This is a genomic window from Streptomyces sp. NPDC001002, from assembly GCF_053599215.1.
In genome coordinates this window covers 1-54,667 of sequence record NZ_JBSFLV010000001.1, presented here as the reverse complement: position 1 = coordinate 54,667, position 54,667 = coordinate 1, and the positions used below count along the sequence as shown (strand labels likewise).

Below are 54,667 nucleotides of genomic sequence, written 5' to 3'. Positions count from 1 at the left end.
CTGGCGGATCCCGTTCCTGATCGCGGGCCCGATGGGGATCATCGGCCTGTATCTGCGGCTGCGCCTGGAGGAGACCCCGGCCTTCGCCGCCGAGGTCGCGAAGTCCGAGGCGAACCGGCCGAAGGTGCCGCTGCGCGAGATGGTGACGGGCCAGTGGCGGGCGCTGCTGCTGTGCGTGGGCCTGGTGCTGGTCTTCAACGTCACCGACTACATGCTGCTGTCGTACATGCCGAGCTACCTCACCAGCGAGCTCAAGTACGACGAGACGCACGGGCTGCTCGTGGTGCTGGGCGTGATGGTGCTGATGATGGCCGTCCAGCCGTTCGCGGGCGCCCTGACCGACCGCGTCGGCCGCCGCCCGGTGATCGCGGCGGGCTGCGCCGGCTTCCTGCTCCTGTCGGTCCCGGCCCTGCTGCTGATCCGCCAGGGCAGCCTGGCCGCGGTCGCGCTCGGCATGGCCGCTCTCGGCCTCCTCCTGGTCTGCTTCACGGCCGCGATGCCGTCCGCGCTCCCGGCCCTGTTCCCGACGCGGGTGCGCTACGGCTCGCTCTCCATCGGCTTCAACGTGTCGGTGTCGCTGTTCGGCGGCACGACCCCGCTGGTGGTGACGGCCCTGGTGGGCGCGACCGGCGACCTGATGATGCCCGCGTACTACATGATGGCGGCGGCCCTGATCGGCGGCTTCGCCGTCTGGCGCATGACCGAGTCGGCGGGCCGCCCCCTGCCGGGCTCGGCACCCTCGGTGGAGCCCCGATAACTGTCCGGAAACACCCCCGGAACCCGCCGCTCCGCCGTACCGTCTGAACCTCTGTCGACGGCATCAGGAGGCTTCGGGGCATGGGCTGGTTCCGACGGAGAAACAGTGCCCGCGCGCGCGTGCTGGCCGTGGTCGTGACACTGCTCGGGATCCAGCTGGGGTCGCTGATCGCGCCGGCGTACGCGTGCGGCTGCGGGGCGATGATCCCGGGGGAGCGGACGCGGGTGACCGTGGGGCGCGAGGAGTCCGTCGTGCGCTGGGACGGGCGGCAGGAGCAGATCGTGATGAGCCTGACCGTCGGCGGGGACGCCGAGCGGGCCGCGTGGATCATGCCGGTGCCGCACCGGGCGACCGTGCGGCTCGGGGACCCGGCGCTGTTCACCCGGCTCGCCGCCCTCACCGCGCCCGTCGACCGCACCCGGTACCACTTCTGGCCCCAGGACGGCGACTGGCCGCTGGTCATGGGCGACGAGGCGGGCGCACCCCCGCCGGGTCCCGGAGACGCCCCGGGCGTGGGTGTGGTGGGCCGCCAGAAGCTCGGCCCCTTCGACGTGGCCCGCCTCACGGCCACCGACCCGGCGGCACTTGACACCTGGCTCGGCAGCAACGGCTTCGCCCTCCCCCCACGCCTCTCGACCGCCCTGCGCCCGTACGTGGACCGCCGCTGGGAGTACGTGGCGGTCCGGCTGGCCCCCGACAGCGCGGGCGTCCCGCTCGACGGCACCCTCGACCCGCTCCACCTCACCTTCGAGGCCGACCAGCCCGTCTACCCCATGCGCCTGTCCGCCCTCGCGGCCACACCGCAGTCGCTGGGCCTGTACGTCCTCGCCGCGCATCGCATGGAACCCCGCTCGGCGATCGGTGGCGAGCCGCCCCGCGTCACGTACGCCGGGCGCGTCACCGGCGCGTCGGGCCCGCTCGCCGCGCTGGCCGCGGGCACGCCGTACCTGACCGCGGTGGCCCAGGAGTTCCCGCGCCCCTCGTCGATCACCGGCGACCACGTGCTGCGCCGGGCCGCCTCGGACGCCCCGTTCCAGCAGGTGATCTACGAGGAGCGGCTGCGCACGGTGGCCGGGCTGCCGGCCTGGCTGCTCACGGTCCTCGGCACCTTCCTGCTGACGGTCACGACCGCGACGACATGGGCGGTACGACGGTCACGGCGCCGGGCGGAGTCCGCGCAGAGTGGTGACGCCCTCGACGGGGAACCCGCACAGGACCATGCTCGTTAGCACACCTAGTTAGAAACTCTAAGAAGACATCCGCCAGGCAACGGGAGGCACGGACTCATGAGCGAGTCGCAGGTCTGGGACGCGGTCGACGACTACTTCACCACCCACCTCACCCCGGAGGACGAGGCCCTGACGGCGGCCACGCGCGACAGCGAGGCGGCCGGTCTGCCGCACGCGGCGGTGACCGCCCCGCAGGGCAAGCTCCTGCACCTCCTCGCCCAGATCCACGGCGCCACGAGGATCCTGGAGATCGGCACCCTGGGCGGCTACAGCACGATCTGGCTCTCCCGCGCGCTGCCCGCCGACGGCCGGCTGATCTCCCTGGAGTTCAGCGCGAGGCACGCGGAGGTCGCGACGGCCAACATCGCGCGGGCCGGCCTCGACCACCTCGTCGAGGTGCGGGTGGGCCCGGCCCTGGAGTCGCTGCCCAAGCTGGCCGAGGAGAACCCGGCCCCCTTCGACCTGGTCTTCATCGACGCCGACAAGGGCAACAACCCGCACTACGTCGAGTGGGCGCTCAAGCTGACCCGCCCCGGCAGCCTGATCGTCGTCGACAACGTCGTCCGGGAGGGCCGCGTCACCGACCGGGACAGCACCGCCGCGGACGTGGTGGGCACCCGCGCCGCCATCGAACTGATCGGCGCCCACCCGAAGTTGAGCGCGACGGCGATCCAGACGGTGGGCACGAAGGGATACGACGGGTTCGCACTGGCACGGGTGTTGGCCTAGGCCCCTACTGGTGCTCAACCCTCGTGGTAGAAGCCGACGTTGACGCTGCGTGGGGCGGTGCGGTCCTGGACGATGATCTCGCCGCTGCCGCCCCGGGGCAGGGTCACACTGCCGCCGTAGACGAGGGGCTGTGCGTACTCCCCCACGATCAGGCGGACTTCGGACGACGGGTCGGGCTGCGAGCCGCGCAGCCAGGAGACCTGCCAGACGCCCTCCGGGCCGCACAGGAACTCCAGATGGACCCGCGAGACGAACAGCCAGTCGTCCGGCGTCGCCAGCCGGCACACGGACTTGTCCCGCCCCACCCGGAGCACGGCACCGGGTTCACTCGGCGCTTCGGCCATGAGCATGCCGGCCGTGGCCCCCTCTTCCGTCCCGGAGACGGTGGCCATGGTGAGTTCGAGCACGCGGCGCTCCTCCTGAAGTGTCCTTATGCAGCCGCCGCATGATAAATCGCCCGGCCATGTCACGTCCGGCACAATGGACTCATGACCGAGCGAAAGCCTCCCGGCGTGCCGTTCGATTCCTGGGTGGACAAGCAGATCCGCGACGCGGAGGCGCGCGGCGACTTCGCCAAGCTCCCCGGCGCCGGCAAACCCCTGCCGAACGGCGCGGACACGTCCTACGACGAACTCTGGTGGATCAGGCAGAAACTGGCCCGCGAGGGCTTCTCGGTCCTGCCGCCCACACTGGCCCTGCGCAAGGAGGCCGAGGACGCGCTCGATGCGGCGTACGCGGCCCCGTCCGAACGTATCGTCCGCAAGATCATCACCGAAGTCAACGCCAAGATCCGCGAGATGATGTTCAAGCCGCCGCCCGGCCCTCCCCTGGGCAAGAAGCCCTACGACGTCGAGGACGTCGTACGTGAGTGGCGGGAGCGCCGGGCGGGGCTCTCTGAGCCTCCGGCGGGCTGACTCAGCCTCCGCCCTCGGCGAGAACGCCCTCCAGGGACGCCAGTTCAGGAGGGGCGGGCCAGACGACCCCGAGGGCCGCCGACACCCGTTCGATCTCCCCGGCGAGATCGGGCCGGACGTCGGCCAGCAGCGCGAGTTCAGCGGTATCGCGCAGTTGCTGGTTCCACTGCACACAGCGGCCCGCCTCCAGGAGTTCCAGCGCCGTCTCCGGATCGTCCACCTCCAGGGCGGCGGCCGTGGCCTCCGAGGTGACCGGGACCCAACCGGTCAGCTGGGTCTCCTTGTCCGCGCGGTCCAGTTGCAGACCGGCGACGGACGTCACCAGTTCGACGGCGAGGGTGTACGCGCCCACGGCCTCGTCCCAGCGGCCGAGTTCGGCACTCTTTCGCGCCCATCCGGTCGCCGCCGCCAACCTCACTCCGGGCGAGGCTGTCTCGTTGCGGGCGGCGGATCGCCAGTCCCGTAGGGCGAGTTCGACGTCCGCGGGTCCACCGCACCGCAAGAGGACCGATCCCCGGTTGACGAGAATCAGGGCATCCACCGGTTGCCCGCGGGGAGTCAGCGCCAGTGCCTCGGTGAACAGACGGACGGCATGCCGAAGTCTGCCTTCGTCGACGGCTGCGTCGACGCCGTCGCCGAAGTCTTCCTCGGTCCCTCCCCCGGCACCGTGGTATAGCGCGAGAGCCTGGTTGGACAAGATCGACGCGCGGCGCGGGTGATCGAGCGGAATCTCGGCGAGCGCGGTGTCCCCGGCCCGCAGCGCGTCCTCCAGGTCCCGGACGTCCTCGGTACGGCGATGGCGCTCCAGGTACGCCGCGATCAGATTGGTGTGGTAGATCGCCTTCTTCGGATGTCCGCCCGGGAGCAGGCGCACGGCCTCGCGGCACAGGTCGACGTGGAGGTCGTTGTCCGCGGGATCACCGCTCATGCCGTAACGGGTCGCGATCAGTGCCGACTTGTTGAAGAGCTGCTGCGCCCGGTCCTCGTCCGACGCGTCCGGCAGCGCCAGCGCCCGGTCGATGACGGACAGTCCCTCGACCAGATCCGGTGTGCTCCCCGTCGTCCTGGCCCGTGACGTGAGGGCGGCTGCGAGAATCGCCAGCCGGCGCCCGAGGGCAGCGTCGTCAGGCGGAGTCAGGTCGACCGAGCGACGGGCCGCGGTGATCGCGTCGTCGCGGTCGGCCTGGTCGCCGGCGCTCTCGAAGCGCACGTTGAGCGCCCAGGCGAGACCGATGAATGCGGTCGCGTCCTCGGCGTCCTGCGCCGTGACCTTCGCGTAGTTGCCGACGGCCTCGTCCAGGAGCCCGGCCCGCCCCGAGCGCTGGAAGAGCTGCTCCTGTACGCCGGCCAGATCGACGAGGTCCCCGGACGTGCCCCGCTCGGCGGCGAGAAGCAGCCTCAGGCGCAGGGCGTGACGCAGATCGTCCTCGGCGCCGGTGAGCGCGGCCCGGGACTCCCGGCAGGAGGCGAGCACGTCGGCGGGTTCGTGGAACCTGTCGCCCAAGGGCTCCTGGTCGGGCACCAGACCGCTCAACGCGTCGATCGCCCTGTCGAGGTCGTCGCCCTCCCCGCTGGTGCGGTGACGCACGTACCAGGCAGTGCCGATCCCGATACGGATCTCTCTGTCGAGTTCCTCCGGCACGTCGTCCAGCCCGATCGCCCTCTCCTGCAACCCGATCGCGTCGTCCACGTCCCGGAGGGAGGGGTTTTCGGCGTGGCGGGCCAAGAGGAGTCGACCGAACTGGAAGCGTAGGTGGGCGAGTTCGGCGTTCGGCGCGCCCTCCAGCCGGTCAAGTGCCCGTCGGCCCCTGGACAGCGCCAGGTCGAGGTACTCCGAAGCGCCGGTCAGCCGCCACTGCACCAGAACCGCGGCGCAGTGGTTCATGACGACAGGGGGCCACAGGGGGTCTTCCTCCGAGAGCAGGTCCATCACCTGTGCCTGGTAGCGGAGGCCCTGGGCGAGAGCACCCTCGCAGCCGTAGCGATCCGCCATGGTCACCAACGCACCGGCGAAGTCCTGGAGCTCCGCGGGATCCACCGGGTCGGCCATCAGTGCCTGGTGCCCGCCCTCGACGAGCGACCGGAGCGGCTCCGGTCCGCCCCGGCCGTAAGGCAGAACGAAGGTCATCGCGAGAGCCCGGTCGAGTTCCCCCGAAGCGCCTTCGCGCCGAGGGTCGTCACGCCAACGAGTCAGATGGACCCAGGCCATGAGCCGGGCCACGCGGATGAGCAGGGGTCTGTCGTACTCGCCCTTCGAGCGGTCGAGCCACTCCATGAGATTTCGCAGCCGTCCGGTCGTCTCCGGCGCGAGCAGCAGGGACACATTCTCGTCCCGGGTGAACCGCTCGTACGTCTCCTGCAGCTCGGCGTACGTCCGGGTCAGGTCTTCCATGGACATCCTCGTCACCCCCTGGGGCAATCGGACACGGGGGCCATCGACAGCAGCGTGGACAGCGGCACGACAACCTCGCCATCGCCCGTTCCGACCACGACCGCGCCCTCCGCGACGCGCCGCACAGTGCCGCACACCTTCGCGGTGGGGCTGTCGAATCGCATCAGGCCGGTCTCCTTCGCCGGTCCGTACCAGGTGGCGGCGACCGCGGCCACGAGCAGAGCCGTGCACAGCAGAGTGAGGGTGATGCCCCGGCCCAACTGCCGTGCGGCGTCGACGGCCTCCTGCTGCTCCTGGAGCGCCCGGGGCGGCGCCGAGGCCAGGTCGACGACGCGTGGCCTGCCGTGGGCCGCCAGCAGCAGCTGCATCGCCCCGAAGGCACCGCAGACGAGCGCGGCGAGCAGGAGCAGACCCACGGCCACGGCCCAGCGGTCGGCCAACTGCCCCACGTCCGAGCGCCCCTTGACGAGACTGAAGCCCAACAGCCCCGCGAGCAGGGCCGCGAGTCCGTTGCGCCAGGCCAGGGCGGCTTCGCGCACCCGGGGTACGGCCTCCCGGAGCATCTCGCGGTGCTCCCGGGCCCGCCGCAGGTCGGAGACGTTCGCCGTACGGGTGGGCGGCAGCGGACGACGCGGTGTCACGCCAGGTCCTCCGGCACTCTGAGCAGCCAATACGCACCGCAACCGTCGGCGTTCGGAGGGCGGTTGCCATGAGCCTCGTCGCAATTGCACGTCATCCGGACCACCAGGGGACCGTTGCGGGCCACGGCGCGTCGGAACGTCAGACGGACGGTGGTGAGGGGCACGGGGATCTCCAACTCGGCGGCGCAGCGCGGGCAGGAGCCCGAGGCGAGCAGGAAATCCCTGCCGTACGACGTCAACTCGAAGGTGTCGGCGACGTGTTGCTCGAACTGCGGATCGGACGATTCGGAGTAGTCGAACGCGGAGGACGGCGGAACGGTCATGGCGGCTTTCCTGGTTCAGGGACCGGTGTGGGTGAAGGGCATCCAGTGGCTCGGGCCGTCCGGCGACGTGTCCCGCAGCCGGCGGACCACCCCGTGCAGAGCCACGGCAGCGCGGTCGGGGTGGAAGGCGCCGTCCTGCCACAGGTCGCGGTAGACCCCCTCGGCCACTTCGGCGGCGACCTCGTCGTGGATGGACCAGAGGGTGGCGATCACATGCCGGTAGCCCGTGTAGTGCAGGGCCGCGGACAGGGTCATCGACTCGTCGGGCAGAAGCAGCCCGCCCAGCGCGGTCTTGCAGGCCGAGAGGAAGGCGAAGTCACGATGCCGGTGCCCTTCGGCGATCTCGCCGGTCGTCAGCAGACCGTCGCCGAGCAGCACCCCGCCCGTGGCGGGACGCAGGGGGTGGGAGGTCGCGTGGCAACTGAAGTGGACGCTGCGGTGGACCGCCAACTCGCGGCGCACCGACGCCCGGTCCGCCGCGACGCCCTTCAGCGTTGTGCAGTCGGCTCCGAAGAGCGAGGTCAGCACCTGCTCCTCGTGCACGACGCACTTGAGGTCCCGCTGGCCCGGCGTCTCGGGCAGCGCCACATGAAGCATGCCGCCCGGCGCGGCCGACCGGCCCCTGGACCGGGACTCGATCAGGGCGCGCAGGGAAGGCGTGTACGACACCACCGCGCGCTCCAGTGAACTTTCACCCGCCTCACCGTGCCGCCCGGCCGCGTGCAGCGGAAGCAGGTTCAGCAGCCCGGTGGGGCACCACCACAGCCGGGGCCACGGTCGCCCGGGCGGGGGCGGTTCACGAAAGCCGCAGGCGTCGAGCACGGGCCGGCTGATCGTGTCCCACAGCCATTCCAGGGTCGTGGTGAGCACGCGCTCCATTGAAGCCGCGGCCTCCATCAGTACTGCCCCAGCACGCTGAGAGACCCTGATGCTCGCGGCCGTCGGCACCTCCCATGACGCGGCCTCCGCCTCAACCCACCTCTCAAGACGGCTCTGGTGCCGCTCGATGGCCTCCACGTAGGCGCCCGCGACCCGGTGGACGTCGTCGAGCGTGAGGTCCAGGCGGACCGGGGAGACCTCACCCGGCGTCACGATCAGCGCGTCCGCGCGCCGCTGGGTGACGTTGACGGCGACGACCGGACCTTGCGCGGCGGCACGGCGCAACTCCGCTGCGGACAGGGGGCGTTGGAAATCCGCGAACCCCGGCAGCTCCCGGACCTCTTCCACCAGACCGGCCAACCGGCGGGCCAGCGCCATCCTGCCGTCGGCCCGCGCCGGCTCCCCTCGGTCGCTCACCGCGCCCCCCGTTGGTCGTCCCCGCTGCCCGAGGGTAGCCGAGCCCGATGCGAAGTCAGAGGCATATGCGAAGGCGGCTGCCGCGAGGGGAGTCGACACTTCCCTCGGCGTGCAGCCGCCTGCGTATTCGGCGTGTGGCTCAGTTCCCTGACTCCGCGGCTACCTCTGGAGGAGGCGGTCCGCCAGTTCGCGGTAGTCCCGCAGGGCCAGCCGGAGTTGTTCGGTGTCGGAGTGGTCGGACTTGGCGTCGCCCTCCTGCCAGGACCTGCGCAGGGTGCGGCGGCGCTGGGTCAGGGCGTCCGTGTAGCGGCCGGTGATCTCCTCCACGACATGGTCGGCTTCCTCGACGGCCGTACGAGGGTCGTCGACGAACCCGGACAGGGCGTGCTGGAGCCGCTCGGCGAGCTTGTCGGTCTCGTCCCGCGGGAGCAGGGGGGACGAGGACGGCGTTGACGAGGCCGGCGTTGATGACGGCGTCGAGGACGAAGTCGACGACGGGGTCTGGGAGTTCGGACGCGAGGGGGTCTGCGCCGGGGTCCTGGTCTCGTCGGTGCGCGTGGAGGTGTCAGTCCGCGCGGCTGTGGGTGTGGGAGTGGGTGCGGGGACCTTGCTCTCCTCGGCCCGCACGGGCGTCCTGGTCTCGTCGGTACCGGTGCTCGTACGCGTCGGCGCGATCGTCTCCGTACGGTCCGAACGGTCCTTGCGCTCCTCACGCTCGGACATCGGTATCGGCGTCGGCGTGGGTGTGGATGTGGGTGTGGATGCGGGCGTGGGACTCTTGGTCTCGTCGGCCATGGTTGTGTCAACCCCCCTTGATCGTCTGCTGCTTGTCGGATGAGGTGTCGTGCGACCGCCTGGCCGTCATGCCAGGGAGCCTGTCGGTCAGCTTGTGGGACGTCTTGTGGGACGTCTTGCCGTGCGACCTGTCGTGGGACGTGCCCTGCGAGGTGCGGGCGCCGTCGATGAGCGACGCGAAGAGCGCGCGGGCCTCGACCATCGCCTCGCGCAGTTCCTCGGTGTCGGCGCGGGTGTCGTCGGCGCGGGCCACGCTGTGCACGTGGCGGTAGCCGTTGACGTCGGGCGCGTGGTGGACGGAGAGGGCGGCGAGCTGCTCCTCGTACTGGGCCCCGTCGGGGAAACCGCGGACGGTGGCGAGTTCGCCGAGCAGCTGGTCCGCGTCGGCGACGGCCTCCCGGGGCGAGTCGACGAACCGCTCCTGCGCGGCCGCCCAACGGGCCTCGAACTGCTCGCGCCGGGCCGGCTCCAAGGGCTGCTCACGCAGCGATCCGTGCCGCTCGACGCGCTCTGCGAGCTCACGTTCGGCGGCCTTGGTGTCGCCGTCGTGGCGGGTCACCGCGCGGTCGTACTCGGGCCCGAAGCGGTGCTTCAGGTCCCGACCACCGACGCCGCCGCGGGCTCGCAGGGTGAGGGCGGCCGCGACAACGACCACGGCCGCCACGATCACGATAACGATGATGATCATGCCTGTGGACATGGGTGCCTTCCGGATGCTTCGGCCCAACGGGCCGGTTCCCCCTCCGGGTTGCCCGGAACCGGGCACTCAAACTGCGTGGGCCGCGAGGGTGGCGGTCGGCAAGAATTCCGGCATGGACTGGATCATCGCCCCGGAGCCCTTCGACTCGGCCGTCGCCGCCGCCCTGTGGCGGGCGTACTACACGGAGGTCAGTGACCGCTGGTATCTCCTGCACGAAGGCCGCCGGACCGACCCCGCCGAGCTGGAGCGCGAGATCGCCGCGCGCACCGGCTCAGAACTCGCCCCGCCCGGCGGGCAGTTGCTGGTCGGCCGGTGCGGGGGCGTGGCGGCCGGGTCGGCGGGGGTACGGCTGCTGGGGTCGACGACCGCCGAGCTCACCCGCGTGTTCGTGTACGAGGAGCTGCGCGGCAAGGGCGGTGCCGCGCTCCTCGTGCGGGCCGCCGAGGAGGCCGCACGCGCCCTGGGCGCCGAGGAGTTGATCCTGGATACCCGCAGCGACCTCGTGGAGGCCCGTGCCCTGTACGCGCGGCTCGGGTACGCGGAGACCGGGCGGCACAACGACGACCCGTATGCCGAGCACTGGTTCCGGAAGAAGCTGGTCGGGTGAGGGGGCGAGGCCGGTTTGCTTGGTCAACTGATCCGTTTCGCCGTGCCGTTGTGGGGTTGTTCTCTGTCCGAGCCGCAGAGTTCGTCGGTGAGTTCGGTGACCAGGCGGTTGAGGTCGGTGGGGCGGTCGGGGGTCCACCAGTCGCCCAGGAGGGTGGACAGGGATTCTTCTCGGGCCCGTGACAGGTGGTCGGCTGTTTCTCGGCCCTCGGGGGTGAGGATCAGGTCCAGGCCCTCTCGGGTGGCCAGGCGGCGTTCCTCGACCTGGCGGGCCGCGGCCAGGATGACCGGCAGGGGCACCGTGCTGCGTTCGGCTAGGACCGCCGGTTCCGCCCAGCCGTCGCGCCGGATGCGGAGCAGGAGCCAACTGGCCGCCGGGAGAAGGTCGTAGCCCGCCCGGTCGGTGATCTTCTGGTAGATCTCGCGCCGGCCGTCCCGCGTGCCGAGCACGGAGAGGGCGCGGCAGACCTCGTCGTAGGAGGAGCGCTCGACCGGGTTGCTGGCCAGCGTCTCCGTGAGGTCGGGCGCGGTGACCGAGCCGCGCAGGCGGTCCTCCTTGAGGAACCACGCCAGGACGAAACCGAGGAGCGCGACCGGGGCCGCGTACAGGAACACGTCGGTGATCGAGGACGCGTATGCGTGTATCGCCGGGTCTCGTAGCGCCGGTGGGAGGGAGTTGATGCCTCTCGGGTCGGATTTGAGAGTGTCCGCCGAGATGCCCGTGGGTAGAGGCGTGCCGCGCAACGCGTCCGTCAGTTTGTCCGCCAGGCGGCTCGCGAAGACCGTGCCGAAGATGGCCACGCCGAAGGACGCGCCGATCGAGCGGAAGAAGGTCGCGCCCGACGTGGCGACGCCGAGATCCTCGTACGAGACCGAGTTCTGCACGATGAGGACCAACACCTGCATGACCAGGCCGAGTCCGAGGCCGAAGACGAAGAAGTACGCGCTCATCTCCGTCGTCGAGCTGTTCTCGTCCAGGCGGTGGAGGAGGAGCAGGCCTATCGTCGTTACGCCCGTGCCCGCCACCGGGAACACCTTCCAGCGGCCCGTCCGGCTGACGATCTGGCCGGAGCCCGTGGACGACAGCAGCATGCCGATCACCATCGGCAGCATGTGCACCCCGGACATGGTCGGCGAGATGCCCTGCACCACCTGGAGGAACGTCGGCAGATACGTCATCGCGCCGAACATCGCGAACCCCACGATGAAGCTGATGACCGCGGAGAGGGTGAAGGTGCGGATCGTGAAGAGCTTGAGGGGTAGGACCGGTTCCGCCGCCCTTCGCTCCACCCGTACGAAGACCACCGCCAACGCCACGCCCAGCACCGCCAGGCCGATGATCTGCGGTGAGCCCCAGTCCCACGTCGTGCCGCCCAGCGAAGCCACCAGCACCAGACAGGTCGCCACGGACGCGATCAGGAACGTACCGAGATAGTCGATGACGTGCTGCATCGACTTGCGCGGGATGCGCAGCGCGGTCGCGATCACCGCGAGGGCGATCAGGCCGACGGGCAGGTTGATGTAGAACACCCAGCGCCAGCTGAGGTGTTCGGTGAACAGCCCGCCCAGCAGCGGGCCCAGCACACTCGTCGCCCCGAACACCGCGCCGAACAGCCCCTGGTAGCGCCCGCGTTCGCGCGGCGACACGACATCGCCGACGATCGCCATCGACAGCACCATCAGGCCACCGCCACCGAGCCCCTGCAGCGCGCGGAAGGCGATGAGTTGGGGCATGTTCTGCGCCATTCCGCACAGCGCCGAACCGATCAGGAAGATGACGATCGCCGTCTGGAAGAGCCGCTTGCGCCCGTACTGGTCACCGAGCTTGCCCCACAGCGGGGTCGCGGCCGTCGACGCCAGGAGATACGCGGTGACCACCCAGGACAGGTGCTCCAGACCACCGAGGTCGCTGACGATGGTGGGCAGCGCGGTCGACACGATGGTCTGGTCGAGGGCGGCGAGCAGCATGCCGAGAAGCAGGGCGCCGATGGAGACGAGCACATTGCCGGACACGTGTTCCTCGGCGGCACTGCCCTTCTTGGGAGCACTGCCCCGCATCGGTGCGTCTCGCATATTTCCCGTCATACCGTGCGCATCCTCGGCCATGAAGACCTCCAGCGGCTCTCGTTACACAGCGCCCTCGGCACAGCGCCCTCACCCTCGCTTTCACATCCATGGTGATCGGTGTGCACCGTTATGGCCTGTCGAGTCCCGTTGCCGCCCGATTTACCGGGACCCTCCCCGGGGGCCGACCGACAGCGGCTGTGGAGACGGTCTGCATAATCTCTGGAGTTCGTGGGGGGAATGCGGAGGGAGGGACGACGCGTGACAGAGCCGACAGGCCACGAGTGCCCGGAGTGCGGGGCACCCAGAGGGGCCGACAACACCCCGTCGTGCGGCTGTACACAGCGGGCGTCGGACGCCCTGCGCGATGCCCGCACGGCGGAGGCGGCCGCCGCGGAGGACTTCGACCCGCTGCGCATACGGCCGTACGTGGAGTTGACGGGCGAGGGGGGCGCGGGCAGCGAGAACCGCGGCGCGGCGCCGCCCGCAGCGCCGGTGCCTTCGGCGTTACCGGCCGAGGAGACGGTGCCGTTGCAGGCCGTGGACGCCACGTCCCTGCTGCCGCCGGTGTCGCCGGTGCCACCGGCACCGCTTTCGGGCGAGGAGCCGCCCGCCTACGAGATCGAGGACGAGGCCGAGGAAGGCGCCAGGCCCCCGCGCCGGCGCCGTACCGTCCTGCTCGCGGCCGGCGGATCCGTCGTCGCCGTGGTGGCCGCGACCGGGCTGGCGAGCGGGTTCCTGTCGTACCAGACGCCGTCCCGCGACCACGCGGCCTCGGGCGGGGTACGGGCGAGCGTGCCGGACGCGTCGAGCGCGACGCCGTCCGTGTCACCGTCGCGGGAGACCGGCACGCCGTCGCCGACGTCCGCGCCGCCGTCACCCTCCGTCAGCACGAGCCCGACGCCGTCGACGTCCCCGTCGGCCACCGCGGTCTCGTCGAGGCCGTCCCGCTCGACCGAGCCCACGCACACACCGTCGACCGTCGGCGCGACCGGCACCATCCAGGAGGGCGGCGCCGACAGCAGCACTCCACCGGTGCTGCGGCGCGGCGACCACGGCGCCGAGGTGGTCGAACTCCAGGAACGGCTCGGCCAGTTGAACCTGTACGTCGGCAAGGACGACGGCGACTTCAGCACGACGGTGGAGAGTTCCGTACGGACGTTCCAGGTGGCCAGGGGCATCACCGCGGACGAGTCCGGGGTGTACGGGGCGGCTACACGGGCGAAGCTGGAGTCCGAGACGACGGAGCCGTAGCCCCGCAGTCGCAGGTCGCCCGGGCGGGGACCAGCAGATGATGGACGTAGGCGGGCGGCAGGTTGGAGACGACGACCTCGCTGCCCACCACGTGCGGGGCTATGGCCTCGCGCAGCACGCGCCGGGACAAGGCCTGCCGGGGATTGAGGTGTTGTACGGCCCGGCCAGCACCGCGCGCGGCTGCTGTGCGCTGCCGGGGCGGATGTGCCGGGTGAGAGCGCGGGACAGGGCGGCCCCGCTGGGCGCGATGGATCCCGTCGACTTCGCCGTGCGGGCGAACTGCACGAGAAAGGCCAGGGCTTCCGTCAGCGCGGCGGACGCGGTGGACGCGGTGGGAATCGTCATGCCACGGCCGGATCGGGAACGCGCAGGGCGGCGAGGGCCTGGGCCACGGCGGTGATGACCTGCGGGTCGTGGGCGGCCTGGCTGCCGTTGAAGGTGCGCAGGCTCAGCACGGGGGTCGGGGTGGGGGCGATGCGGGCGCCGGTGGCGCGCAGGATCGTGTCCAGGTGGTCCTCCGCGCCCTGGGAGCGGTAGCCGACGACCAGGCCGGTGGTGGGCTTGCCGGCGAGGGGGGCGTCCTCGCGGGGCCGGGAGAGCCAGTCGAGGGCGTTCTTCAGGGCGGCCGAGATGCTGGCGTTGTTGACCGGGCTCAGGACCAGCAGGCTGTCGGCGGCGGCGACCTGGGCCCGCAGGGCGGCCACGGCGGGCGGGGCCGGGTCGGTGTCCAAGTCCTCGTTGAACAGCGGCAGTTCATCCAGGCCGGTGGCCAGGACGACTTCGTGTCCGGGATGGTTCTGGGCCACGGCCGCGTGGGCGACCTGGGTGGTGACGGCTGTGGCACGCAGGCTCCCGGACAGGACCAGCGTGCGGTGACGGGCGGCGGACGGCTGAGGCATGAGGGAGAACTCCAGCGGGAGGAAGGGAAGTACGAGGAGAGGGAGGACGGGGCAGGACAGGAAGGTCAGGGCGAGCCAGGGAAGCGCCATGGGGCCCGGTGCGGTCAGCCGGCCGAGTCGGCGATGGCGTCCAGGCCGCGCAGCGTCTCCGCGGACAGGCCGATCTCGGCGGCGGCGATGTTCTCGGCGAGGTGGGCGCGGGTGGAGGTGCCGGGGATCAGCAGCATCGTGGGAGAGCGGTGCAGCAGCCAGGCCAGTGCGATCTGCCGGGGCGTGGCACCGAGATCGGCCGCGACCTCTTCCAGCGCCTTGGCCTGCAGCGGCCGGAACCCGCCCAACGGCCAGAACGGCACGAACGCGATGCCCTGCTCGGCACACCGGTCCACCAGGGCGTCGTCCTGCCGGAAGGCGATGTTGTAGTGGTTCTGCACCGCGACCACCGGTGCGATCCGTTGCGCGGCCTCGACCTGCTCCGCGCTGACGTTGCTGACGCCGAGGTTGCGGATCAGGCCCTGCTCGCGCAGCTCGGCCAGGACCGTGAACGGCTCGACGATGTCGTCCGCCGCCAGGGTGTCGGTCATCCGCAGATTCACCAGGTCCAGCGCCTCAAGGCCCAGGTGGTCGAGGTTGTCGTGCACGGCCTGGACCAGCTCCGGCCGGGACAGCGCGGCGGGCCATCCGCGCTCGGCCGTGCGGCGCGCGCCGACCTTGGTGGCGATGTGCAGGCCCTCGCGATACGGGTGCAGGGCCTCGCGGACCAGCCCGTTCACCAGATGCGGGCCGTAGTAGTCGCTGGTGTCGAGGTGGGTGATCCCCGCCTCGACCGCGGCGCGCAGGACGGCCAAGGCTTCGTCGCGGTCGCGGGGTGGGCCGTAGGCCATGGGCCCGGCCAGCTGGAGGGCGCCGTAGCCGACGCGGGTCACGGTCAGGGTCTCGGACAGGCGCAGGGTGCCGCCGGGAAGTACGTCGCTCATCACGAGCTCCTTGCTGAGAACACACTCGGGGGTGGGTCTCAACAGTGGCGCCGCGATGACGTAACCAACAGTCGATCACGGCGAAAGCACACCGAACCTCCAGTTGAGGAGGTTCGATCGACCTGTACTTCCGTATCGGGTCGACCCGACAGGCGCATCGTGCATCGCCCGTATGCCGATCTCGACAGCGACGGCGATCAGGTCGCGATCAGACGCCCGTCGCGAAGTCGGGTGCCCGCCTGCTTGAGGCGGTGCAGGACCGGGACGACGTCGACCTGGCGGACCGCTTCGAGGGCGCCGACCTTGGTGGTGACGTAGGAGAAGAGGTCGTCCATCGTGCGGCAGGTGACGGTCACCAGGAGGTTGGCGGATCCGGTGACCGCGGCGGCGAAGGTGGTCTCGGGGTGGGCGGAGAGCGTCTCGCCGGTGGCGTTCAGGCGGCCGGGGGCGACGGTGAGCCAGAGGTAGGCGGGGGCGTGGAAGCCGAAGCGCGGATAGGCCAGGTCCACGGCGACGCGCAGGGCTCCCGCCGCGAGCAGTTCCTCCAGGCGGGCGGAGACCCGGGACTTCGACCAGCCGCAGGCGCGGGCGAGTTCGACGACTCCGGCGCGGCCGTCGCGGGCGAGTTCGGCCATCAGCGGGGCGTCCTGGTCGCGGGGTGCGGCGGCGTCGCGGAGTTCCGGGTCGGTCGTGCCGACGGTGGCGCGCTGCTGGGGGTCGGAGGCGTGGAGCAGCGCGGCCTGGTCGTCGGTGAGAGGGTCGTCGAAGGCGAGCCACTTGGCGCCGCTGCCCAGGTACATGTGCATGACCGCGCAGGCGTCGAAGCCCAGGACCCTGGCGGTGCGCGGCAGGCGTTGCAGAACGGAGCTGCCCTGGTCGCGCAGCCCGGTGCGGGCCTGGCACACGATCTCGGAACCGCCGGAGGTGACGCTGACGTAGGAGGTGTCCTCTCGGGCGGCCAGTGCGTCCGCGAGGGCGTCGGTGGCATCGGGCCGGCACTGGACCCGGACGAACCAGGTCTGGTCGCCGAGCAGTCCGTGCCGGGGCAGGGCGCGCACGCGGACGGCTCCGTCGGCGACCAGGGCGCGGTAGCGGCGGGCCACGGTCTGCTCGGAGACCTCGGCCACCTCGGCGATCCGCCGGAAGGACGCCCGCCCGTCGCGCAGCAGGCATTGAACGATCCGCCGGTCCGTCACATCCATGACGGAATTATAGAGGCAGCCGATCGATAGACATGGAGCTTCGGCCGCAATATGGCGGTCTGGCTGGGAGTACGAAGTGGGCCGGTCGGACAGTGGTGCCATGACTGAATCCCCACACACCCACCAGGCCGACGTCATGCGTGCCGTCACGTTCACCGAGTTCGGCGGCCCGGATGTCCTGACGGTCGACGAGCGTCCGATCCCCGAAGTCCCCGCCGGTCACGTACGAGTCAGGGTCGACGCGGCCGCCGTACACCCCCTGGACGTGGTCGCGAGGGCCGGCTGGCTGGGTCCGATGGTGCCCCCAGGGCCGACGTACGTGCTCGGTGTCGACGCCGCCGGCACCGTCGACGCGACCGGCGACGGTGTGTCCGGCTTCGACGTCGGGCAGCCCGTGCTGGCGATGTCGAACTGGCCGGAGACCAAGGTCGGCACTCAGGCGGAGTTCGTGGTGCTGCCCGCGGCCTTCCTCGCGCCCGCCCCGACAGGCGTGACGCCGACCGCCGCGGCGACGCTGCCGCTCAACGCCCACACCGCGGCACAGGCCCTGCGGATCCTCGGGCTGGGGGCCGGTGACCGGATCGCCGTCACCGGAGCAGCGGGCGCCATCGGCGCTTTCGCGGTCCAGTTGGCCCGGCACCAGGGCCTGGAGGTGGTCGCCGTCGCCGCGCCGGAGGACGAGCCGTACCTCACCGGCCTCGGGGCGACCTTCGTGGCCCGTAGCGCGGATCCTGCCGACGCGGTGCGCAAGGCCGTGCCGAGCGGGGTCGACGGACTCCTCGACGCCGCGTCGGTCGGATTTGCGGCGATCGGGGCCGTGCGGGACGGCGGCTCCTTCGTCGCGGTGACACCGCCCAGTGTTCCGCCGTCGGAGCGCGGTATCGGGGTCGGCCTGGTACAGGCACGCGCGGACGGCGCCGAACTCACCGAACTGGTGGGCCTGGTGGAGAGCGGCCGACTGGACCTGCGCGTCGCCGGAACGTTCCCGTTCGAGCGCGCGGCGGAAGCGCACACGATGCTGGCGAAGGGCGGATTTCGCGGCGGCGTCGTGCTGGTCAGCGATCCGGATCCGGAGACCGCCTGAGGCACATCGCGCAGGCCCCTCTGCCCAGGAAGCGTGAGGCACATCGCGCCCGGCGCCGACGCAGTGACCGCCTGACTGACGGTTTCACCATGCGTTCGGCGGGAGACTAGAGGCGCTTGCGTGCCGCCTGCCATCCTCGCCGCGGTGACCGACAGCCTTTCGGGCAGCTGCGTTCGTCGGTCGACTCGACGTGGGACGGGGCTGCCCCCTCGTGGTGAAGCGTTCCCCTGAGCAGCCGCGATCAGAAGGAGCTTCATGGCGATCCTGGTGACCGGAGCCACCGGCAATGTCGGTCGGCACGTGGTCCGGCAACTCGTCGAGGCCGGCGCGGAGGTGCGGGCTCTGACCCGCAGCCCGCGCACGGCGGTGTTCCCGGAAGCCGTGCGCCTGGTTGCGGGCGATCTCATGCGACCGGAATCACTCGTCGAAGCATTGAAGGGCGTCGACCGGATGTATCTCTTCCCGGTCGCCGAAACCGCGGGGGAAGTGGTTGCTCTGGCCCAGCGGGCCGGCGTGCGTCGCATTGTGGTGCTGTCCTCCGGAGCTGTCACGACAGGCTTCGACAGCGATTTCCACCTGCCGGTCGAGCAGGCTGTGGAGGCGTCGGGGCTGGAGTGGACTCACGTGCGCCCCGGCGAGTTCGCGATGAACAAGCTGGCCCTGTGGGGCCCGTCCATCCGCGGCGAAGGCGTGGTGCGCGATCCCAGCCCCGATGCGGCCTGGTACCCGGTGCACGAGCAGGACATCGCGGATGTCGCGACCCTGGCTCTGCTGGAGGACGGACACCGCGGACGGGCGTACACCCTCAACGGCCCCGAAATGTTGTCGCATCGTCGACAGGTCGAACTCATCGCCGAGGCCATTGGGCGCCCGATCCGTTTTGACGTCGTGAGCCGGGACGAGGCACGGGACAACTACCGCGAGCAGGGTGGTTTCGCAGCCGCGAACGCGGATTTCCTGCTCGGTTTCGAGAGCTATTCAGGCGGCGGGACGGACCTGGAGGTGTTCGAGGAATTCGATCCGACGGCAGCGGGCCCGATGTCCACCGCCGAGGAGGCCACCGGGGTCCCGGCTCGCACCTTCGCCCGGTGGGCACTCGACCACGCCCGGGATTTCCTCCCCGGCTGAGGCCCACCGCCCCGGCGGGAACAGCGACGGAGCCACACGCTCCTAAGCCACGTAGAGCCGGATCCCCCCACCCGCAACGCCTTCGACCCGCACCTGCGTCAAATCCCGTACCACCACGTCCGGTTCGTGGAAGTCGGCCCGAGGGCCCACCCCCACCACCCGCATCCCCGCGGAGCGCCCCGCCGCGATACCCGCCGCCGAGTCCTCGAAGACGATGCAGTCGGCGGGGTCGACGCCCAGTTCGGCGGCGCCCTTGAGGAAGCCCTCGGGGTCCGGCTTGCTCGCGCCGACCGACTCCGCGGTGATGCGGATGTCCGGGAGGGAGAGTCCGGCCGCGGCCATGCGGGCCGTCGAGAGAGCCACGTCGGCCGAGGTCACCAAGGCGTGCGGAAGGCCCGCCAGGGACGCGAGGAACTCCGAGGCGCCCGGGATCGCCACGACGCCCTCCATGTCGGCGGTCTCCTCGGCGAGCATGCGCGCGTTGTCGGCCATGTTCTGCTCCATGGGCCGGTCGGGCAGCAGGACCGCCATCGAGGCGTAGCCCTGGCGGCCGTGGACCACCTTCATGACCTCGTCCGCGTCCAGCCCGTGCCGGTCGGACCAGCGCCGCCAGCAGCGCTCGACGACGGCGTCCGAGTTGACGAGGGTGCCGTCCATGTCCAGCAGGAGGGCGTGGGCAGTGAGGACGGTGGGCACGGTGGTGGCCGTCATCGGCAGCTCCAAGGCGGCGGGAAGGGGCGCCAGAGGCTTGCGGGTCGAGCCCATGGCAGGACAACCGGAGGGACAAAGCGCCCCGCCCGCCGGTCAGGGAGAACGGGCGGGAGCCACTTTGTTCCTCCACGGTACAAAACATCCCCCGCATCCGCCACCGACTCCGGGAACAGTTCACCGAACGTTCAGCTCGGCCGACCCCGGCCCCGGCCCTCAACCCCAGGCCCCCGCCCCTCGCTGCCGGACCTCAGCCCGCCACCGCTTCCCACAGGCTCCACACGCCCAGCGCCAGCATCAGCAGCGCCGCGACCTTCGTGATCAGCGCCAACGGCACCCTCTTCATCAGCGCCTTCCCGCCGACGATGCCGAGCCCGGCGACCGCCCACAGCGCGAGCACCGCACCGAGCCCGACGGACAGCGGATCGTCGTAGCGGGCCGCGAGGTTGGCCGTCATGATCTGCGTCAGATCCCCGAACTCGGCGACCAGGATGAGCATGAATCCGGCGCCGGAGACCTTCCAGAAGGACTGGTCCTTGGGCTTGCGGACCTCCTCCTCGTCGTCGCCCTTCTTGAAGAGGAGCACCGCGGCCCCGCCGAGGAAGAGCACACCGGTCACCGCGGCCACGAGCTGCTGCGGCAGCAGCGTGAGCACACTGCCCGCCGCCACGGCGAGCACGACATGCAGCAGGAACGCGGCGGCGACACCGGCGAAGACGTACGAGGCGCGGTAGCGGGTGCCCAGGACGAGCCCGGCGAGCGCGGTTTTGTCGGGGAGTTCGGCCAGGAAGACGACGCCGAAGACGACCGCCGTGACGCTGAAGGTGATCAAGGTTCCTCAATCGGTCGGGGCTGCCCCACCGAGAGTGTGATTGCTGTCCGCGGACACCTCGGCACGGCAGCACACACGAACAAACGGTGCACTGCTTACCGAAGGTCTCGCTGGCCGGCCCCTGACGAATCATGGGCCTGCCTCCGGGCGCCGGCTCAGACGAGCTGAGCAGTATGTCGACGGTCCGGCGAAGAGCTACTCCCCTTCTGCGCCGTCCATAGTACGCGACCCCAAGGCATTGCCTTGTCATGCTCACGTCACTAGCTTCTTACCCAACGCACACCCCACCGCAACACGGCACCGCAAGCATTCCTTCGCTCGCACTCCAACGTCCCCCCACCACAAGGGAGTTCGTATGCCGAAGTTCTACGCGCGTCGACGACTGAGCATACTCGCGGCGTTCACCGGACTCATAGCCTCCGTCGCTCTGTTCAACGGTCCGAACGCCTCCGCCGCCCTCCCCACCCCCGTCAGCGCCGCCACCGCCCGCACCTACCTCGCCTCGCTCAGCGTGGCGACCGAGGTCAGGACCGGCTACGACCGGGACCTGTTCCCGACCTGGATCACCATCAGCGGCACCTGCAACACCCGCGAGTACATCCTCAAGCGGGACGGTACGAACGTCGTCACCAACTCCGCGTGCACCGCCACCAGCGGCAGCTGGTACTCCCCCTACGACGGTGCCACCTGGACCGCCGCCTCGGACGTCGACATCGACCACCTCGTGCCGCTGGCCGAGGCCTGGGACTCCGGCGCCCGCAACTGGACCACCGCCCAGCGCCAGTCCTTCGCCAACGACGTCACCCGCCCGCAGCTCCTCGCGGTCACGGACAACGTCAACCAGTCCAAGGGCGACCAGGACCCGGCCACCTGGATGCCGTCCCTCACGTCCTACCGCTGCACCTACGTCCGCGCCTGGGTGCAGGTGAAGTACTACTACGACCTCTCCGTCGACTCGGCCGAGAAGTCCGCGCTCACGAGCTACCTCTCCGGCTGCTGATTCGACATCGGCCGCCGACTCGGCAATGGCTGCTGATTCGGTAACGGTGATCGCCGGACACTGTCCGCCCTCCCCCGTCGTTCAATACCGTACGGTGCGACGGAGGAGGGGCGATCATCGTGGCCGAACTGCGCCTGGGACCACTGCTGAGGTATGCCGACGGCTCGTCCGCGACCGTATGGGTCGAGGCGAGCCGTCCGTGCACCGCCGAGGTGCGCTGCGCGGACGGCAGCGCCGGACAGGCCCGCACCTTCCAGGTCGCGGGCCATCACTACGCGCTGGTGGCGGTGACCGGGCTGACCCCCGGCACGACGACCGCGTACGAGGTGTTCCTGGACGGCGCGCGGGTGTGGCCGCTGCCGGACTCCCGTTTCCCGCCGTCCGTGATACGCACCGGCGTCCTCGACGACGGCGTCCGTGTCACCTTCGGCTCCTGCCGCTGGGCCGCCCCGCCGGCCGGCGGCCACGACCCCGTCGGACCCGACGCCCTGGACTCCCTCGCCACCCGCATGGCGGCCGACCCGGACGGCGAACGCCCGGACGTGCTCCTGCTGTTGGGCGACCAGGTGTACGCCGACGAGACCTCGGACGCGACCAAGCGGTGGCTGGCGGCCCGGCGTGATCTGGGCGACGCCCCGGGCAGCGAGGTCGCGGACTACGAGGAGTACACGCACCTCTACTACGAGTCCTGGCTCGACCCCGAGGTGCGCTGGCTGCTGTCCACCGTGCCCAGTTGCATGATCTTCGACGACCACGACGTGATCGACGACTGGAACACCTCCGCCGCCTGGCTGGCGGACATGCGCGCCACCGCCTGGTGGCGGGAGCGGATCCTGAGCGGCCTGATGTCGTACTGGGTCCACCAGCACCTGGGCAACCTCTCGCCCGACGAGCTGGCCGACGACCCGCTCTACGCGGCCGTCCGCGCGGTCCCCGACGCCACCGACGACCTGCGCGCCTTCGCCGCCAAGGCCGACGCCGACCCGGCCTCGGTGCGCTGGAGCTACCGGCGCGACTTCGGCCGGGTCCGGCTGCTGATGGTGGACAGCAGGGCGGCCCGCGTCCTGGACGAGGAGTCCCGCTCGATGCTCGACCCGGGCGAGGCCCAGTGGCTGCGCGAACAGGCCCTGGAGGAGCGGGAGTCGTACGACCATCTCCTGATCGGCACCTCGCTGCCCTGGCTGCTGCCGCATCTCGTGCACGACGCCGAGCAGTGGGACGCGGCCCTGTGCCGGGGGGAACGCGGGGCGCGCTGGGCGCGGTTCGGGGAGAATCTGCGGCGCACGGGGGACCTGGAGCACTGGGCGGCCTTCCCGACGTCCTTCGCGGCCCTGGCCGAGCTGATCGCCGAGGTCGGTTCCGGGCCCACCGCGCCGGCGAGCGTGCTCGTCCTCTCGGGAGACGTGCATCACGCGTACGTGGCCGAGGCGACCTGGGTCGAGGGCGCGCCGGACGCGCGGGTGCTGCAACTGACCTGCTCGCCGGTCCACAACTCCGTACCGGCCTATGTGCGCGTCGGCTTCCGCTTCGGCTGGAGCGCGGCGGCCCGGGCGCTGGGCCGACGGTTCCTGCGGCACGGCCGGTGCGCGCCGCTGAAGGTCGACTGGCGCAAGAAGGGCGGGCCCTGGTTCGGCAACCAGCTCATGACCCTGACGCTGCGCGGGCGTTCGGCGGGGCTGCGCCTTGAGCAGGCGCGGGTGCGGCCGGGGGCGGTGCCGGGGACGGTCGGCGACCTGGAGACGGTGACGGAGTCCGTCCTCACCAGTACATGAGGGGCAATTGGGGCGGGTGGGGCCCGCGTTGGCTTACGTGACTCCCGAAGGCATGATGATGCGGACCGCCTGCTTCCAGTAAGCGGTTTGCTGCCAAGCGCCCCACACGCCCGGGAGTCACCCTTTTGTCTGCACCGACCGCGGAACCGCCCTCCGTCTCCCTCGCCGTGGTCGGCGCCGGCCCGCGCGGCACCAGCGTCCTGGAACGCCTCTGCGCCTCGGTGCCCGAACTCCTCCCGCCCGGCGTCCGGTTGACCGTGCACGTCGTCGACCCCGCCCCGCCGGGCGCGGGCAGCGTGTGGCGCACCGGGCAGTCGCCCGAGCTGCTGATGAACACCGTGGCCTGCCAGGTGACCCTCTTCACCGACGACAGCGTGGACTGCTCGGGTCCCGTGCGGCCCGGTCCGAGCCTGCACGAGTGGGCGGACGGCGAGCTGGGCGCGGACGAGTACCCGACCCGCGCGCAGTACGGGCGGTACCTGGAGTGGGTCTTCGCGAAGACCGTGCGCGAGGCCCCGACGGCGGTCCGCGTCGTCCCGCACCGGGCACGCGCGGTACGCCTCGACGACACCTCCGACGGCCGCCAACTGCTGACCCTGGACGACGGCAGAATGCTCACAGGCCTGTCCGCCGTCGTCCTCGCCCAGGGCCACCTGCCGACCGTCGCCGACGGCACCCAGCAACGCCTCGCGGCCTACGCCGAGCGGCACGGCCTGCGCCATGTCCCGCCCGCCAACCCGGCCGACGTCGACCTGACCGCCGTACCGCCCGGCGAACCCGTGCTGTTGCGCGGGCTCGGTCTCAACTTCTTCGACCACACGGCCCTGTTGACCACCGGCCGCGGCGGCCGCTTCGTCCCCGCCCGCCGCGGCGGTCTGCGGTACGTCCCCTCCGGCCGCGAGCCCCGCCTGTACGCCGGCTCCCGGCGCGGTGTCCCCTACCAGGCGCGCGGCGACAACGCGAAGGGCCCGTACGGCCGTCACACCCCGCGCGTCCTCACCCCGGACGTGATCGCCGGTTTCCGCAAACGCGCGGAGAACGGCGAGGCGCCCGACTTCCTCGCCGAGATATGGCCGTTGGTGGCGAAGGAGGTCGAGACGGTCTACTACACGGCTCTGCTACGACGCCCGCGGCGCCCGGAGTTCGCCGCGCGCTTCCTCTCCGTACCGCACGGCGATCCCCAAGAGGCGGACGTACTCGACGAGTTCGGGATCCCGGCCGCCCGGCGCTGGAGCTGGGACCGGGTCTCCCGGCCGTACCGGGAAAGGGAGTTCGCGCATCCCGGGCAGTGGCGGGAGTGGTTGCTGGCGCACCTGCGCGAGGACGCGGCGCAGGCCGCGCTCGGCACGGTGGACGGTCCGCTGAAGGCGGCCCTCGACGTCCTGCGGGACCTGCGCAACGAGCTGCGGCAGGTGGTCGACCACGGCGGTCTGACCGGCACCTCCCGCCGCGACCACCTGGACCGCTGGTACACCCCGCTCAACGCCTTCCTCTCCATCGGCCCGCCCCGCCGCCGCATCGAGGAGCTGGCCGCGCTGGTGGAGGCGGGCGTGGTGCAGGTCCTCGGCCCCCGCCTGGAGGTCACCGAGGAGGACGGCGCCTGGCTGGCCCGCTCCCCCGAGATACCGGGCTCCGCGACCCGCGTGACCACCCTCGTCGAGGCCCGCCTCCCGGAGCCCGACCTGCGCCGCACCGCCGACCCCCTCCTCGCCCGCCTGCTCAAGACGGGCCGCTGCCGGCCGCACACCGTCGACGGCTACGAGACCGGCGGCCTCGACGTGACGGAACGGCCGTATCACCTGATGGACCGTCAAGGACGCGCCCACGCACGGCGGTTCGCCTTCGGCGTGCCGACGGAGGGCGTCCACTGGGTGACGGCCGCGGGGGCTCGCCCCGGGGTCGACTCGGTGACGCTCTCGGACGCGGACGCGGTGGCGAGAGCGATACTGCGGGTGGCTGCGGGCGAGACGGTCGCCGGGGCGGAGGCGGGTCCGTGGCCGAGCAGCCGGCTCGCCCGCGTCGACTAGATCGCCCTGTCCGACCCGATCACCCGGCGACCCAGCCGAACGGCACCGTGAAGCAGCCCACGCGGGCGCCGTGCGTACCCGGCATGTCGTGGATGACGACCGAGGACGCCTCGCCGCGCCGGAAGCCCCAGTCGTGGCGGGCGCTCGCCTGACCCGAGCCGTCCTTGCCCGCGGTGAAGTCGAGCCAGACCTCGTTGTCCGCGTTCACATGGGCCGCGTCGGTGCCCACCTCGTGCTGGTAGTGCCCGCCCGCGGCGGCCGGGTCGGCGGCACAGGGCTTCTGGTGCACATGGACGGCGTACGCGTGCCCGGGGGCCAGCCCCTCGACCCGCAGCCGCACGGTCGTCGCACCGCCCTCGGCGGTCTGCTGGCCCACCTCGATCCACGCGCCCGCCGGCACCAGCTTCGTGTCGTAGGTCATCGCCGCCGACGGGACGAAGGCGGTGGGCGGCGCGAAGCGCGCGTCCGTGTGCATCGAGTAGCCGTGGGCACCGCCAGGGCCTGCCGCGAGCACGGCCGCCGCGACGGCGCCCGCGCATATACCTGCCACCATGATCTCTACCGTTCCTCACGTCGTACGGCCGCTGCGGCCGAAGGTCGCCCCCACTCCGTGCTACGGGACACCGGCGGCCCGCGCCCGCCGGGGGACGGCAGCCGGGTGAACGTCGTGTGCCGATCCCACGCGCCCCCGATGAATCTGCTGTCACACCCCAGGCGTACGCTGTATGGCTGTTGATGGCCGCCCCTGCCGCTCCCCCGCGACAATGCGGCACGGTCTGGCCACGGGGGAGTTCACGGGGAGTCGCGGTGCTGGAGAGTGTGGGGACGCTGACGGGCAGTCCATGGATCTACGCCATGGTCGCGCTGTCGGTCCTGCTCGATGTTTTTCTGCCGGTGCTGCCGAGCGGGGTGCTGGTGATCACGGCCGCGACGGCCGCCGCCGCGGGCTCCGCGACCGGACAGGTGCCCAGCCAGGTCCCGGCCCAGGTGCCCGACATCCTGGCGCTCATCTTCTGCGCGGCCACCGCCTCCGTGCTCGGCGACCTGGTGGCCTACCGGCTGGCCTGGCGGGGCGGCGAACGCCTGGACCGCGCCATCGCCCGCTCCCGCCGGCTGACCCTGGCGCAGGAACGTCTCGGCGTCGCGCTGGCCCGCGGCGGCGGCGCCCTGGTCATCCTCGCCCGCTTCGCCCCGGCCGGCCGCTCGGTCGTCTCCCTCGGCGCGGGCGCCGCGCACCGCCGGGTCCGCGAGTTCCTGCCCTGGTCGGCCCTGGCGGGCCTGGCCTGGGCGGCGTACAGCGTCGCCCTCGGCTACTACGGCGGCCGGTGGCTCGGTACGACGTGGCTGGGCACCGGGGTGTCCGTGCTGGCGTTGTTCGCGGCGGGGGCGGGGGCCGCGTATGTGATGCGGCGGCCGGAGAAGACGCCCGCGGCCTAGACAGCCCTCAGGCGCTGGCCTTCTGCCCCTGACCGCGCACCTGAAGTCCGGCGAGCAGTTCCGCCGTCGCCTCGGCGACCGCGTCGACGGCCCGGTCGAAGACCTCCTGGTTGTGCGCGGCGGGGGCCCGGAAGCCGGACACCTTGCGTACGTACTGCAGGGCCGCGGCCCTGATCTCCTCCTCCGTCGCCTCCTCGGGCAGCGCGGGCGGGCGGAGTGTCTTGATGCTTCGGCACATGGGTCCAGTCTCCTCCGGTCTCCCCCGATTCGGCGAGGCCTGCGATGATCCCGTTCGAGGCGGCCACCGGGAAGGGGCCGACCGACGAAGGGGACGGAAAATCATGGCGAACGACGAACTCACCGTGGCGGTGCTCGGCCCGGGCGGTATCGGCGGCCTGCTGGCGGGGCTGCTGGCCCGCGCCGGTCACCGGGTGATCTGCCTGGCCGGAGACGCGACGGCGCAGACACTGCGGACGGACGGGATCCGGGTCCGCAGCGGGCTGTTCGGCGACTTCACGGCCCGGGTCGAGGCGGACGCGGTGCTGCGCGAGCCGGTCGACGCGTGCCTGGTGGCGGTCAAGGCCACCACCCTGGACGCGGCCCTGGAGCGCGTACCGCCCGCCGCGCTGGGCGACGCACTCCTCGTACCGTTCCTGAACGGCGTCGAACACCCGGCGGCCCTGCGCGCCCGCTACCGTCCCGAGCTGGTCGCCCCGGCCGTCATCCGCGCCGAGTCCACCCGGCTCGCACCGGGCGTGATCGAGCTGGGCAGCCCGTTCGCGGAGATCGATCTGACCGGCGACCCGGTCCCCCGCGAGCGGCTCGACACCCTGTCGCGGGCCCTGAACGCGGCAGGACCCACCACCCGCGTCCTCGACGACGAGACGGCGACACTGTGGGCGAAGATGTCGTTCCTGGCCCCCTTCGCCCTGCTCACCACCCGCTACGCCCTCCCCCTGGACCAGGTCCGCACCCGTCACCGCGCCGAACTGACGGCCCTGGTGGAGGAGACGGCCGAGGTCAGCCGCGCCTGCGGCGGCCCGTCGGACCCGGCCCAGGCCCTGGCCCGCTACGACGCCTTCCCACCCGGCACCAAGTCCTCGATGCAACGCGACGCGGAGGCGGGCCGCCCGCTCGAACTGGACGCCATCGGCGGCGCGTTGCTGCGCGCGGCGGAGCGGCACGGGGTGGAGGTGCCGGTCGCTGCGCGGCTGGTGCGGGAGTTGGGAAGCTGAGGGAATCGGGGGTGTTCGGGGAGTCGGGCGCTGGGGTGTGTCGAATGCGCCGATCCCCGATCGACGTGAGGGTGAAGGCAGCACTCGCAGGCCGCACAGGAGTCAGGAGCACCCGACCGTGACCGTCACCGCAGACATGGCCATCTCCCTCGACGGCTACATCGCCGGCACCGACGTGACCCTCGACAACCCCGGAGGAAACGGCGCCGAACCGCTCTTCGAGTGGATCCACAACCTGGCGAGCTGGCGGGAGCGCCAGGGCATGACGGGCGGGGAGGAGAACGAGGACTCCGAGCTGATGCGGGAGTGGTTCGACGCCACCGGGGCGGTGGTGATGGGCCGGATGATGTACGACACCGGCGAGGAGTTCTGGGGCGACAACCCGCCCTTCCGGACCCCGGTCTTCGTCCTCACCCACCGCCCCCGACCGACCCTCGTCAAGGAGGGCGGCACCACCTTCACCTTCGTCACCGACGGCATCCACAGCGCCCTCGACCAGGCGAAGGCCGCCGCCGGCGACCGGAACGTGGACATCGCGGGCGGTGCGCGCACAGTGCGGCAGTACCTCGCGGAGGGACTCGTCGACGAGCTCCAACTGCACGTGGTGCCCGCCCTGTTGGGAGACGGACTACGGCTGTTCGAGGGCTTGGGGACCGGACCGGACCGACGTCCGATCGAGCCGGTCAGGGTGGTCCACACGCCCCTGGCCGTGCATCTGAAGTACCGCTTCCTGAAGTGACCGGGGTTCGGTGAGTCACCGGGCGCTCAGTCGATGACTGCGGTGGCTTCGATCTCGACCAGGTGCTCGGGGACGTCCAGTGCCGCCACCCCGATCAGCGTGCCGGGTGCCATCGGGGTGGTCCCCAACTTCTCGGCGGCCCGGGCGAGTCCGTCGAGGAACAGCGGCATCTTGTCGGGGGTCCAGTCGACGACGTAGACCGTCAGTTTCGCCACGTCGGCGAAGGTGGCGCCGGCCTCGGCCAGTGCGGTGCCTACGTTGAGGTAGCTGCGCTCGACCTGGGCGGTGAGGTCGCCCGCGCCGACCGTGACCCCGTCGGCGTCCCAGGCGACCTGCCCGGCGACGAAGACGAGCTTCGACCCCGTCGCGATCGAGACCTGCCGGTAGACCGGGATCTTCGGCAGTCCGTCGGGGTTCTTCAGGGTGATGGCCATGGTGCGCGCACCTCGTTCTCGGTCTCTTGTGGTTACTGGGAAACCGTAGGAGAGTGGCCGCTGACATGGAAGAACGCACTTTTCAGTGACTGGGGAACCTCATGGTGACCAAGCAGCTCAGCGGCTCGCCCGACGAAGCGGACCAGGCGAACCAAGCGGATCAGGCTGACCTGAGGCGTGCGGACTCCTTGGCGCGGGAGATCTTCTCCGACATCGCCAACAAGTGGTCGTTCCTCATCATCGAGGCGCTCGGTGAACGCACCCTGCGCTTCACCGAGTTGCGCAACGAGATCGAGGGCATCAGCCACAAGATGCTCACCCAGAACCTGCGCATGCTGGAGCGCAACGGCCTGGTCGATCGGCGCGTGCACCCCACCGTGCCGCCGCGCGTCGAGTACACGCTCACCGAGTCGGGTCAGGGCCTGCGCGCCACGGTCGACGGCATGTGCGACTGGACCCACCGCTACCTCAGCCACATCGACGCGGCCCGCCGTCGCTTCGACGTCTGACGACTGCGATACTCACCGCACGAGACCGCACGAGAACGTACGAGAGATTTCTGCCCGGTGATGGAGTCGGCGTGGGGTGTGTGTCCCCGTTCCGCGCCACCACTGGACGGTTCCAGGCGATGACCACGGGTCGGTGAATCCGGACGCCGACGACCCTGAGTGGTCCGCCCCGCCGGGCAGCGAAGAGGATTCGCCGTGTCGTCGGCGCCCTACCCCCGTCTGCTGCGCACACCCGGCGCCGCAGCCTTCTTCCTGACCGCGACCGTCGGCCGGGTCGGCATCGCGATGACCGGCCTCGGCATCGTCTGGCTGGTGCACGGCCGCACCGGCTCCTACGCCTCGGCCGGCCTGGTGAGCGGCGGTTTCGCCGTGGCCGAGGCGCTGGTCGGGCCTCAACTCGCCCGCCTGATCGACCACTTCGGCCAGACCCGGGTACTGCCACCCCTCCTGCTCGCACACGCGGCGGCGGTGGCCACGCTGCTGGCCCTGGTCGCCGGTGACAGCCCACCCGGGCTGATGACGGTGGGCGGGGTGCTGGTCGGCGCCACCATCCCTCAACTCGGCGCGCTGTCCGCGGCCCGCTGGGTGGCGCTGCTGCGCGAGCAGCGTCCCGCGGAACTGCCCAGCGCCTTCTCCCTGGAGTCGCTCGGCAACGCGGCGGGTTACCTGGCCGGCCCGACCCTGGTCAGCGCCCTCGCGGCGAACGGGCATACGGCACTGGGCACCGTACTGGCAGCCGCCCTGGTGGTGACCGGCGGAGGCTTCCTCGCCGCCCAACACCGCACCGCGCCAAGGCCGTTGACATCATCGACGCCGGCATCGACATCGGCATCGGTTTCCGAAGCCGCCGAACGCTCCCGCGCAGGACGCTCACTCCTACGCCCCGGATTCGCGGCGCTGATCGGCCTCAACCTCGCCATCGGCGTGTACTTCGGCGCCGTACAGGTCTCGGTGACGGCCTTCGCGGTCGAGCACCACGCGGCGGACGCGGCCGCGGCGATCTTCGCGGTGTCGAACTGCGGTGGCCTGCTGGCCGGTTGGCTGTACGGGACGCGTCGATGGCGTACGCCCGCGCGAGCACAACTGGCCGTGGCGACAACCGGGTTGGCGCTCGCGAGCCTGCTCCTCCTCACGGCCGACTCGCCCTTGGCCCTGGGATCCGTGATCGTGCTCACCGGCGCGGCGGTCCCACCGGTCCTTGTGCTGCTCTCGGTCCTGGCCGAATCCGCTGTCCACCGAGCCGTCCTCACCCAGGCCTTCACCTGGCTGAACTCCGCAGGCGCGGCCGGCTCGGCGGGCGCGGCGGCACTCTCCGGCCGGGCGGTGGACGTCTTCGGCGCACAGGGCGGCTTCGCGCTCGCGGCGGCGGGGACCGCGGGGATGGCGGCACTGGCGGTGGGGTTCTGGCTGCGGGGCGGCGGAGAGGGAAGAGTGGCGGCCGGAAGTAGCTGACAGGCGAGCGGGACTCGCCGGAGTGAGGAGCTGCGGATGCGGGCCGATGAATCGGTCGTGTTGGGGCGTACGGCGCTGCGGGTCACCCGGCTCGGACTCGGACTCGCGTCCCTGGGAGGGCTGTTCACGCCGGTCTCCGACGAGGACGCGGCACGGACCGTCGACCGGGCGTGGGACGTCGGCGTCCGGCTCTTCGACACCGCGCCCGTCTACGGTTACGGCCGCTCCGAGCGCCGTACCGGGGCGGCACTGCGGGGTCGTCCGCGTGAGCAGTACACGCTGTGCACCAAGGTCGGCCGCCTGATCGTGCCCGGGGGCGGCGACACCCAGCCGATCTGGGCCGATCCGCCGCCCGGTGTCGGGCCGCGGCGCGACTACTCCTACGCCGGGGTCATGCGCTCGGTCGAGGACAGTCTGGAGCGGCTGGGGCTGGAGCGGATCGACGTGCTCCATGTGCACGACCCCGACGAGGACTTCCCCACGGCGGTGACGGACGCCTACCGGGCGCTGGCCGAGTTGCGCCGCCGGGGCACTGTCGGCGCGGTGTCGATCGGCGTCAACCACGCGCCGGTGGCGGTCCGTTACCTGGCGGAGGTGGCGGAGCCCGGGCCCGACTGCGTCATGCTCGCGGGCCGGTACAACCTCCTCGACCAGTCCGGCCTCGACGCGCTGCTGCCGCTGTGCGCCGCGAGGGGCGTCGCCGTCATGGCCGCCGGCGTCTACCAGTCCGGCCTCCTCGCCGACCCCCGCCCCGACGCACCGCACGGCTACACCCGGCTCCCGGCCGAACTGGCTCGGCAGGTCACCGCCTGGCACGCCCTCTGCGACCGCTTCGACGTGCCCCCGAAGGCAGCGGCCGTCCAATTCCCCTTCGGGCACCCCGCGGTGACGAGCGTCGTGGTCGGCGCCCGGACACCGGCCGAGGTCGAGGAGACCGCGCGTATGCTCGCGCATCCCCTGCCGGACGACTTCTGGACCACCGCCCGGGCGGCCGGGCTGCTGGCCGCCCGGGTACCGCTTCCCGCCGAGTGAGTGCGCCACCCACCGCTCAGGCGGAGACCGTCTGAAGAGGCAGTTCGACGATCGCGTACGCGAGGAGCGCGAAGGGCACGGCCGTCGCCAGGGTGAGGGCGCGCTCCCGGTGCGTGCGGGCCATGAGCAGGGGGACGAGGACGAACACCGCGAAGCAGCCCCAGGCCTGCGGCGCGTAGTGGAGGTCCCAGGCGAACATCACGCCCTCCATCCCGAAGAGCCCGGCGAACGCGGCCAGACCGGCGATACGAGTCCAACTGTCCCGCCCGGCCACGGCGTTGCCGCGGCGCCACGCGTACCCCGCGACGCCGAACAACGGCCCGGCCACGCACGCCATCCCGAGCCAGACGAGCGGGAAGAACAGAGAACCCATGCCGTCACGGCCGTACTCGGCGTAGCCGTAATACCCCACGACGAGCCCGGCCTCCGCCCCCAGCCCACCCACCGCGGCCCGGACCACCGTGCCGCCGCCCCGCCCGGCGAGCAGCGCTCCGGCGACGAAGGCGACGGCCGACCACACGGCACCCGAGTTGGCGATCTGGTTCCAGGCTCCCGGCAGCCATCCCTGGGCGAGGTTGGTGAGTACGCCGAGCAGCACTCCGCCGCCGGTCGCCGCCACCGTGGCGGTCAACGCGCCGAAGCCGGCGCCCGGTTGCGCAGAGTCACTCAAGTCGCCGAAATCACCCAAGTCGTCCGGGGTCGCAGTCGTCGCCATGGCGGCCACTATACACACGATGTATACGTGCGATGTATAGCCACCGGATCCCGAGGCCTTACGGCGTCGGCGTGAGGCGGCGGGGGAAGCGACCGAGGACGAAGTGGGTGGGGACGAGCGTGATCCAGAACCACATGGCCGCGTCCGTGTTGAGGAAGGCCAGGGGGATGGAGAGGCCGAAGATCAGGACGCTGGAGCCGAGTTGGGCGGCGAGGCGCCGACGGGCCACGGCGGCGGGTGAGGTGGGCGTGGGGTGCACTTGGCGTTGTGTGAGCAGCAGCAGGGCGGTGTGCACCGCGTGGATCGCGGCCATGGCGCCGGCGTAGAGGGCGACGGCGGCGGGCTGGGAGGCGTACTCGGCCAGGAGTCCGGTGGGGAAGGGCAACAGGGCGACCAGGCCCAGGCCGAGCAGGATCAACTCGGTGATCACGAACGACTCGACGGGCAGCGTGGCGAGGATGCGGCGCTGGTCGCGCCAGAAGCCGGAGAGGAGGGTGAAGCTGAGGGCGAAGGCGCCGAGGCTGGGGAGTTCGTCGCTCAGGGCGCGGTGGAAGGCGGCGTCGTTGAGACCCGCGGGCACCGCCAGGTCGATGACGAGAAGAGTCATCGCGATGGCGTATATGCCGTCGGACAAAGCGATCAGGCGTGCCACGCCCGGGGCGTTCTCGTGTGTGGGCGGCTGCGCCACCGGCTCCGTCATGGCGACGAGAGTAGGGCGTCCGCCTTGGCCGTATCGCACCGGCCAAGGCTCGGCCGGCTCACACCGTCACGCCGTCACCGGCGGCCGTCCGTCAGCAGGTACGGCCCACGTAGTGCGCCCCCTGGATCTTGTCGGCGGAGCCCAGCCAGGTCGTGCCGGGTGCGACACAGCGCTCGTAGTCCGGCGCCAGGGCGACCCTGACCTGGATGACGACACGCGAGCCGTCGGAGGTGCAGTGGTTGTAGTAGGCGTCGCTCGAGGTCTCGTAGAACCCGCAGGGGTCGGCGGCGGCCGGTCCGGCGGTGACGGTCCCCGTGGCCAGGGAAGCGAACGCGAATGCGGTGACACCGAGGGCGCGGGTCACCATACGACGAATACGCAAGCGGAACTCCTGGATCAGTGCAGGCCGACGACACGAACAGGCTTGTGCCTGCCGGTCAGTTGGCTGGATGCCCGAGTATTGCGACGCATCCCGGCGGGATTGAGGGGCCGCCCGGGTTGTTCACCTGGCGAATCGTTAACCCACTACGCCGAACGGATGGTCCGATGTCCGACCTCAACCACCAGACCGCCTACTGGGACGCGGTCGCGGAGACCAAGTGCTTCACGCATCCGCTCCACTCACCGTGGCTGGACGGCCTCGGCCCGAACGCCGCGATCCTCGACTACGGCTGCGGATACGGCCGGACCATGAGCGCCCTCGAACAGCGCGGCTTCGACGACCTCTTCGGCGTCGACATCTCGCCGGGGATGATCTCCCGCGCCCGCCGTCTGCACCCCGCGATGCGCTTCGAGGTGCTGGACGCTCCGCCGACCCTGCCGTGCGCGGACGCGAGCATCGACCTGGTCGTCCTCTTCGCGGTGCTGACCTGCGTCCCCGACGACCAGGCGCAGCGACGGCTGATCGGTGAGGTGCGCCGCGTCCTCAAACCGGGCGGGCGGCTCTACCTCAGCGATCTGCTCCTCCAGAACGACCAGCGCAATCGCGGCCGTTACACCGAATTCAGCGAACGCCACGGCGGCACCTACGGAGTCTTCCGCACCGACGACGGCGCCGTCTGCCGCCACCATCACGAGGACTGGTTCACCGACCTGCTCACCGACTTCACGTCCATCGAGACCCGCACCGTAACCGTCGCCACGATGAACGGGCATGAGGCGGCCGGGGTGCAGATCCTGGCCGGCACACCGGCCCCCGCAGCCCTCGGCGCGGTCGAACGGCCCAGCCCTACCAGCTGAGTTCGAGGCTTCCGCCCACCGGCAAGGCGTGCCAGCGGTCCGCGTAGGTGTCGAAGCGGGCGACGATGTGGTCGACGACCGGGGGGATTTCGTCGGCGCGCACATACGCCGGGAGCGTCTTCGCGTGGCCGTGGCGGATCTCCCAGACGGGGAGCGCGACGGCCGCCAGTTCCTCCGAGCGGGCCATGTCCGCGCGGGCCTGCGGGGACGGGGTCGTCGGCTTCGACTTGCGGCGGCGGGCCGCCTTGTTCCGCTCGGTGGGATCCGCGGGCCAGAACAGGCCGTTGTCACCGGCGGCGAGACGCCCGTACACCCCGAGCTTGATCCCGGCCTCCGCCTCGACGAGGAAGTGCACCAGGTCGTGCGGCAGATACGGGTGCCCGCCGGGACCGTTGCGCGGGGCCAGCGCCGCGCCGGTCTCGCGGTGCACCGCGATGTCGTAACTCGTGCCGGGGCCCTTGGTGAAGACGACGCGCATGGCGCTCACGCTAGGCGTCGGGGACGCGCCCCCGCATCTCGTTTTCCTACTCCTCGGGCGAGCCGCCCAGGGCGTCGCGGAGGGCCGCTCTGGAGGTGATGCCGAGTTTCGGGAAGACCTGGTAGAGGTGGGCGGAGACCGTGCGCGGGGAGAGGAAGAGGCGCTCGGCGATCTCCTTGTTGGTGTGGCCGGCCGCCGCGAGGTGGGCGATCTGGCGCTGCTGCGGGGTCAGCGAGGCCAGGCCGGTGTCGGCGGTGGTGGAGACGGTGATGCCGGTGGCCCGCAGTTCGCGGTCGGCGCGAGCCGCCCAGGGCGTGGCACCAAGGCGACGGAAGATCTCGGCCGCCTCGGCGAGATGCCGGCGGGCGTCGGCGATCCGCTTGAGGCGGCGGAGATGCGAGCCGTGGCCGAGCTGAACTCGGGCCAGGTCGAAGGGGTGTTGGCCGGATTCCGGGGACGTGATCGCCTCCTCGACGGCCGAATCGGCCGACGCGCTCGGGGCGGTGAGCGCCTCGCCCGCCAGGACGATCAGGCGCAGACGCGGGGAGAGTTCGTCGAGGCCGCAGTCGCGGGCGGCCGCGAGATGAGCCGCCGCCTCCGCCTCACGGCCGGTGTGGACCGCCGCCTCGATCAGGTCCTGGAACACCCACAGCGCGTGCGGAGCGTACGGGGCGAAGGTGCCCGCGGGACTCACGGCCGAGGCGTTGAGGAACGCGGTGTCGAACTCGCCCCGGCCCAGGGCCGCGAGAGAGCGGACGTGCGACGCGTACGCGGTGACGATCCCGGCCCGCCGGGGCATGGCCCAGGCGTCCATGTCGCGGGCGGTGTCCGTGGCCGCCTCGAAGTCACCGCGCGCGGCATCCAGCAGGGCCCCGGTGAGCCTGCCCGACCAGGCGAGCAGGTCGTAACCGTGAGTACGGCACAACTCCAGTCCCTCGTCCGTCAGTTGCCGTGCCTCGTCCCACCGACCGGTCCGGAACGCGTCCTGCGCGAGCAGGAACAGCGCCTCGATGCCCGAGGTGACCGCGCCGCCCTCCCTGCCGTGCCGGACCACCCGTCGGAGAGCCTCGCGGCACGCGGGGAGCCGGTCGAGATACGCGACGGCCATGGCCGTACGGACGATCCGGGCGGGGCTGACCTCATGGCCGAGGGCGGCCACGGCGGCGTCGGCGCGGGCGAGGGTCTCCGGGGTGTGGCGGGCCGGGTCGCTCAACGTCCTTGCCAGGAGCGCCAGTTCCTCCGGCGGGGGTGAGGCCAGGGCGTCGACGGCTCGGTGCAGCGGGGGCCACAGGTCGGCGCGGCCACCGGTGAAGCTGATCATGGTGAGGGTGTGCAGCGCCTCGACGCGGACCAGTCCGTCGGTATCGGCATCGGCCTCGGTGTCGGCGCCACGCGGGAGCGGTCGCCGCTCGTCGAGAGCCGCCGTCAGCAGACCGTGCGCGGCATCCACGTCACCGTCGCCGTGCAGCAGCCGGTACGCGGTCGCGACGGTGGCGACGAGCGGTCCGTCGGGGCCGGGGTGGGCGTCGCGGGCCCGCTCGATCAGGCCCGGGGCGTCCCGCAGATCGCCGGTGACGAGGGACCCCAGGTAGGCGGCCTCGGCGAGGCGGCCGCCGCGGACCTCGCCGGGTGGGCTGAGCTGGGCCGCGCGCAGCAGTTTGGCGACGGCACCGCCGTAGTCGCCGCGCCGCAGATTCCGGTGGGCCACCTCGTGCAGGCGCGCGGCGACCTGTTCGTCGGGTTTCTCGGTGGCCTCGGCCAGGTGCCAGGCGTGCCGTTCGGGCTGGCAGTGGGCGAAGCGGGCGGCGAGCACGGTGTGGGCGCGGCGGCGCTGGTCACTGGTCGACAGTTCCACCACCGCCGCCCGGATCAGCGGGTGCCGGAAGGTCAGCCGCCCGGCGGACTCGTCCACCCGCACCAGACCGGCCTGTTCGGCGGGTGTCAGGCCCGTTCCCCCGCGGTCGGCGGCCACCGCCCTGACGACCCGCAGGTCGGCCTGGCCGTCCAGGGCGGACAGGAGCAGCAACTCGTATGCCGGGTCCGGGAGTTCCTTGACGCGGGCGCTGAACACCCGTTGCAGCCGGTCGGTCAGCGGCAGGGTCGCGGGCAGGGTGCCGGCGGTCGCCAAGTCGCCGAGCGGAAGGGGGAGTTCGAGGAGCGCGAGGGGGTTGCCGAGGGCCGCGTCCAGGAGGCGCCGTCGTACGCGCGGGGTCGTCACGGGATGGCGGGCGGCCAGCAGTTCGGCCGCCGCCGGCTCCGTCAGGGGTGCCACCTGGACGGTCGGCAGGTTCCCCTGGTCGAAGAAGTCGGCCTCACCCGTCCGGCAGGCCGCGAGCAGCGCCACCGGCAGCCCGGTGAGCCGGCGGGCCACCATGCCCAGGACCAGCGCGCTCGCCCGGTCCAGCCACTGCAGATCGTCCACGACGAGCAGCAACGGCCGCTCCACTGCCGCCCGTCGCAACAACTCCAGTACGGCGCTCGCGGCAAGGAGCCGGGTGGGCGCCGGGCCGGTGCCGAGCCCCAGCGCCACCTTCAGCGCACCGGCCAACTGCGGCTGCGATGCCGCCAGTTCGTCCAGTTCCGCCAGACACGGCTGGAGCAACTGGTGCAGGGCGGCGTACGAGATGTCCGCCTCGAACTGCGCGCCGGTCGCCCGCAGCACCCTGGCCCCGGCGCCGGTGGCCAGGGCGGCGGCATGGTCGAGCAGGGCGGTCTTGCCGACACCGGGGTCGCCGGAGAGCAGCAGCGCGTCCCCCGCTCCCGCGGCGATCCGCTCGGCGAGCTCCTCCAGCCGCCGGAGCTCCGGCTCGCGCCCGATCAGCTCGGGCGGCCGGTCGGATGCCGACGGCACCGGCGGCGGGACGGCTGCCGCCGGACGATCGTGTGCGCCGGGCCCGTCCATGACTCGCTCCTCCTCCGGTCGGAAACCGAAACCCCGCTGCTCGGCCACTCCCCCGCTCGGCTCACTCCACGGTGATCACGATCTTCCCCTGCCGGTGTCCAGTCTCCACCCGCGCATACGCCCGTGCCGCCTCCGCCAGCGGAAACTCCGCTTCCACGGGCAGCACGACCCGGCCCGCCTCGACGAGCGGCAGCACGGACGCCATGACCTCCGGGATGGGGAAGGACTCGGTGGACAGGTGCACGCCGTGCTCGGACGCGGTCGGGTCGGCCAGCGTGACGACCCGGCTCGGATTGCCGCCGACGAGGTCGACCGACAGGCCGAGCACTCCATGGCCGTACGCGTCCAGGACGTGGTCGATGTGCGGGGCGGCCGCTCGGATGCGGTCGGCGAGGCCGTCGGAGGCGTAGTCGACCGGGATGCCGCCGAGCTTGAGGTAGGCCGCCCGGTTGGCGTCGCTGACCGTGCCGACGACCGTGAGGCCTTCGATGAGCGCGAGCTGGGTGGCGACGAGACCGACACCGCCCGAAGCGCCATGGATCAGCAGCGTCGCCCCCGGGCTGACATCGAGCTGGCGAAGACCCCGGTAGGCGGTCTCGACGGCGATCGGCAGGGCGGCGGCCTGCGCGTGGGTGAGCCGGTCCGGCTTGGCGACCAGGTCGTCGGCCGGGGCGAGCGCGTGGGTGGCGACGGCGTCCCGGGTCGCCGAGCGCCCGAAGACGGCCTGGCCGATCTCCCAGGCGTCCACGCCGTCGCCGACCGTGTCGACGATGCCGGACAGTTCCATGCCCAGGCCCGCCGGGCTCGTGAGCGGCTCGGTGGCGAAACGGCCGCTGCGTAGCTTGGCGTCCCGGGGGTTGACGCCGGCCGCGCGGACGGCGACCCGGACCTGTCCCGGTCCGGGCGTGAGCGGCCCGACGTCGACGAGCCGCAACACCTCGGGGCCGCCGTACTCCGCGTACTGAAGTGCCTGCACGATTACTCCCTGGCTGAGGTTGGAAGGGGATTCACTCCTTCCACCGTGCCGGGGATTCCGTCCGCTGGAATGTGTCAAATGACTGAGCCGGGAGTCGGGCGGGCGCGCAGGACAAGCGCCGGACTACGGGATCAGCACGATCCTGCCGAACACCTCACCGGCGTCCATCTTCCGGTGCGCCACCACGGCCTCCTCCAGCGGCAGCACCTCGTGGACCACCGCCTGGAGCTCACCGCGGGCCGCGGCGGCGAACTGCTCGGTCCGCTCGGCCCGCAGGGCGGCCCCGTCCACCGTGTCGAGGCTGAAGGTGGCGAAGGTCAGCGACCTCTGGAACGAGGCCATGAGCTTCGTACCGAAGTCCGCCGGCGGCCGGCCTCCGACCATGCCGACGGCGACGAGGCGGCCGTTCGGATCGAGCCGGTCGAAGAACGCGGGCAGGTCGGGGCCGGCGACGATGTCGATGATGACGTCGTAGCCGGCGGGCGCGTCCGCGCCGCCGGTGCCCGAGCGGTCCAGGACGTGGGTCGCGCCGAGCGCGCGCAGGCGTTCACCCCGCTCGGCCGACGAGGTCGTGACGGCGACCGCCGCGGCTCCGCCGCGAGCCGCCAGCTGTACGGTCATGAGCCCGAGGCTGCCGGACGCGCCGCGCACCAGGACGGTCTCCCCCGGCACGAAATGGGCGTGCGCGAGGGCGAAGTGCGCGACGGACCCGGCACTGCCCAGCGTCACCGCGTCGACGGCGGACAGCTCGGCGGGGAGCGGAACGACCCGCTCCACCGAGGCGACGACCTGTTCCGCGTAGCCGCCCCCGGCGCCCGGGGATCCCCACACCCGGCGGCCGATCCATGACGCGTCGACGCCGTCACCGACCGCGGTGACGGTGCCCGCCACCTCGCCACCCGGGACGAACCCCGCCGTGAAGCCGTAGGAGGCCAGCGCGCCACTGCGTATCAGGGTGTCCACGCCGCCGACGCCCGTCGCCTCGACGGAGATGAGGACCTGCCCGGCCGCAGGTCGCGGCGCCGGAAGATCCACCACGGCCAGACCTTCCGGTGCTCCGAACGACTTGATCTCGATGGCCTTCAACGTGGTCTCCGTCCAGGTCGGGGGTGTTCGAGGCGGTTGCAGCCGCCGTTTCGGACCGTAACGGACGCCCCCGTCCGTTTGGCTAAAGTGAGAGCGTGACCCACGATTTGCCTCACACCCTGCGCTCCGACGCCCAGCTCAACCGCGAACGCATCCTCGACGCGGCCCGCGCGCTCTTCCGCGCCGAGGGCCTGAACGTGCCAATGCGGGAGGTCGCCCGGCACGCCGAGGTCGGACCCGCCACGCTGTACCGCCACTTCGCGACCAAGCAGGCCCTCGTGACCGCCGCATTCGCGGACCAGCTGCGCGCCTGCCGGGACATCGTGGACGCGGCCTGCGCCGATCCTGATCCGTGGCGTGGTTTCCGTACGGTCGTCGAGAAGATCTGTGAACTGCACGCGCGCGACCGGGGGTTCACCGAGGCGTTCATGTCGACGCTGCCGGGAGCGGACGCCGCGGCCGTGGTGGCGAGCAGTGACCACCAGTGGAAAGCGGTCGCCGCGCTGGCCCGGCGAGCCAAGGAAGCGGGGCGCCTGCGGCCCGACTTCACGCTCGACGACCTCGTACTGATCCTCATGGCCAACAAGGGGATCCACGCCGCGTCGCCCGACCTCCAGGCCAAGGCCTCCCGCCGTTTCGCGGGGTTCGTGATCCAGGCGTTCGAGGCCCGCCCGCACCTGACGGCACTACCACCGGCGGTGACGTTCGAACTCCACGAGTCGCTCGGGGGTCCGCCTCGGCGTTAATCGCCTTTCCCGTCGGCCCGGTTGAGGTCTAGGGTCCGGGTCGTGGTCCGGCAAGTGCCCAACGATGAGCGAATTCTGTGGCGGGACCGCGACTTCCGTAGCCTCTGGTTGGGCCAGACCGTCTCTCAACTCGGCGAACACACCAGCCTGTTGGTGCTGCCGCTCTTCGCCGTCCTGGCACTCGACGCCAGTGCGGGCCAGTTGGGCGCGCTCCGTGCGGTGGGGCAGGCGCCGATCCTGTTGCTCTCGCTCTTCGTCGGTGCGTGGGTGGACAGTTGGCGGACCCGCACGGTGATGGTGCTGACGGACGCGGGCCGGACCCTGGCCCTGGGCGCCGCCGCGGTGGCCGCCCTCCTCGGCTCGCTCGGCCTGCCCGCCCTGTTCGCGGTCACCTTCGCCGTCGGCGCCCTGTCCGTGTTCTTCGACGTGGCCTACCAGGCTTCCCTGGTAAGGCTGGTGACACATGATCAGCTGGTACGGGGCAACAGTGCCCTCGAAGGCAGCAGATCCGCGGCCCAGATCGGCGGCCCCGCCCTCGGCGGTACGTTGGTGACCCTGCTGTCGGCACCGATCGCGGCTGCCTCCAGCGCCCTGTTCTTCGCGCTGTCGTTCCTCTCGATACGCCGGATCCGGCACCGCGAATCGATCCCGGAGCGCACGCGACGCGCCCCGCACATATGGCGCCGGATCCACGAGGGCCTCCGCTTCGTCCTCGGCGACACCTCGCTGCGGACGGTCTGCCTCGCCTCGGCCGCCTTCCAGTTCTTCTTCGCCGCCACGCTGACCGGCTACCTGCTCTACCTCCCCCGGGAACTGCACCTCTCGGGCACCGCCGTAGGCCTGGCGCTCGCGGCGACGGGACCGGGCGCGCTCCTGGGCTCGGTACTGGCCGCCCGCCTGCCGCGCCGGTTCGGGTACGGCCCGGTGCTCGTCTCCGCGGCGGCGCTCGGCGACGGCGCCTTCCTCTTCGTACCCGCGTTGCACGGCTCCTCCGCGCTGACGCTTCCCGCGCTCCTCGCGGTCGGCTTCGTGTTCGGGACGGGCGGCCAGTTGGTGAACGTCACGGTGATGGCCGTACGACAGGCGGTCACACCGGACGGGATGCAGGCGCGCGCGGCCGCCACGATCACGTTCGCCGGCATGGGAATGACTCCGCTCGGCTCCCTCCTGGGCGGCTTCCTCGCACAGGAATGGACCTTGCGGGCCGGCCTCCTGACGACGGCGGCGGGGATGCTGCTCTCCCCGGTGCTGATGGCACTGTCCCCACTCGCACGCCTGGGCCGGACGCTGCCGACCCGGGCGGAACGCACCACCGCGGCCCCGCACTCCCCCTGATTCCCGCCGCCTCCCGGAACTCTTCCGGCACTCTTCCGGCACTCTTCCGGCACTCTTCTGGACTTGCCAGTCCATTTTTTTCGCACCACAGTGGCACCCGCGTCCTGGCCGCCCCACCACCCAGGACCCGGTTCGGACCGCCGGTGGGGATTCGAGCAACGGAGTGGAACATGTCGATGCGGCTCGCGGGCAAGACCGCCTTGGTGACCGGAGCGACCAGCAACATCGGGCGGGCGATCGCGGAGGCCTTCGCCGCCCAGGGGGCGCACGTCGCCGTGTCCGGCCGCAGCGCCGAGCGGGGCCAGGAGGTCGTCGACGGCATCCGCGCCCGCGGCGGCCGGGCCGATTTCGTACGGATCGACCTGGACGGCAGCGCCGCCGCCTCGCAGGCGCTGGCCGAGGAGGCGACGGCGGTCCTCGGGGGCCGTATCGACGTCCTGGTCAACAACGCCGGCATCTACCCCGGCGACGCCACGGCGGCCACCGACGAGAAGACCTTCGACCAGGTCTACGCCGTCAACGTGAAGGCCCCGTTCTTCCTGACCGCGGCCGTCGCCCCCGCCATGGCGGAGGCCGGCGGCGGAGCGATCATCAACCTGGGCTCCTGGATCGCCCGCCTGGGCATCCCGGTCGCCGCGCTCTACAGCTCCACCAAGGGGGCCGTGGAGACGCTGACCCGGGCCTGGGCTGCGGAGTTCGGGCCGCAGGGGGTACGCGTGAACGCGATCTCCCCGGGCGTGGTGCAGACGCCGGTACCCGGCGAGACCCACCCTGCCGAAATCATGATGAAGGGCACCCCCGCGGGCGGCATGGGCACGCCGGACGCCATCGCGAGCGCGGCGGTGTACCTGGCCAGCGACGAGTCCTCGTTCGTGCACGGCATCGTGCTCGACGTCGACGGCGGCCGTACGACCGCTGCGGTCATCGCGGCCTGAGCCACGACCGGAGTGCGTGAGCCGGGGGCCGGGTCACGCCATGACACTGCCGGCGTGCCGCAGGTCGGCGATCCCCTGATCGAGCGCGGCACGCAGGTGGGTGGACCGCCCCGTCGACAGCAGGATCGACACGCCTCCCTGGATCCCGGCGAGCAGCGCCGCGGCCCGCATGTCGACGTCGACGTCCTCGGGGACCAGGCCACGCGCCTGCAACGCCCTGATCCCCCTGGCCAGGCTCTCCTGCCACTGACGCGCCAGCTCGATCACGATCGCCCGCATCCCGGGAGTCGAGCGTCCGACCTGAAGAAGCAGCGACCCGAGCGGACACTGGTCCCCCTGCGCCTCGTAGCGCTCGATCACGACGTCCCGCCAGCGCCCCCAGGCCTCCCACGAGTCGAGACAGCCCAGATACGGCTGCTGGTCCGCGAGCACCTGATCCGCCTCGAACTGGGCGACCGCGATGAGGAGTTCGTCCTTGCCGGCCGGGAAGTAGTGGAACAGCTGGCTCTTGCTGGTCCGGGTCCGCGCCATGACGTCGTCCAACGTCGCCGAGGCAACACCCTTCTCCCGCAACACCGCCGCGGCCCCCTCGACGATCCGACTCCGGGTCGCCTTCCCCTTGGCGGTCAACTCACCACGCATGCCACGACTCCCTAGGACTGGACTATCCAGTCCACTGTAGTGCCGGCATTCCGGCACCCGGGCCGTGGTGGCGTCCTGCTCCCGGATGCGTTGCGCTGGTTGTGGCGGTCGCCGGACCACCCCAACTGACGCGCGAGGACGCAGCCGCACCCGTTGTGCGGACACCCCTCGGCCCGCCTCACTCTTGCTCCGGAGGCCGCCCTGTGGCTGACTGGCAGCGGTGCCGAGGGGGAGCGGATGGGCAACTGGGTCGTGATCGCGGAGTACTACAGCGACGTTTACAGGACCGAGTTCATCTGCCATGGGCTGGAAACGAAGGACCAGGCACTCAAGGCGCTCCATGCCGCCCTCCACACCTACTTGCCGAGCAAGAACATCGTCGAGAAGCGGCGTCGCGTGTACCGCTTCGCCGACCAGGAGACATACCTGGTGGTGATCAAAGGCAAGCTGTCGGAGTGGGAGTGCACGCTGCGCGTCGCGGAGCTGGTCTCCGACTCGACCGACCCGGCCGTGGCCGAGCGGGCGCAGATGAACGACGGCGCGGCAGACGTGGCCGACTGGCCGCAGGACCACATCCCGCCCGGCTACTGAGCACCGGCCGGAACTCCGCCCAGCCCAGCCCGATCATCCCGCCCCGCCCGATCACCCCACCCAACCGCACCCGTTCGCATGAACCCCGTGAAGGAACTCGCATCCCAAATTCGAACAGGCGTACCATTGCGCCGTGGCTGAGACCTACGACTTTCCGAGTGACCTCCTCGCCGGTCAGGAGGAGCTGCATCAGGTCCGGGCCGAACTGTCGGCCCTGCTCAAGCGGCTGCCCTGGTCGGTCGTACCCCTCGACGGCTTCAGCGACGAGGGCGGCTGGCGCAAGGTGGAGCGCCCCGCGTCCCCCGGCTGGACGTCCGACGAACAGGCCGAGGTGGAGAAGCTCCGCCAACGCGAACACGAACTGGCCGTCTTCGTCACCACCCACCGCTTCTGGGTGGAGGTCACACAAGGAGAGCGGGTCCAGGCCCGGATGAGACTGAAGTACGCGCACGGGGACGAGGGCGGAGCCGAGGACATCTGACGCGTCCTCGAACGCAGAAGGCCCCGGCCGATGCGGCCGGGGCCTTCTCTTGTTCATTCCAACGTGGGCGCGGACGGTTTCGAACCGCCGACATCCTGCTTGTAAGGCAGGCGCTCTACCCCTGAGCTACGCACCCGCGGGTCAAGACGAGTCGACAGCCTACCTTGCCCTGGCCAGTGTCCCGCAAACGCGTATCAGGGATGACCCTGAGTCGGATCGGGGGTTATCCCCACCCCAGATCCGGGAGCCGCCCGGATCCCTCCGCGGCCCCCCGCTCCGTACGGTCGTAGAGCCTGCACAACCGCCTCAGGGGGAGACCGCCATGGACCGCACCACCACAGCCCGTACCGCCCTTGCCATCGGAGCCGTCGCACTGCTCGTCGGGGGTGCCACCGCGTGCGGGGCGTCCGCCGGGGACGACAAGGATCCTGATCACCGGACGTTCGCGTTGGAGGGGAAGACGCTCACCGTCGATTCCGACGACTCGGCGCTGGAGATCGTCGCGGCGGATTCGAACGCGGCGGGGAAGATCGAGGTGACCCGGTGGTTCCAGGGGAGCGTGGCCATCGGGTCGGACCCGAAGGTGACCTGGTCCATGAAGGGCGACCGGCTGGTGCTCAGGATGAAGTGCAGCGGCGTCGTCGCCGACTGCGCGGCCAAGCACCGGATCGAGGTGCCGCGCGGGGTCGCCGTGAAGGTGGAGGACGGGGACGGGAGTGTGCGGGCCCGTGGGTTCAAGGACGCGCTGAACATCCGTACGGGTGACGGTTCCGTGCATGTCACCGACTCCAGCGGGCAGCTCCAGGTGCGGACGGGTGATGGGTCCGTGCACGCCGACGTCTCCTCGCGCCAGGTGCGTACGCAGACCGGTGACGGCTCCGTGCACCTCGAACTGAGCGCCGTACCGGACCTGGTGGAGTCCCGCTCCGGCGACGGCTCCGTGACCATCGCGCTGCCGCGTGCCTCGTACCGCGTCACGACCCAGACCGGCGACGGAGGCGTGGATGTCTCCGTGCCCCGTGACAGCGGCAGCCCGCATGTCGTGACCGCTCGCACCGGTGATGGAAAAGTCACTTTGAAGACCGCGAACTAACCGGCCCGTGTGTTCGTCCTTAACCGGTGGGAGAATGAAACGAGACACCGGTAACGGGTAAGGACGGATGACAGCTCGGGAGAGGCATGTGACGGCGACACCTGGGAAGCCGTACTCGCCGTCGGTGCGGGACACCCTCACCCTCCTCGCGCTGCCGCTGGTCGTCGCCCTCGCCCTGCCCGTCGCGTTCGCCGGCGGCGGCACCCGGCGCTGGTTCGGCGGCCGGGCCGAGAGTCAGCGGGCCGAGGCGCAGGCCGCGAAGGACGCGGCGGCGGCCGCGTTCTACGAGCTGGACACCGCCCAGCGGGATCTGCGGATCTCGATAGAGACCATCACGGCCGTGGACGACTCGCCCGCCGCCCGGCGCGTGGTCGCCGACTTCGAGGCGCTGGGCCGTCGCATCGACGAGGCCAGCCGGCAGTACATCGAGGCGGTCGACGCGCACGACCTGGACCGGGACGAGCTGGAGGCGTCGGTCGCCGCCCACGCGCGCACCGAACTGACCAAGGCCAAGGACGAACTCGCGAACGTCAAGCGCGAGCTGGACCGCTTCGGCGACAGCCTCGGCCCGCTGATCGGCAAGGCCGAGACCCAGCTGGCCCGCCTCGCCCCGGCGGTCGAACGGGCCAGGCAGGGCCTGCTCGCCGCGTCGAACGCCCTGGACGCGGTACGGGAGTCAGGGCTGCGCGCCGACGACCTCGCCGCCCGGCTCGCCACCCTCGCCCCCGAGCTGACCAAGCTCAACCAGGGCGCGGGACAGCACGGTGTGCCGGAGACCCTGGAGCGGGCCGAGCGGGTGGCGCGGGAGGCCGCGACCATCCGGGTGGAGGCGGAGCGGCTGCCGGAGAAGGCCGCCGAGATCGACCACCGGCTGGTCTCACTGCGCACGCGCGCCCAGGCGCTCACCACCCGTGCCGGGCAGGTCGATCCGGTGCTGAGCGAGCTGCGCCGCCGCTTCACCGCGGCTTGCTGGCAGGATCTCCAGCACGTGCCCGACCAGGCCGGGGAGAACGTACGGCAGGCGGAGCTGAAGCTGAAGGAGGCGCAGTCCGCGCGGGACGCCCAGCGCTGGCCGGACGCGACCGCACTGCTGTCGACGGTCCGCGCGCTGCTGAACACGACGGACGAGTCGGTCTCGGCCGCCGGCGACCGGCTGCGCCGGCTCAACGCCGTGCAGAAGGATCCGCAGCAGGAGATCGACCGCACCCGTTTCGCCATCCGGGACGCCCAGCGCCTGGCGATGTCCGGCCGCAGCACCCCCGACCCCCGCCAGGCCCGCCCGCTGGACGAGGCCGTGGCCCGCCTGGACCGGGCGATCACCGGCCTGGAGGGCCGCCACCCCGACTACTGGCACTTCCTGACGGAGACGGAAGCGGTCCGGCAGTCGGTGGCACGCGTGGTCGCGCAGATCCGCGAGGAGCGCGGAGGCGTCCACTGAGAGTGGTACGGCCGTCGCGTCCACTGAGAGTGGTACGGCCGTCGCGTCCACTGACGGTGGTACCGCCGTCGTACGACGGTCTGCCATGTCTGTACGACGATCCCGCGCCGCCCGTTAACCTGTGCCCATGCCTCGCTACGAGTACCGCTGCCGGACCTGCGGCGACACGTTCGAACTGAACCGCCCGATGGCCGAGTCCGGCGCGCCCGCCGACTGTCCGGCCGGGCACGACGACACGGTGAAGCTGCTGTCGACGGTGGCCGTGGGGGGCGTCAGCAAGTCCGCCCCCGCGCCCCAGGCGGGCGGCGGAGGCGGCGGTTGCTGCGGCGGGGGCTGCTGCTCCTGACCTGCGTCAGCGGGGCGCGGCGGAGGCCTTCAGGAACTCCCGGAGGATCCGTTCGCCGGCCAGCACGCCCCGCTCGGGCAGGGCGGTGATGCCCGGGGCCGTGAACTCCGCCTCGGCCAACTCCCCGTGCCCCGGCCGCCATCCGCGATCGGCGGCGAGCAGCAGGTCGGCGTCGAGGAGTGAGTCCCCCGCGGCCAGCGTCAGTTCGGCGCCGGTGCGGCGGGCCACCTCGTGCATGGCGGCGCTCTTGGTGAGCGGCTTGGGCACGGCGTAGATCTTGCGGCCCTGCAGGGAGACCGTCCAGCCGCGGTTCTCGGCCCAGGCGGCCAGTTCCTTCACCCACTCCTCGGGCAGCAGCTCGCGCTCGACGACGAGGTAGGCGAACAGGTCCTCGGCGTTGCGCTGCTTGCGCAGCCACAGCGGGTCGGCGGAGGCCGCGAGGTAGTCCTCGACCTCCGCGAGCGGCGCGCACTCGTCCGCCAGCCGTGCCGTCACGCGCGCGTGCCAGTCCGCGTCGGAGACACCGTCGACGAGCAGGTGCCCGCCGTTGGCGCAGATCGCGAACTTCGGTTCGGGGCCTGGCAGGTTGATGCGCTGGTACTGCTTACGGGTCCGGGTCGTCGTCGGTACGAAGACCGCCGCGTCGCCGAGTTCGGTGAGCAGCCCGGCCGCCGTCTCCGTCATGAAGGACAGCGGCCTGCTCTCGTGCACCTCGACGCAGAGCAGCCGGGGCGCCCGCGCGTCGGGCATGGTCAGCGCGAGGGCCGCCGCGGAGTAGATGAGCGTACGGTCGAGGTCGCTCGCCACCAGTACCGGCATCAGACCGCCACCGCCCTGCCGTCGGCGCCGGTCGCGCCACGGGTGAAGCGGGGGTGGATCAACCCCACGCAGGTGTACGGGAGTTCGCCGACCTCCTCGACCGGTACGCCGCGCTGTTCGGCGAGCAGGCGTACGTGGTCGAGGTCGGCGCCGGCGCCCGCTCGGGCGAGGATCTTCCAGGGCACCCGGCGCAGCAGCACGCGGGTGGTCTCGCCGACGCCGGGCTTGACGAGGTTCACGTCGTGGATGCCGTACTCCTCGCTGATCCGCTCAACCGCCGCCCAGCCCTCCCAGGTTGGGGTCCGGTCGCCGGACAGCAGCTCCTTGGTCTGGGCGTCGACCGCCTCCGTGACCTCGGGGAAGCGGGCGGCGACGGCGTCCAGGAAGTCCACCGAGACGTCCGCGCCGGCGAGTTCGCGGTAGAACTTGGCGCCGTGGAAGTCGTGCGGGCCGACCAGGTCGGAGCGCAGGACCGTGCGCGAAATCAGCCCGGACACAGTCGAGTTGAGGCACGCGGAGGGGATGAGGAAGTCCGCGCGGGTGCCGTAGGTGCGTACGCACGAACCCGGGTCGGCCAGGACCGCGATCTCCGGGTCGAAGCCGCTGACTCCTTCGGCGGCCTCGAACTCCCGCACCGCCTGGGCGAGTTCGCGGGTGATCGCGCCCTTGCCGGTCCAGCCGTCGACGAACACGACGTCGGCCGGGTCGTGGTGGGCGGCCAGCCAGCGCAGCGCGTTGACGTCGATACCGCGGCCGCGCACGATCGAGACGGCGTAGTGCGGCAGTTCGACGCCGTGCCGGAACTGGGCCCAGCGGCGCATCAGGACGCCGACGGGGGTGCCGGCGCGGGCCAGCGAGACGAGGACCGGGCGGGGCGAGCGCTCGGCGAGCACGATCTCGGTGACGGCTCCGACCGCCTGCGCGATCCGGGTGGCGGACGTCTTGAGCGCGGCCTGGAACAGCTCCTGGTACTGCTCGCTGGGCTGGTACTCGACCGGCAGCGACTCCGCGTAGTGGGCGCCGCCGCTCTGGATGGCCTCCTCGCGCTCCTCGGTCGGTGCCTCCAGGGTCACGTCCGAGAGGTCCTGGAGCAGCCAGCCGACCTCGTCGGGCGGGTACGAGGAGAACGCGGGGCCGCGGAGGGGCTCGGGCAGCATCGGGGGCCTTTCGGGGACGTACAGGGGTTCGGGTACGTAGGAGGGGACGACCGCGAGCAGGATCTGCGGGGCGTGTGCCGCGAGCCGGGCCAACAGGCCGTCCGGCGCGTGCAGTTCGGGGGTGTCGGCGGTGGAGTCGACGACGGCGACGACGGCGTCGAAACCGGGTTCGCTCGCGCTGGCGGCCACGTTGTAGGCGTACCGCTCGCCGGGGCCGTCGGCCGGGGTGTCGTGGGCCGGGAAGACTATGCGGTTGCGTATCGCGTAGCCGGGGTCGTCGACGGCGAGGACGGGTGAGCGGGTGGTGGTGGAGTAGCGGACGTCGGCGTCGGCGACCTGTTCCAGTTCGCGGGCGAGTCTGAGGGGCGTGTACATCAGCTCCTCGAACCCGAGCACGAGGACGCTTCGCGCGTCGGCGGGGAGGGCCTCTGCAAGGCGGGCGGCCATGGCGGGGAGGGCGTTTTCGAGGCGGGCTCTATGGGCGGGGGTGAAGCCGTGTCTACCGCCGTCGGGGAGGCCTCGGGGCCAGCACAGTTCGACGCGGTCGATGCGGCCGAGGAGAGGTTCGGTGGTCGGGTGCGAGCCGGTGGGGGCTGGTCGCGCAGTTCCCCGCGCCCCTAGGGCGTTGACATCCGAGTTGGCTTCGACGGTGAAGTCGGCTTCGGCGCGGACGCCGCTGTCTTTCAGGGGCGCCTCGTACTGCGCCACCAATGCCTGTCCCTTTTCCAGGACCCCCTCGGGGAGCCGTACGGTCCCCGAAGCCGCCGTCACCAGATCAACACGCGCGCCGATCTCCCGCGCGAAAACCTCCAGCCGCCCAGAATCCGCCGCCGACCTCATGTCGACCAACGCGACCACGACATAACGACCCCGCGGATACCGCTCGTGCAGATCGCGGATCGTGTTCAGGACCGTGTTGCCCGTCGAGAACTCGTCGTCCACGAGCACCAACGGCCCGTCGCCGACCAGCAGTTCGGGGTCCTCCGGCAGCAGGAGATGGGACGTCGCGTGGGAGTGCGCCTCCTCGAAACCGCCCGCCGTCGCGACCCCCGCGACAGGGCGGCGCGTGGAGTGGAGGTAGGGGGCGAGACCGATGCCGTCGGCGACCGAGTGGCCAAGACCGGTGGCCGTCTCCGCGTAACCGAGGACGACCGCCGCGCGGGCCTCTTCCGTGCCCAACAACTCCCGTACGCGACGGCCGAGGGCGAACCCGTAGCCGTAGACGACGGACGGTGCCTGGGGTACGTGCTTGCCGAGCACGTTGGAGACCAGGAGATGCGCGCGCTTGGGGTTGCGGCGCAGGGCGAGGCCCAGCAGGTCGGTCAGTTTGGTGTCGCCCACGAGTTCGAGCCCGAGTCGCTCGGCGACCCAGGTCCCGGACCAGACCCCGTTGTTCACTGCGTTGATGACGATTCCCTAGTTAGTCCCGAGACGGTCCCGGATGGCGACGCTCAGCCGGGGATGCCCGCGGCGAGCAGGTCGACGAAGCTCACGTCCTCGTGCGCCACGCCGAAGATCTCGGCCCGCAGCATGGTCCGCTCGGCCCATGCGCGGTGCGGCTTCACCTCGTTCATCTTGTTCGTGTACGCCGATCTCAGCACGCCTCCGCCGTCCCGGCCGGGGCGCACGATGTCCGCGGCGTCGCTGAACTCCTCGTGGCTGACCACGGACAGCGCGTGCACGGGCAGGACGTGGGAGGGGTGGATGCAGGTCTTGCCCATCAGGCCGTTGGCCTGGTCCAGGGAGATCTCCCGCAGCAGCCCGTCCATGGCGTGCTCGATCAGTTTGATCCGCAGCTCCACCGCCTGCCCCTCCAGGAAGGGGCTGGTGCGCAGCATCGGCTTGAACATGCGCTCGGGGACGCGGAAGTACTCCCACACCGGCCCGGTCACCGTGAATCCGGTGCCGTCGGCCCGGCCCAGCATGTTCACCACGTCCGAGATCACGGAGGCGATGACGTGGACGTCGTAGGCCGTCATGTCGGGGGCGCGGCGCAGGCCGTAGGAGGAGCAGAAGTCGGTGACGCCCAGGCGCAGGGCGAGGACGCGGTCGCGGTACTTGTCGACGGCGCGGAAGATGCCCTCCAGGGTCTCCACGCGCGACTCGCGGTACAGCAGCTCGGGCGATTCGAGGACGGGCATGGCGAACAGCCGGCGGCCGCTCACGGTCTCGGCGCTCGCCAGGGCCTCCAGGAACGGGATGCCGCGCTCCTCGGTGAACTTCGGGAAGACGAATCCGGACAGCAGCCGGACGGTCGCGCCGAGTCGCTGGACGAGGTCGGGGATCTGCTCGGGCGTGCGCACCCTGATGAACAGCAGCGGGACGTCCGCGCCCACGCGTGCGTCGAGGTCGGCGAACTGGCGGACGAGGTTCTCCTCGCCCGCGGCGACGTCCGCGTCGTCGATCGAGTCCTCCAGGCACAGCACCATCGAGACCACGCCGAGTGCCGCCTGCTTGACGATGTCGTCGGCGAGGCGCGGCCGGGTGGCCGGGCTGTACAGCGTGGCGCCCAGGGCCGCGGAGAGCAGCCGGGCCGGGGAGTCGGCGGTGAACTCGCACGGCTCCTGATGGAAGAGACGCTGTCGCACCTCAGGGGCGATGTGCCCGAAATGACGCATAAAACTCCCCCGTGGCGCAAGGTAAGCCTGTGGATTCTGGAACAGGTGGCCGGTAATAGTACGTATGGACCCATGTCAAGGGTTCCCGTCGGTCATGAATTTCTGGTAACGCCAACGGGCACAACGGTGGTGGGCCGTAGGCCCCCCGCATTGTCGTGACCAGGACCGAGAGGGCAGGATGACCGCATGACGCACGCGATGCTGAAGGGGTCGAACGTCCCGCTGGAAGCCACCACGGTACGGGCCGTGCTGCGCTGGACGCCCGGGCCGGGAGTTCCGGACGTCGACGCCTCCGCGCTGCTCCTCGGCCCCGAAGGTCGTGCCCGCTCCGACGAGGACTTCGTCTTCTACAACCAGCCCCGGCACCCTTCCGGGAAGGTCTGGTGGCTCGGCAAGAAACGTGCCGCCGATGGCCCCACCGACACCATCCAGACAGATCTGGCCGGTGTCGAGCCCGCCATCAGCCAGATTCTGCTGGTCGCTTCGGCGGAGGACGTCACCTTCGACCGGGTACAGGGGCTACGCATCCTGCTGTACGACGCGTCGGTCGCGGACGGCGAACCGCTGCTGCACTTCGACATCAAGCCGGAGACCGGCAAGGAGACCGTGCTGGTCTGCGGCGAGCTCTACCGCCGCGGGGAGGGCTGGAAGTTCCGCGCCCTGGGCGAGGGCTACTCGAACGGTCTGCGGGGGCTCGCGATCGACTTCGGCATCACGGTGGACGAGTCGGAGACGGCCCCGGAGCCGTCCCCGCAGGCGCCGGACGCCTCGTCCTCCCAGCCGGACGCCCCCGCCCAGCCGCTGCCCCCGGAGCAGCCGGCCACGGTCCCGGCCCAGCCGGACTACGGCTATCCGCAGCAGCCGCCGGCCACCCAGCCCGCGTACGGCTATCCGCAGCCCACCAGCCAGCCTGCCTACGGCGGCTACGGCTATCCGCCTCCGGTGACGACGGTGCCCGCACCGGATGTCCAGCTGCCTCCTCAGGGGCCGCAGTTCATCCGGCCCTGAGAGAGCGCTTGAGGGCGGGCAGCGGGCGAGGGCGGGCCCGGCCGGCAGGCCGCTAGCGCTCCGCCTTCGCCTTGTAGCCCCGGCCCCACTGCAGTCCCCACCCGTACAGGCGGTCCAGCTCGGCCTGGAAGCCGTAGACGAACTTCACCTCGCGGCGCACGATCAGTTCGCCCTTGATGTTCTCGATCATCACGACCGCGCAGGAGCGGGCCTGGGGGTGGCGTTCGTCGAGGTGGATCTCGATGCGGGGGCCGTTGCTCGGGTAGAGCGTGACGCTCGCATGGGTGCGGTCGAACGCCGGGGTCTGGTCGTAGATGTAGACGAAGACCAGCAGGCGCTTGATCTCGTCGCGGTGGTCGAGGTTGATGTAGATCGTCTCGCCGGACGCCGAGCCGAACCGGTCGTCGCCGCTGAGCTTGACGTACGGCGGTCCGTTGGTGTCCCCGAGATAGCCGCCGAGGGGTTGTACGACGCCCTTGGAGCCGTCCATCAGCTCGTAGAGGCAGCCGAGGTCGAGGTCGACGTTGACCATGCTCTGGCTGTGGCCCATGACCTCCGGCGGCTTGAGGGCCTTGAAGGGGTGCCGCAGCAGGGACTCGCGGGGCGAGCCGCCTATGTCGGAGGTCCGCATCCGCCAGTTCAGGTTGACGCGCAGGTGTCCGGTGGCCGCTCCCTGCTTGGTGAGGGAGACCTGATGGTGCCGTTTGGTCAGCTCGATGGCGTTCGTGGCCGCGCTGCCGGAGTCGAACTCGCCCTTCCGGCCACCCAGGATTCCGTCGAAGAAGCCCATTCCCGCCCGCCCCTAAGTCCACCGTGTTCACGGCGCTCACGTGGAAAAACCGGCAGGGCGGCCGGAGGCTTCCGGCCGCCCCGCTGAGAGCGTTCCCGCCCCCTGAGGGGTGTCACACCCCGGACGAGACCTCAGTCTTCTCGTCCGTGCCCGTCGCTTTTCCCTCTGCCGCTGCCAGGGCTCGGTTGCGGCGGACGGAGGACCAGAAGGACCAGCCGATCAGGACCACGCCGACGAGGCCGGTGATGACCTCGTTGATCTGGTACTGGATGGTGACCAGGAGGATCACGGCCAGCGCGCCGATCGCGTAGTGCGCGCCGTGCTCCAGGTAGACGTAGTCGTCGAGCGTGCCCTGTGGGCTGCCCTCACCTTCCTCAGCGGACCTCTCAGTTCCCTCTCAGACCAGGC

The 54,667-nt window shown here is 71.4% G+C and carries 56 protein-coding genes, 1 tRNA gene and 1 pseudogene (1 of these 58 cut by a window edge); 27 read left to right on the top strand and 31 right to left on the bottom strand.

Annotated elements, in window-relative coordinates; genetic code table 11:
* The 3 genes from proP to ACWDR3_RS00280 all read left to right on the top strand — a co-directional run.
* Positions 1–757, top strand: the 3' portion of a protein-coding gene (proP, locus tag ACWDR3_RS00290) for a glycine betaine/L-proline transporter ProP (protein WP_450349521.1). Its footprint begins 629 nt before the window's first position; the window shows 757 of its 1,386 coding nt (coding positions 630–1,386); its start codon lies beyond the left edge, outside the window; its stop codon occupies positions 755–757.
* 80 nt (positions 758–837) lie between these two features.
* Entirely contained in the window at positions 838–1,986 is a 1,149-nt protein-coding gene (locus tag ACWDR3_RS00285; RefSeq protein ID WP_450349519.1) for a DUF2330 domain-containing protein, read from the top strand.
* Positions 1,987–2,043: 57 nt separating this feature from the next.
* A complete protein-coding gene (locus ACWDR3_RS00280; protein ID WP_450349517.1) occupies positions 2,044–2,715 on the top strand; it encodes an O-methyltransferase in 672 nt (223 codons plus the stop codon).
* 14 nt (positions 2,716–2,729) lie between these two features.
* Here ACWDR3_RS00280 and ACWDR3_RS00275 read toward each other — a convergent pair whose 3' ends face one another.
* Complete coding sequence (locus tag ACWDR3_RS00275) at positions 2,730–3,122, bottom strand: hypothetical protein (protein WP_450349515.1); 393 nt, start codon at positions 3,120–3,122, stop codon at positions 2,730–2,732.
* A gap of 81 nt (positions 3,123–3,203) precedes the next feature.
* On the opposite strand from ACWDR3_RS00275, the gene ACWDR3_RS00270 reads away from it, so the two are divergent.
* Positions 3,204–3,629, top strand: a complete 426-nt coding sequence (locus ACWDR3_RS00270; protein ID WP_450349513.1) for a DnaJ family domain-containing protein — start codon at positions 3,204–3,206, stop codon at positions 3,627–3,629.
* A 1-nt stretch (position 3,630) separates the two neighbouring features.
* Here ACWDR3_RS00270 and ACWDR3_RS00265 read toward each other — a convergent pair whose 3' ends face one another.
* The 6 genes from ACWDR3_RS00265 to ACWDR3_RS00240 form a co-directional block, all read right to left on the bottom strand.
* Complete coding sequence (locus ACWDR3_RS00265) at positions 3,631–6,027, bottom strand: hypothetical protein (RefSeq protein ID WP_450349511.1); 2,397 nt, start codon at positions 6,025–6,027, stop codon at positions 3,631–3,633.
* Between the two features lie 5 nt (positions 6,028–6,032).
* Positions 6,033–6,662: a hypothetical protein gene (locus ACWDR3_RS00260; protein WP_450349509.1), complete on the bottom strand. Its 630-nt coding sequence runs from the start codon at positions 6,660–6,662 to the stop codon at positions 6,033–6,035.
* Positions 6,659–6,985 (bottom strand): hypothetical protein, encoded by a 327-nt coding sequence (locus ACWDR3_RS00255; RefSeq protein WP_450349507.1) that lies wholly within the window; start codon positions 6,983–6,985, stop codon positions 6,659–6,661. Before ACWDR3_RS00255 ends, ACWDR3_RS00260 begins: the two co-directional genes overlap by 4 nt.
* Positions 6,986–7,000: 15 nt before the next feature.
* On the bottom strand, positions 7,001–8,281 hold the full coding sequence (locus tag ACWDR3_RS00250) for a CHAT domain-containing protein (RefSeq protein ID WP_450349505.1): 1,281 nt from the start codon (positions 8,279–8,281) through the stop codon (positions 7,001–7,003).
* A gap of 159 nt (positions 8,282–8,440) precedes the next feature.
* The gene (locus ACWDR3_RS00245; RefSeq protein ID WP_450349503.1) at positions 8,441–9,004 is read right to left on the bottom strand and encodes a hypothetical protein; all 564 of its coding nucleotides are present in this window, start codon (positions 9,002–9,004) and stop codon (positions 8,441–8,443) included.
* A gap of 79 nt (positions 9,005–9,083) precedes the next feature.
* Positions 9,084–9,776 carry a hypothetical protein gene (locus ACWDR3_RS00240; RefSeq protein ID WP_450349501.1) on the bottom strand — a complete coding sequence of 231 codons (693 nt, stop codon included), beginning with the start codon at positions 9,774–9,776 and terminating at the stop codon, positions 9,084–9,086.
* A gap of 112 nt (positions 9,777–9,888) precedes the next feature.
* Between ACWDR3_RS00240 and ACWDR3_RS00235 the strand changes: the two genes are divergently transcribed.
* On the top strand, positions 9,889–10,383 hold the full coding sequence (locus ACWDR3_RS00235; RefSeq protein WP_450349499.1) for a GNAT family N-acetyltransferase: 495 nt from the start codon (positions 9,889–9,891) through the stop codon (positions 10,381–10,383).
* 23 nt (positions 10,384–10,406) lie between these two features.
* Here ACWDR3_RS00235 and ACWDR3_RS00230 read toward each other — a convergent pair whose 3' ends face one another.
* On the bottom strand, positions 10,407–12,455 hold the full coding sequence (locus ACWDR3_RS00230) for an MDR family MFS transporter (protein ID WP_450349497.1): 2,049 nt from the start codon (positions 12,453–12,455) through the stop codon (positions 10,407–10,409).
* Between the two features lie 252 nt (positions 12,456–12,707).
* On the opposite strand from ACWDR3_RS00230, the gene ACWDR3_RS00225 reads away from it, so the two are divergent.
* On the top strand, positions 12,708–13,700 hold the full coding sequence (locus ACWDR3_RS00225) for a peptidoglycan-binding domain-containing protein (RefSeq protein WP_450349495.1): 993 nt from the start codon (positions 12,708–12,710) through the stop codon (positions 13,698–13,700).
* Between the two features lie 99 nt (positions 13,701–13,799).
* Here ACWDR3_RS00225 and ACWDR3_RS00220 read toward each other — a convergent pair whose 3' ends face one another.
* From ACWDR3_RS00220 to ACWDR3_RS00205, 4 genes are all read right to left on the bottom strand, one after another.
* On the bottom strand, positions 13,800–14,045 hold the full coding sequence (locus ACWDR3_RS00220; RefSeq protein ID WP_450349493.1) for a hypothetical protein: 246 nt from the start codon (positions 14,043–14,045) through the stop codon (positions 13,800–13,802).
* Positions 14,042–14,689 (bottom strand): NADPH-dependent FMN reductase, encoded by a 648-nt coding sequence (locus ACWDR3_RS00215; RefSeq protein WP_450349491.1) that lies wholly within the window; start codon positions 14,687–14,689, stop codon positions 14,042–14,044. The genes ACWDR3_RS00220 and ACWDR3_RS00215 overlap by 4 nt, the downstream gene beginning before the upstream one ends.
* A gap of 14 nt (positions 14,690–14,703) precedes the next feature.
* Entirely contained in the window at positions 14,704–15,573 is an 870-nt protein-coding gene (locus tag ACWDR3_RS00210; protein WP_450349489.1) for an oxidoreductase, read from the bottom strand.
* Between the two features lie 197 nt (positions 15,574–15,770).
* Positions 15,771–16,775: an Lrp/AsnC family transcriptional regulator gene (locus ACWDR3_RS00205; protein WP_450349487.1), complete on the bottom strand. Its 1,005-nt coding sequence runs from the start codon at positions 16,773–16,775 to the stop codon at positions 15,771–15,773.
* A 100-nt stretch (positions 16,776–16,875) separates the two neighbouring features.
* On the opposite strand from ACWDR3_RS00205, the gene ACWDR3_RS00200 reads away from it, so the two are divergent.
* Entirely contained in the window at positions 16,876–17,859 is a 984-nt protein-coding gene (locus tag ACWDR3_RS00200; protein WP_450349485.1) for an NADP-dependent oxidoreductase, read from the top strand.
* A 255-nt stretch (positions 17,860–18,114) separates the two neighbouring features.
* Entirely contained in the window at positions 18,115–18,987 is an 873-nt protein-coding gene (locus ACWDR3_RS00195; RefSeq protein ID WP_450349483.1) for an NAD(P)H-binding protein, read from the top strand.
* 42 nt (positions 18,988–19,029) lie between these two features.
* Here the strand turns inward: ACWDR3_RS00195 and ACWDR3_RS00190 are convergent, their stop codons facing one another.
* Together ACWDR3_RS00190 and ACWDR3_RS00185 are read right to left on the bottom strand one after the other, a co-directional pair.
* Positions 19,030–19,698: an HAD family hydrolase gene (locus tag ACWDR3_RS00190; protein ID WP_450349481.1), complete on the bottom strand. Its 669-nt coding sequence runs from the start codon at positions 19,696–19,698 to the stop codon at positions 19,030–19,032.
* 247 nt (positions 19,699–19,945) lie between these two features.
* Positions 19,946–20,527 (bottom strand): TMEM165/GDT1 family protein, encoded by a 582-nt coding sequence (locus ACWDR3_RS00185; RefSeq protein ID WP_450349479.1) that lies wholly within the window; start codon positions 20,525–20,527, stop codon positions 19,946–19,948.
* A 355-nt stretch (positions 20,528–20,882) separates the two neighbouring features.
* Between ACWDR3_RS00185 and ACWDR3_RS00180 the strand changes: the two genes are divergently transcribed.
* The 3 genes from ACWDR3_RS00180 to ACWDR3_RS00170 all read left to right on the top strand — a co-directional run bounded on the left by ACWDR3_RS00180 (position 20,883) and on the right by ACWDR3_RS00170 (position 25,326).
* Positions 20,883–21,527, top strand: coding sequence for an HNH endonuclease family protein (locus ACWDR3_RS00180; RefSeq protein WP_450349477.1), 645 nt, complete (start codon positions 20,883–20,885; stop codon positions 21,525–21,527).
* 119 nt (positions 21,528–21,646) lie between these two features.
* Positions 21,647–23,299 carry an alkaline phosphatase D family protein gene (locus ACWDR3_RS00175; protein ID WP_450349475.1) on the top strand — a complete coding sequence of 551 codons (1,653 nt, stop codon included), beginning with the start codon at positions 21,647–21,649 and terminating at the stop codon, positions 23,297–23,299.
* Between the two features lie 125 nt (positions 23,300–23,424).
* Entirely contained in the window at positions 23,425–25,326 is a 1,902-nt protein-coding gene (locus ACWDR3_RS00170) for an FAD/NAD(P)-binding protein (RefSeq protein ID WP_450349473.1), read from the top strand.
* A 19-nt stretch (positions 25,327–25,345) separates the two neighbouring features.
* On the opposite strand, the gene ACWDR3_RS00165 is transcribed toward ACWDR3_RS00170, so the two are convergent.
* Positions 25,346–25,879: a superoxide dismutase family protein gene (locus tag ACWDR3_RS00165; protein ID WP_450349471.1), complete on the bottom strand. Its 534-nt coding sequence runs from the start codon at positions 25,877–25,879 to the stop codon at positions 25,346–25,348.
* A gap of 254 nt (positions 25,880–26,133) precedes the next feature.
* Between ACWDR3_RS00165 and ACWDR3_RS00160 the strand changes: the two genes are divergently transcribed.
* Complete coding sequence (locus ACWDR3_RS00160) at positions 26,134–26,763, top strand: DedA family protein (protein ID WP_450349469.1); 630 nt, start codon at positions 26,134–26,136, stop codon at positions 26,761–26,763.
* Between the two features lie 7 nt (positions 26,764–26,770).
* Here the strand turns inward: ACWDR3_RS00160 and ACWDR3_RS00155 are convergent, their stop codons facing one another.
* A complete protein-coding gene (locus ACWDR3_RS00155) occupies positions 26,771–27,001 on the bottom strand; it encodes a DUF2277 domain-containing protein (protein ID WP_450349467.1) in 231 nt (76 codons plus the stop codon).
* A gap of 103 nt (positions 27,002–27,104) precedes the next feature.
* On the opposite strand from ACWDR3_RS00155, the gene ACWDR3_RS00150 reads away from it, so the two are divergent.
* Together ACWDR3_RS00150 and ACWDR3_RS00145 are read left to right on the top strand one after the other, a co-directional pair.
* Complete coding sequence (locus ACWDR3_RS00150; protein ID WP_450349465.1) at positions 27,105–27,998, top strand: ketopantoate reductase family protein; 894 nt, start codon at positions 27,105–27,107, stop codon at positions 27,996–27,998.
* Positions 27,999–28,116: 118 nt separating this feature from the next.
* Positions 28,117–28,737 (top strand): dihydrofolate reductase family protein, encoded by a 621-nt coding sequence (locus tag ACWDR3_RS00145; protein ID WP_450349463.1) that lies wholly within the window; start codon positions 28,117–28,119, stop codon positions 28,735–28,737.
* A 26-nt stretch (positions 28,738–28,763) separates the two neighbouring features.
* Here the strand turns inward: ACWDR3_RS00145 and ACWDR3_RS00140 are convergent, their stop codons facing one another.
* A complete protein-coding gene (locus ACWDR3_RS00140) occupies positions 28,764–29,171 on the bottom strand; it encodes a RidA family protein (RefSeq protein ID WP_450349461.1) in 408 nt (135 codons plus the stop codon).
* 101 nt (positions 29,172–29,272) lie between these two features.
* Between ACWDR3_RS00140 and ACWDR3_RS00135 the strand changes: the two genes are divergently transcribed.
* The 3 genes from ACWDR3_RS00135 to ACWDR3_RS00125 all read left to right on the top strand — a co-directional run bounded on the left by ACWDR3_RS00135 (position 29,273) and on the right by ACWDR3_RS00125 (position 32,164).
* Positions 29,273–29,680, top strand: a complete 408-nt coding sequence (locus tag ACWDR3_RS00135) for a winged helix-turn-helix transcriptional regulator (RefSeq protein WP_450349459.1) — start codon at positions 29,273–29,275, stop codon at positions 29,678–29,680.
* A 195-nt stretch (positions 29,681–29,875) separates the two neighbouring features.
* Positions 29,876–31,132, top strand: coding sequence for an MFS transporter (locus ACWDR3_RS00130; protein WP_450349457.1), 1,257 nt, complete (start codon positions 29,876–29,878; stop codon positions 31,130–31,132).
* 36 nt (positions 31,133–31,168) lie between these two features.
* Positions 31,169–32,164 carry an aldo/keto reductase gene (locus ACWDR3_RS00125; RefSeq protein ID WP_450349455.1) on the top strand — a complete coding sequence of 332 codons (996 nt, stop codon included), beginning with the start codon at positions 31,169–31,171 and terminating at the stop codon, positions 32,162–32,164.
* A 16-nt stretch (positions 32,165–32,180) separates the two neighbouring features.
* Here ACWDR3_RS00125 and ACWDR3_RS00120 read toward each other — a convergent pair whose 3' ends face one another.
* From ACWDR3_RS00120 to ACWDR3_RS00110, 3 genes are all read right to left on the bottom strand, one after another.
* Complete coding sequence (locus ACWDR3_RS00120; RefSeq protein WP_450349453.1) at positions 32,181–32,879, bottom strand: DUF6518 family protein; 699 nt, start codon at positions 32,877–32,879, stop codon at positions 32,181–32,183.
* A 58-nt stretch (positions 32,880–32,937) separates the two neighbouring features.
* The gene (locus ACWDR3_RS00115; RefSeq protein WP_450349451.1) at positions 32,938–33,579 is read right to left on the bottom strand and encodes a TMEM175 family protein; all 642 of its coding nucleotides are present in this window, start codon (positions 33,577–33,579) and stop codon (positions 32,938–32,940) included.
* A gap of 91 nt (positions 33,580–33,670) precedes the next feature.
* Positions 33,671–33,961 carry a DUF6355 family natural product biosynthesis protein gene (locus ACWDR3_RS00110; RefSeq protein ID WP_450349449.1) on the bottom strand — a complete coding sequence of 97 codons (291 nt, stop codon included), beginning with the start codon at positions 33,959–33,961 and terminating at the stop codon, positions 33,671–33,673.
* A gap of 164 nt (positions 33,962–34,125) precedes the next feature.
* Here ACWDR3_RS00110 and ACWDR3_RS00105 point away from each other — a divergent pair, with 164 nt between their 5' ends.
* Positions 34,126–34,818, top strand: coding sequence for a class I SAM-dependent methyltransferase (locus ACWDR3_RS00105; protein WP_450349447.1), 693 nt, complete (start codon positions 34,126–34,128; stop codon positions 34,816–34,818).
* Here ACWDR3_RS00105 and ACWDR3_RS00100 read toward each other — a convergent pair.
* The 4 genes from ACWDR3_RS00100 to ACWDR3_RS00085 form a co-directional block, all read right to left on the bottom strand.
* On the bottom strand, positions 34,808–35,296 hold the full coding sequence (locus ACWDR3_RS00100) for a hypothetical protein (protein ID WP_450349445.1): 489 nt from the start codon (positions 35,294–35,296) through the stop codon (positions 34,808–34,810). The two genes, ACWDR3_RS00105 and ACWDR3_RS00100, sit on opposite strands and share 11 nt — an antisense overlap.
* 46 nt (positions 35,297–35,342) lie before the next feature.
* On the bottom strand, positions 35,343–38,198 hold the full coding sequence (locus tag ACWDR3_RS00095; RefSeq protein ID WP_450349443.1) for a helix-turn-helix transcriptional regulator: 2,856 nt from the start codon (positions 38,196–38,198) through the stop codon (positions 35,343–35,345).
* Between the two features lie 61 nt (positions 38,199–38,259).
* Positions 38,260–39,174, bottom strand: coding sequence for an NADP-dependent oxidoreductase (locus ACWDR3_RS00090; RefSeq protein ID WP_450349441.1), 915 nt, complete (start codon positions 39,172–39,174; stop codon positions 38,260–38,262).
* A gap of 123 nt (positions 39,175–39,297) precedes the next feature.
* Positions 39,298–40,260, bottom strand: a complete 963-nt coding sequence (locus tag ACWDR3_RS00085; protein WP_450349439.1) for a zinc-dependent alcohol dehydrogenase family protein — start codon at positions 40,258–40,260, stop codon at positions 39,298–39,300.
* Positions 40,261–40,355: 95 nt separating this feature from the next.
* Here ACWDR3_RS00085 and ACWDR3_RS00080 point away from each other — a divergent pair, with 95 nt between their 5' ends.
* The 3 genes from ACWDR3_RS00080 (at position 40,356) to ACWDR3_RS00070 (ending at position 43,276) form a co-directional block, all read left to right on the top strand.
* Positions 40,356–41,006, top strand: coding sequence for a TetR/AcrR family transcriptional regulator (locus ACWDR3_RS00080; RefSeq protein WP_450349437.1), 651 nt, complete (start codon positions 40,356–40,358; stop codon positions 41,004–41,006).
* 42 nt (positions 41,007–41,048) lie between these two features.
* A complete protein-coding gene (locus ACWDR3_RS00075; RefSeq protein WP_450349435.1) occupies positions 41,049–42,341 on the top strand; it encodes an MFS transporter in 1,293 nt (430 codons plus the stop codon).
* A 170-nt stretch (positions 42,342–42,511) separates the two neighbouring features.
* Positions 42,512–43,276, top strand: coding sequence for an SDR family NAD(P)-dependent oxidoreductase (locus ACWDR3_RS00070; protein WP_450349433.1), 765 nt, complete (start codon positions 42,512–42,514; stop codon positions 43,274–43,276).
* Between the two features lie 33 nt (positions 43,277–43,309).
* On the opposite strand, the gene ACWDR3_RS00065 is transcribed toward ACWDR3_RS00070, so the two are convergent.
* A complete protein-coding gene (locus ACWDR3_RS00065; protein ID WP_450349431.1) occupies positions 43,310–43,918 on the bottom strand; it encodes a TetR/AcrR family transcriptional regulator in 609 nt (202 codons plus the stop codon).
* A gap of 237 nt (positions 43,919–44,155) precedes the next feature.
* Here ACWDR3_RS00065 and ACWDR3_RS00060 point away from each other — a divergent pair, with 237 nt between their 5' ends.
* Positions 44,156–44,509, top strand: a complete 354-nt coding sequence (locus tag ACWDR3_RS00060) for a hypothetical protein (RefSeq protein ID WP_450349429.1) — start codon at positions 44,156–44,158, stop codon at positions 44,507–44,509.
* Positions 44,510–44,642: 133 nt separating this feature from the next.
* A complete protein-coding gene (locus ACWDR3_RS00055; RefSeq protein WP_450349427.1) occupies positions 44,643–44,990 on the top strand; it encodes a hypothetical protein in 348 nt (115 codons plus the stop codon).
* 64 nt (positions 44,991–45,054) lie between these two features.
* On the opposite strand, the gene ACWDR3_RS00050 is transcribed toward ACWDR3_RS00055, so the two are convergent.
* A tRNA-Val gene (locus ACWDR3_RS00050) sits at positions 45,055–45,126 on the bottom strand.
* 186 nt (positions 45,127–45,312) lie between these two features.
* Between ACWDR3_RS00050 and ACWDR3_RS00045 the strand changes: the two genes are divergently transcribed.
* From ACWDR3_RS00045 to ACWDR3_RS00035, 3 genes are all read left to right on the top strand, one after another.
* A complete protein-coding gene (locus ACWDR3_RS00045) occupies positions 45,313–46,083 on the top strand; it encodes a DUF4097 family beta strand repeat-containing protein (RefSeq protein WP_450349425.1) in 771 nt (256 codons plus the stop codon).
* Between the two features lie 88 nt (positions 46,084–46,171).
* A complete protein-coding gene (locus tag ACWDR3_RS00040; RefSeq protein WP_450349423.1) occupies positions 46,172–47,521 on the top strand; it encodes a hypothetical protein in 1,350 nt (449 codons plus the stop codon).
* Between the two features lie 127 nt (positions 47,522–47,648).
* Entirely contained in the window at positions 47,649–47,867 is a 219-nt protein-coding gene (locus tag ACWDR3_RS00035) for an FmdB family zinc ribbon protein (RefSeq protein ID WP_450349421.1), read from the top strand.
* A 6-nt stretch (positions 47,868–47,873) separates the two neighbouring features.
* Here ACWDR3_RS00035 and ACWDR3_RS00030 read toward each other — a convergent pair whose 3' ends face one another.
* From ACWDR3_RS00030 to ACWDR3_RS00020, 3 genes are read right to left on the bottom strand one after another with little or no spacing between them, the layout of a single operon-like run.
* Entirely contained in the window at positions 47,874–48,686 is an 813-nt protein-coding gene (locus ACWDR3_RS00030) for an HAD family hydrolase (RefSeq protein WP_450349419.1), read from the bottom strand.
* Positions 48,686–51,241 carry a phosphoribosyltransferase gene (locus tag ACWDR3_RS00025; RefSeq protein WP_450349417.1) on the bottom strand — a complete coding sequence of 852 codons (2,556 nt, stop codon included), beginning with the start codon at positions 51,239–51,241 and terminating at the stop codon, positions 48,686–48,688. Before ACWDR3_RS00025 ends, ACWDR3_RS00030 begins: the two co-directional genes overlap by 1 nt.
* Before the next feature lie 53 nt (positions 51,242–51,294).
* Positions 51,295–52,461 (bottom strand): HpcH/HpaI aldolase/citrate lyase family protein, encoded by a 1,167-nt coding sequence (locus tag ACWDR3_RS00020; RefSeq protein WP_450349415.1) that lies wholly within the window; start codon positions 52,459–52,461, stop codon positions 51,295–51,297.
* 186 nt (positions 52,462–52,647) lie between these two features.
* On the opposite strand from ACWDR3_RS00020, the gene ACWDR3_RS00015 reads away from it, so the two are divergent.
* Positions 52,648–53,469, top strand: a complete 822-nt coding sequence (locus ACWDR3_RS00015; RefSeq protein ID WP_450349413.1) for a TerD family protein — start codon at positions 52,648–52,650, stop codon at positions 53,467–53,469.
* A 52-nt stretch (positions 53,470–53,521) separates the two neighbouring features.
* Here the strand turns inward: ACWDR3_RS00015 and ACWDR3_RS00010 are convergent, their stop codons facing one another.
* Positions 53,522–54,259, bottom strand: coding sequence for a TerD family protein (locus ACWDR3_RS00010; RefSeq protein WP_450349411.1), 738 nt, complete (start codon positions 54,257–54,259; stop codon positions 53,522–53,524).
* Between the two features lie 112 nt (positions 54,260–54,371).
* Positions 54,372–54,614, bottom strand: a pseudogene (locus ACWDR3_RS00005) (DUF475 domain-containing protein); the annotation flags it as partial.
* Positions 54,615–54,667 lie beyond the last annotated feature (53 nt).

Coding starts and splice junctions, on each gene's coding strand:
- ACWDR3_RS00210 (WP_450349489.1), bottom strand. CDS start 15,573: ATGAGCGACGTACTTCCCGGCGGCACCCTGCGCCTGTCCGAGACCCTG.
- ACWDR3_RS00060 (WP_450349429.1), top strand. CDS start 44,156: ATGGGCAACTGGGTCGTGATCGCGGAGTACTACAGCGACGTTTACAGG.
- ACWDR3_RS00180 (WP_450349477.1), top strand. CDS start 20,883: ATGCCGAAGTTCTACGCGCGTCGACGACTGAGCATACTCGCGGCGTTC.
- ACWDR3_RS00195 (WP_450349483.1), top strand. CDS start 18,115: ATGGCGATCCTGGTGACCGGAGCCACCGGCAATGTCGGTCGGCACGTG.
- ACWDR3_RS00215 (WP_450349491.1), bottom strand. CDS start 14,689: ATGGCGCTTCCCTGGCTCGCCCTGACCTTCCTGTCCTGCCCCGTCCTC.
- ACWDR3_RS00140 (WP_450349461.1), bottom strand. CDS start 29,171: ATGGCCATCACCCTGAAGAACCCCGACGGACTGCCGAAGATCCCGGTC.
- ACWDR3_RS00200 (WP_450349485.1), top strand. CDS start 16,876: ATGACTGAATCCCCACACACCCACCAGGCCGACGTCATGCGTGCCGTC.
- ACWDR3_RS00240 (WP_450349501.1), bottom strand. CDS start 9,776: ATGTCCACAGGCATGATCATCATCGTTATCGTGATCGTGGCGGCCGTG.
- ACWDR3_RS00265 (WP_450349511.1), bottom strand. CDS start 6,027: ATGTCCATGGAAGACCTGACCCGGACGTACGCCGAGCTGCAGGAGACG.
- ACWDR3_RS00235 (WP_450349499.1), top strand. CDS start 9,889: ATGGACTGGATCATCGCCCCGGAGCCCTTCGACTCGGCCGTCGCCGCC.
- ACWDR3_RS00030 (WP_450349419.1), bottom strand. CDS start 48,686: ATGCCGGTACTGGTGGCGAGCGACCTCGACCGTACGCTCATCTACTCC.
- ACWDR3_RS00155 (WP_450349467.1), bottom strand. CDS start 27,001: ATGTGCCGAAGCATCAAGACACTCCGCCCGCCCGCGCTGCCCGAGGAG.
- ACWDR3_RS00115 (WP_450349451.1), bottom strand. CDS start 33,579: ATGACGGAGCCGGTGGCGCAGCCGCCCACACACGAGAACGCCCCGGGC.
- ACWDR3_RS00230 (WP_450349497.1), bottom strand. CDS start 12,455: ATGCGAGACGCACCGATGCGGGGCAGTGCTCCCAAGAAGGGCAGTGCC.
- ACWDR3_RS00245 (WP_450349503.1), bottom strand. CDS start 9,004: ATGTCCGAGCGTGAGGAGCGCAAGGACCGTTCGGACCGTACGGAGACG.
- ACWDR3_RS00120 (WP_450349453.1), bottom strand. CDS start 32,879: ATGGCGACGACTGCGACCCCGGACGACTTGGGTGATTTCGGCGACTTG.
- ACWDR3_RS00100 (WP_450349445.1), bottom strand. CDS start 35,296: ATGCGCGTCGTCTTCACCAAGGGCCCCGGCACGAGTTACGACATCGCG.
- ACWDR3_RS00105 (WP_450349447.1), top strand. CDS start 34,126: ATGTCCGACCTCAACCACCAGACCGCCTACTGGGACGCGGTCGCGGAG.
- ACWDR3_RS00045 (WP_450349425.1), top strand. CDS start 45,313: ATGGACCGCACCACCACAGCCCGTACCGCCCTTGCCATCGGAGCCGTC.
- ACWDR3_RS00165 (WP_450349471.1), bottom strand. CDS start 25,879: ATGGTGGCAGGTATATGCGCGGGCGCCGTCGCGGCGGCCGTGCTCGCG.
- ACWDR3_RS00035 (WP_450349421.1), top strand. CDS start 47,649: ATGCCTCGCTACGAGTACCGCTGCCGGACCTGCGGCGACACGTTCGAA.
- ACWDR3_RS00270 (WP_450349513.1), top strand. CDS start 3,204: ATGACCGAGCGAAAGCCTCCCGGCGTGCCGTTCGATTCCTGGGTGGAC.
- ACWDR3_RS00015 (WP_450349413.1), top strand. CDS start 52,648: ATGACGCACGCGATGCTGAAGGGGTCGAACGTCCCGCTGGAAGCCACC.
- ACWDR3_RS00255 (WP_450349507.1), bottom strand. CDS start 6,985: ATGACCGTTCCGCCGTCCTCCGCGTTCGACTACTCCGAATCGTCCGAT.
- ACWDR3_RS00070 (WP_450349433.1), top strand. CDS start 42,512: ATGTCGATGCGGCTCGCGGGCAAGACCGCCTTGGTGACCGGAGCGACC.
- ACWDR3_RS00125 (WP_450349455.1), top strand. CDS start 31,169: ATGCGGGCCGATGAATCGGTCGTGTTGGGGCGTACGGCGCTGCGGGTC.
- ACWDR3_RS00220 (WP_450349493.1), bottom strand. CDS start 14,045: ATGACGATTCCCACCGCGTCCACCGCGTCCGCCGCGCTGACGGAAGCC.
- ACWDR3_RS00020 (WP_450349415.1), bottom strand. CDS start 52,461: ATGCGTCATTTCGGGCACATCGCCCCTGAGGTGCGACAGCGTCTCTTC.
- ACWDR3_RS00205 (WP_450349487.1), bottom strand. CDS start 16,775: ATGGATGTGACGGACCGGCGGATCGTTCAATGCCTGCTGCGCGACGGG.
- ACWDR3_RS00065 (WP_450349431.1), bottom strand. CDS start 43,918: ATGCGTGGTGAGTTGACCGCCAAGGGGAAGGCGACCCGGAGTCGGATC.
- ACWDR3_RS00190 (WP_450349481.1), bottom strand. CDS start 19,698: ATGACGGCCACCACCGTGCCCACCGTCCTCACTGCCCACGCCCTCCTG.
- ACWDR3_RS00135 (WP_450349459.1), top strand. CDS start 29,273: ATGGTGACCAAGCAGCTCAGCGGCTCGCCCGACGAAGCGGACCAGGCG.
- ACWDR3_RS00280 (WP_450349517.1), top strand. CDS start 2,044: ATGAGCGAGTCGCAGGTCTGGGACGCGGTCGACGACTACTTCACCACC.
- ACWDR3_RS00095 (WP_450349443.1), bottom strand. CDS start 38,198: ATGGACGGGCCCGGCGCACACGATCGTCCGGCGGCAGCCGTCCCGCCG.
- ACWDR3_RS00010 (WP_450349411.1), bottom strand. CDS start 54,259: ATGGGCTTCTTCGACGGAATCCTGGGTGGCCGGAAGGGCGAGTTCGAC.
- ACWDR3_RS00150 (WP_450349465.1), top strand. CDS start 27,105: ATGGCGAACGACGAACTCACCGTGGCGGTGCTCGGCCCGGGCGGTATC.
- ACWDR3_RS00285 (WP_450349519.1), top strand. CDS start 838: ATGGGCTGGTTCCGACGGAGAAACAGTGCCCGCGCGCGCGTGCTGGCC.